At 57.7% G+C, this 56,376-nt stretch carries 56 protein-coding genes (1 of these 56 running past the window's edge); 19 read left to right on the top strand and 37 right to left on the bottom strand.

The annotated features are described in order from the left end of the window. Positions 1-772 carry the 5' portion of an AraC family transcriptional regulator gene (locus QPL95_RS06565; RefSeq protein ID WP_303290204.1) on the bottom strand. Its footprint begins 263 nt before the window's first position, so the window shows 772 of its 1,035 coding nt (coding positions 1-772); its start codon is at positions 770-772; the stop codon falls past the left edge of the window. A 179-nt stretch (positions 773-951) separates the two neighbouring features. Between QPL95_RS06565 and QPL95_RS06560 the strand changes: the two genes are divergently transcribed. After that, a complete protein-coding gene (locus tag QPL95_RS06560; protein ID WP_303290203.1) occupies positions 952-1,272 on the top strand; it encodes a 2Fe-2S iron-sulfur cluster-binding protein in 321 nt (106 codons plus the stop codon). Positions 1,273-1,342: 70 nt separating this feature from the next. Further along, complete coding sequence (locus QPL95_RS06555; protein ID WP_303290202.1) at positions 1,343-2,752, top strand: cytochrome P450; 1,410 nt, start codon at positions 1,343-1,345, stop codon at positions 2,750-2,752. A gap of 6 nt (positions 2,753-2,758) precedes the next feature. Here QPL95_RS06555 and rlmE read toward each other — a convergent pair whose 3' ends face one another. Then, positions 2,759-3,382 carry a 23S rRNA (uridine(2552)-2'-O)-methyltransferase RlmE gene (gene rlmE / locus QPL95_RS06550; RefSeq protein WP_303290201.1) on the bottom strand — a complete coding sequence of 208 codons (624 nt, stop codon included), beginning with the start codon at positions 3,380-3,382 and terminating at the stop codon, positions 2,759-2,761. A gap of 163 nt (positions 3,383-3,545) precedes the next feature. Between rlmE and QPL95_RS06545 the strand changes: the two genes are divergently transcribed. Beyond that, a complete protein-coding gene (locus tag QPL95_RS06545; protein ID WP_303290200.1) occupies positions 3,546-5,192 on the top strand; it encodes an NAD(P)/FAD-dependent oxidoreductase in 1,647 nt (548 codons plus the stop codon). After that, positions 5,189-5,917 carry an RNA methyltransferase gene (locus QPL95_RS06540; RefSeq protein WP_303290199.1) on the top strand — a complete coding sequence of 243 codons (729 nt, stop codon included), beginning with the start codon at positions 5,189-5,191 and terminating at the stop codon, positions 5,915-5,917. The genes QPL95_RS06545 and QPL95_RS06540 overlap by 4 nt, the downstream gene beginning before the upstream one ends. 22 nt (positions 5,918-5,939) lie before the next feature. On the opposite strand, the gene QPL95_RS06535 is transcribed toward QPL95_RS06540, so the two are convergent. From QPL95_RS06535 to QPL95_RS06525, 3 genes are all read right to left on the bottom strand, one after another. Beyond that, positions 5,940-6,221 (bottom strand): YebG family protein, encoded by a 282-nt coding sequence (locus tag QPL95_RS06535; RefSeq protein WP_303290198.1) that lies wholly within the window; start codon positions 6,219-6,221, stop codon positions 5,940-5,942. A 104-nt stretch (positions 6,222-6,325) separates the two neighbouring features. After that, positions 6,326-6,571, bottom strand: a complete 246-nt coding sequence (locus tag QPL95_RS06530; protein ID WP_303290197.1) for an FAD-binding protein — start codon at positions 6,569-6,571, stop codon at positions 6,326-6,328. 107 nt (positions 6,572-6,678) lie between these two features. Continuing rightward, the gene (locus QPL95_RS06525; RefSeq protein WP_303290196.1) at positions 6,679-9,747 is read right to left on the bottom strand and encodes an EAL domain-containing protein; all 3,069 of its coding nucleotides are present in this window, start codon (positions 9,745-9,747) and stop codon (positions 6,679-6,681) included. A 119-nt stretch (positions 9,748-9,866) separates the two neighbouring features. Between QPL95_RS06525 and QPL95_RS06520 the strand changes: the two genes are divergently transcribed. Next, entirely contained in the window at positions 9,867-10,727 is an 861-nt protein-coding gene (locus QPL95_RS06520) for a PilT/PilU family type 4a pilus ATPase (protein WP_303290195.1), read from the top strand. A gap of 151 nt (positions 10,728-10,878) precedes the next feature. Then, the gene (gene nfsA / locus QPL95_RS06515) at positions 10,879-11,616 is read left to right on the top strand and encodes an oxygen-insensitive NADPH nitroreductase (protein ID WP_303290194.1); all 738 of its coding nucleotides are present in this window, start codon (positions 10,879-10,881) and stop codon (positions 11,614-11,616) included. 8 nt (positions 11,617-11,624) lie between these two features. On the opposite strand, the gene QPL95_RS06510 is transcribed toward nfsA, so the two are convergent. The 4 genes from QPL95_RS06510 to QPL95_RS06495 are packed head-to-tail and all read right to left on the bottom strand — an operon-like array spanning position 11,625 to position 16,309. Further along, positions 11,625-12,296, bottom strand: coding sequence for a lactate utilization protein C (locus tag QPL95_RS06510; RefSeq protein WP_288371585.1), 672 nt, complete (start codon positions 12,294-12,296; stop codon positions 11,625-11,627). Beyond that, on the bottom strand, positions 12,293-13,738 hold the full coding sequence (locus tag QPL95_RS06505; RefSeq protein WP_303290193.1) for a LutB/LldF family L-lactate oxidation iron-sulfur protein: 1,446 nt from the start codon (positions 13,736-13,738) through the stop codon (positions 12,293-12,295). Before QPL95_RS06505 ends, QPL95_RS06510 begins: the two co-directional genes overlap by 4 nt. Beyond that, the gene (locus QPL95_RS06500; protein WP_303290192.1) at positions 13,735-14,562 is read right to left on the bottom strand and encodes a (Fe-S)-binding protein; all 828 of its coding nucleotides are present in this window, start codon (positions 14,560-14,562) and stop codon (positions 13,735-13,737) included. Before QPL95_RS06500 ends, QPL95_RS06505 begins: the two co-directional genes overlap by 4 nt. Before the next feature lie 55 nt (positions 14,563-14,617). After that, a complete protein-coding gene (locus tag QPL95_RS06495) occupies positions 14,618-16,309 on the bottom strand; it encodes an L-lactate permease (protein WP_303290191.1) in 1,692 nt (563 codons plus the stop codon). A 216-nt stretch (positions 16,310-16,525) separates the two neighbouring features. Here QPL95_RS06495 and QPL95_RS06490 point away from each other — a divergent pair, with 216 nt between their 5' ends. Beyond that, positions 16,526-17,308: a GntR family transcriptional regulator gene (locus tag QPL95_RS06490; RefSeq protein ID WP_303290190.1), complete on the top strand. Its 783-nt coding sequence runs from the start codon at positions 16,526-16,528 to the stop codon at positions 17,306-17,308. A 115-nt stretch (positions 17,309-17,423) separates the two neighbouring features. On the opposite strand, the gene QPL95_RS06485 is transcribed toward QPL95_RS06490, so the two are convergent. Continuing rightward, a complete protein-coding gene (locus QPL95_RS06485) occupies positions 17,424-18,182 on the bottom strand; it encodes a putative 4-mercaptohistidine N1-methyltransferase (protein ID WP_303290189.1) in 759 nt (252 codons plus the stop codon). A gap of 25 nt (positions 18,183-18,207) precedes the next feature. Further along, complete coding sequence (locus QPL95_RS06480) at positions 18,208-19,356, bottom strand: mechanosensitive ion channel family protein (RefSeq protein WP_303290188.1); 1,149 nt, start codon at positions 19,354-19,356, stop codon at positions 18,208-18,210. Between the two features lie 115 nt (positions 19,357-19,471). Here QPL95_RS06480 and QPL95_RS06475 point away from each other — a divergent pair, with 115 nt between their 5' ends. Beyond that, positions 19,472-20,491 (top strand): LLM class flavin-dependent oxidoreductase, encoded by a 1,020-nt coding sequence (locus QPL95_RS06475; RefSeq protein ID WP_303290187.1) that lies wholly within the window; start codon positions 19,472-19,474, stop codon positions 20,489-20,491. Here QPL95_RS06475 and QPL95_RS06470 read toward each other — a convergent pair. After that, a complete protein-coding gene (locus QPL95_RS06470; RefSeq protein WP_303290186.1) occupies positions 20,458-21,003 on the bottom strand; it encodes a glutathione peroxidase in 546 nt (181 codons plus the stop codon). The two genes, QPL95_RS06475 and QPL95_RS06470, sit on opposite strands and share 34 nt — an antisense overlap. 140 nt (positions 21,004-21,143) lie before the next feature. On the opposite strand from QPL95_RS06470, the gene QPL95_RS06465 reads away from it, so the two are divergent. The 6 genes from QPL95_RS06465 to QPL95_RS06440 all read left to right on the top strand — a co-directional run bounded on the left by QPL95_RS06465 (position 21,144) and on the right by QPL95_RS06440 (position 26,925). After that, complete coding sequence (locus tag QPL95_RS06465; protein WP_303290185.1) at positions 21,144-21,683, top strand: YqiA/YcfP family alpha/beta fold hydrolase; 540 nt, start codon at positions 21,144-21,146, stop codon at positions 21,681-21,683. Between the two features lie 141 nt (positions 21,684-21,824). Then, positions 21,825-22,853 (top strand): TRAP transporter substrate-binding protein DctP, encoded by a 1,029-nt coding sequence (gene dctP / locus QPL95_RS06460; RefSeq protein WP_303290184.1) that lies wholly within the window; start codon positions 21,825-21,827, stop codon positions 22,851-22,853. A gap of 113 nt (positions 22,854-22,966) precedes the next feature. Further along, a complete protein-coding gene (locus tag QPL95_RS06455; RefSeq protein ID WP_303290183.1) occupies positions 22,967-23,563 on the top strand; it encodes a TRAP transporter small permease in 597 nt (198 codons plus the stop codon). 37 nt (positions 23,564-23,600) lie between these two features. Next, entirely contained in the window at positions 23,601-24,887 is a 1,287-nt protein-coding gene (locus QPL95_RS06450; protein ID WP_303290182.1) for a TRAP transporter large permease, read from the top strand. A gap of 32 nt (positions 24,888-24,919) precedes the next feature. Then, on the top strand, positions 24,920-25,363 hold the full coding sequence (locus QPL95_RS06445) for a universal stress protein (RefSeq protein ID WP_303290181.1): 444 nt from the start codon (positions 24,920-24,922) through the stop codon (positions 25,361-25,363). Positions 25,364-25,512: 149 nt separating this feature from the next. Next, positions 25,513-26,925 (top strand): sodium:alanine symporter family protein, encoded by a 1,413-nt coding sequence (locus QPL95_RS06440; protein ID WP_303290180.1) that lies wholly within the window; start codon positions 25,513-25,515, stop codon positions 26,923-26,925. A gap of 3 nt (positions 26,926-26,928) precedes the next feature. Here QPL95_RS06440 and QPL95_RS06435 read toward each other — a convergent pair whose 3' ends face one another. The 11 genes from QPL95_RS06435 to QPL95_RS06385 all read right to left on the bottom strand — a co-directional run bounded on the left by QPL95_RS06435 (position 26,929) and on the right by QPL95_RS06385 (position 40,097). After that, the gene (locus QPL95_RS06435) at positions 26,929-29,136 is read right to left on the bottom strand and encodes a GGDEF domain-containing protein (protein WP_303290179.1); all 2,208 of its coding nucleotides are present in this window, start codon (positions 29,134-29,136) and stop codon (positions 26,929-26,931) included. A gap of 134 nt (positions 29,137-29,270) precedes the next feature. Further along, entirely contained in the window at positions 29,271-30,125 is an 855-nt protein-coding gene (locus tag QPL95_RS06430) for an ABC transporter permease (RefSeq protein WP_303290178.1), read from the bottom strand. 16 nt (positions 30,126-30,141) lie between these two features. Next, positions 30,142-31,005 (bottom strand): ABC transporter permease, encoded by an 864-nt coding sequence (locus QPL95_RS06425; RefSeq protein WP_368389728.1) that lies wholly within the window; start codon positions 31,003-31,005, stop codon positions 30,142-30,144. Next, positions 31,002-32,096 (bottom strand): ABC transporter ATP-binding protein, encoded by a 1,095-nt coding sequence (locus tag QPL95_RS06420; protein ID WP_303290177.1) that lies wholly within the window; start codon positions 32,094-32,096, stop codon positions 31,002-31,004. The genes QPL95_RS06425 and QPL95_RS06420 overlap by 4 nt, the downstream gene beginning before the upstream one ends. A 5-nt stretch (positions 32,097-32,101) precedes the next feature. Further along, the gene (locus QPL95_RS06415) at positions 32,102-33,175 is read right to left on the bottom strand and encodes an extracellular solute-binding protein (protein WP_303290176.1); all 1,074 of its coding nucleotides are present in this window, start codon (positions 33,173-33,175) and stop codon (positions 32,102-32,104) included. 150 nt (positions 33,176-33,325) lie between these two features. Further along, positions 33,326-34,366, bottom strand: a complete 1,041-nt coding sequence (locus QPL95_RS06410; RefSeq protein ID WP_303290175.1) for an extracellular solute-binding protein — start codon at positions 34,364-34,366, stop codon at positions 33,326-33,328. Next, on the bottom strand, positions 34,363-35,133 hold the full coding sequence (gene potC, locus QPL95_RS06405; RefSeq protein WP_303290174.1) for a spermidine/putrescine ABC transporter permease PotC: 771 nt from the start codon (positions 35,131-35,133) through the stop codon (positions 34,363-34,365). Before potC ends, QPL95_RS06410 begins: the two co-directional genes overlap by 4 nt. Then, entirely contained in the window at positions 35,130-35,987 is an 858-nt protein-coding gene (gene potB, locus QPL95_RS06400; protein ID WP_303290173.1) for a spermidine/putrescine ABC transporter permease PotB, read from the bottom strand. The genes potC and potB overlap by 4 nt, the downstream gene beginning before the upstream one ends. Further along, positions 35,980-37,101: a spermidine/putrescine ABC transporter ATP-binding protein PotA gene (gene potA, locus QPL95_RS06395; RefSeq protein WP_303290172.1), complete on the bottom strand. Its 1,122-nt coding sequence runs from the start codon at positions 37,099-37,101 to the stop codon at positions 35,980-35,982. The genes potB and potA overlap by 8 nt, the downstream gene beginning before the upstream one ends. Positions 37,102-37,232: 131 nt before the next feature. Next, complete coding sequence (locus tag QPL95_RS06390; RefSeq protein WP_303290171.1) at positions 37,233-38,303, bottom strand: TRAP transporter substrate-binding protein; 1,071 nt, start codon at positions 38,301-38,303, stop codon at positions 37,233-37,235. Between the two features lie 114 nt (positions 38,304-38,417). Further along, positions 38,418-40,097 (bottom strand): methyl-accepting chemotaxis protein, encoded by a 1,680-nt coding sequence (locus QPL95_RS06385; RefSeq protein WP_303290170.1) that lies wholly within the window; start codon positions 40,095-40,097, stop codon positions 38,418-38,420. Between the two features lie 357 nt (positions 40,098-40,454). Here QPL95_RS06385 and QPL95_RS06380 point away from each other — a divergent pair, with 357 nt between their 5' ends. Next, complete coding sequence (locus QPL95_RS06380) at positions 40,455-40,835, top strand: rhodanese-like domain-containing protein (protein WP_303290169.1); 381 nt, start codon at positions 40,455-40,457, stop codon at positions 40,833-40,835. A gap of 32 nt (positions 40,836-40,867) precedes the next feature. Here the strand turns inward: QPL95_RS06380 and QPL95_RS06375 are convergent, their stop codons facing one another. Beyond that, positions 40,868-41,641 carry a cation diffusion facilitator family transporter gene (locus QPL95_RS06375; protein ID WP_303290168.1) on the bottom strand — a complete coding sequence of 258 codons (774 nt, stop codon included), beginning with the start codon at positions 41,639-41,641 and terminating at the stop codon, positions 40,868-40,870. A 93-nt stretch (positions 41,642-41,734) separates the two neighbouring features. Between QPL95_RS06375 and QPL95_RS06370 the strand changes: the two genes are divergently transcribed. Continuing rightward, positions 41,735-42,616, top strand: a complete 882-nt coding sequence (locus QPL95_RS06370) for a LysR family transcriptional regulator (RefSeq protein WP_303290167.1) — start codon at positions 41,735-41,737, stop codon at positions 42,614-42,616. On the opposite strand, the gene QPL95_RS06365 is transcribed toward QPL95_RS06370, so the two are convergent. The 3 genes from QPL95_RS06365 to QPL95_RS06355 are packed head-to-tail and all read right to left on the bottom strand — an operon-like array spanning position 42,595 to position 44,196. Next, positions 42,595-42,840 carry a DUF3565 domain-containing protein gene (locus QPL95_RS06365; protein ID WP_303290166.1) on the bottom strand — a complete coding sequence of 82 codons (246 nt, stop codon included), beginning with the start codon at positions 42,838-42,840 and terminating at the stop codon, positions 42,595-42,597. The genes QPL95_RS06370 and QPL95_RS06365 overlap by 22 nt on opposite strands. After that, a complete protein-coding gene (rarD, locus tag QPL95_RS06360; RefSeq protein WP_303290165.1) occupies positions 42,837-43,724 on the bottom strand; it encodes an EamA family transporter RarD in 888 nt (295 codons plus the stop codon). The genes QPL95_RS06365 and rarD overlap by 4 nt, the downstream gene beginning before the upstream one ends. Positions 43,725-43,731: 7 nt before the next feature. Next, entirely contained in the window at positions 43,732-44,196 is a 465-nt protein-coding gene (locus tag QPL95_RS06355) for a YchJ family protein (RefSeq protein ID WP_303290164.1), read from the bottom strand. 163 nt (positions 44,197-44,359) lie between these two features. Here QPL95_RS06355 and QPL95_RS06350 point away from each other — a divergent pair, with 163 nt between their 5' ends. Beyond that, on the top strand, positions 44,360-45,325 hold the full coding sequence (locus QPL95_RS06350; protein ID WP_303290163.1) for a GGDEF domain-containing protein: 966 nt from the start codon (positions 44,360-44,362) through the stop codon (positions 45,323-45,325). A gap of 103 nt (positions 45,326-45,428) precedes the next feature. Here QPL95_RS06350 and QPL95_RS06345 read toward each other — a convergent pair whose 3' ends face one another. Continuing rightward, the gene (locus tag QPL95_RS06345; RefSeq protein ID WP_303290162.1) at positions 45,429-45,857 is read right to left on the bottom strand and encodes a hotdog fold thioesterase; all 429 of its coding nucleotides are present in this window, start codon (positions 45,855-45,857) and stop codon (positions 45,429-45,431) included. A 137-nt stretch (positions 45,858-45,994) separates the two neighbouring features. Between QPL95_RS06345 and QPL95_RS06340 the strand changes: the two genes are divergently transcribed. Further along, complete coding sequence (locus QPL95_RS06340) at positions 45,995-46,459, top strand: cytochrome c (protein ID WP_303290161.1); 465 nt, start codon at positions 45,995-45,997, stop codon at positions 46,457-46,459. Positions 46,460-46,473: 14 nt separating this feature from the next. Here the strand turns inward: QPL95_RS06340 and QPL95_RS06335 are convergent, their stop codons facing one another. Both QPL95_RS06335 and QPL95_RS06330 read right to left on the bottom strand, forming a co-directional pair. Continuing rightward, entirely contained in the window at positions 46,474-47,160 is a 687-nt protein-coding gene (locus QPL95_RS06335) for a cytochrome b/b6 domain-containing protein (RefSeq protein WP_303290160.1), read from the bottom strand. A 90-nt stretch (positions 47,161-47,250) separates the two neighbouring features. Next, on the bottom strand, positions 47,251-48,018 hold the full coding sequence (locus QPL95_RS06330) for an ABC transporter substrate-binding protein (RefSeq protein ID WP_303290159.1): 768 nt from the start codon (positions 48,016-48,018) through the stop codon (positions 47,251-47,253). A 186-nt stretch (positions 48,019-48,204) separates the two neighbouring features. Between QPL95_RS06330 and QPL95_RS06325 the strand changes: the two genes are divergently transcribed. Then, positions 48,205-48,888 carry a type 1 glutamine amidotransferase domain-containing protein gene (locus QPL95_RS06325; RefSeq protein ID WP_303290158.1) on the top strand — a complete coding sequence of 228 codons (684 nt, stop codon included), beginning with the start codon at positions 48,205-48,207 and terminating at the stop codon, positions 48,886-48,888. A gap of 17 nt (positions 48,889-48,905) precedes the next feature. On the opposite strand, the gene QPL95_RS06320 is transcribed toward QPL95_RS06325, so the two are convergent. The 7 genes from QPL95_RS06320 to catA form a co-directional block, all read right to left on the bottom strand. Next, the gene (locus tag QPL95_RS06320; RefSeq protein WP_303290157.1) at positions 48,906-50,078 is read right to left on the bottom strand and encodes a benzoate/H(+) symporter BenE family transporter; all 1,173 of its coding nucleotides are present in this window, start codon (positions 50,076-50,078) and stop codon (positions 48,906-48,908) included. 123 nt (positions 50,079-50,201) lie between these two features. Further along, entirely contained in the window at positions 50,202-51,548 is a 1,347-nt protein-coding gene (locus tag QPL95_RS06315) for an MFS transporter (protein WP_303290156.1), read from the bottom strand. Between the two features lie 46 nt (positions 51,549-51,594). Further along, positions 51,595-52,374: a benzoate diol dehydrogenase BenD gene (gene benD / locus QPL95_RS06310; RefSeq protein WP_303290155.1), complete on the bottom strand. Its 780-nt coding sequence runs from the start codon at positions 52,372-52,374 to the stop codon at positions 51,595-51,597. Beyond that, positions 52,371-53,399, bottom strand: coding sequence for a benzoate 1,2-dioxygenase electron transfer component BenC (gene benC, locus QPL95_RS06305; protein ID WP_303290154.1), 1,029 nt, complete (start codon positions 53,397-53,399; stop codon positions 52,371-52,373). The genes benD and benC overlap by 4 nt, the downstream gene beginning before the upstream one ends. Positions 53,400-53,419: 20 nt before the next feature. Next, on the bottom strand, positions 53,420-53,911 hold the full coding sequence (gene benB, locus QPL95_RS06300; protein ID WP_303290153.1) for a benzoate 1,2-dioxygenase small subunit: 492 nt from the start codon (positions 53,909-53,911) through the stop codon (positions 53,420-53,422). Further along, entirely contained in the window at positions 53,908-55,293 is a 1,386-nt protein-coding gene (locus QPL95_RS06295) for a Rieske 2Fe-2S domain-containing protein (RefSeq protein ID WP_303290152.1), read from the bottom strand. Before QPL95_RS06295 ends, benB begins: the two co-directional genes overlap by 4 nt. A gap of 116 nt (positions 55,294-55,409) precedes the next feature. Beyond that, a complete protein-coding gene (gene catA / locus QPL95_RS06290; protein WP_303290151.1) occupies positions 55,410-56,351 on the bottom strand; it encodes a catechol 1,2-dioxygenase in 942 nt (313 codons plus the stop codon). Positions 56,352-56,376: the final 25 nt, after the last annotated feature.

The raw sequence follows: 56,376 nt of genomic DNA, 5'->3' as shown, positions 1-56,376 counted from the left end.
CACTCAGCACACCGGGTGGATGCGAAAGCATCATTTTCTGAACCTGATACTTGCAGGTTTTCTTATCCGAATGCAGCTGCGCAAGCATCGCCTCACACTGTTGCAGCGCCATTGTGTAGTTTTCATGATTGGCTGAGGCATTGGGGACCTTACACACCTCAAGGGGTATTTTCAGCGAGAGCGATTGGGCACCGAACTCGATACGTCCGGGGATATGATCGGCATAACGATCACCGTATGCAGGCGCCCGATAAGCAAAATAGCTGACCACCTCGTCCAAGGGACGGCCGACAATGAATTCAGCGCAGTCAAAGAAAATAACCGCAAAAATTTCGCTCAGAACTCGCAGCAACGACTCGGAAAGCTCCATATCGAATTGGCAGGTTAGCTCCAGCCAGTCGCCCTTCGTGACCAACTCCAGCCGGGCAAGATTCATTCGGGTGGGAAGAAATGCCTGAAAGGCCCGGATCGCGGTGAGTAAGTCCGGGCTACTGTTGACCAGAAACCCCATGGCACCGTGGGTGGGTGAAGTCATGCGCTGCCCCAGGCGTAATCCCAGGGCGTCATCGTTGGCCAACTGCATACTGTTCTGCAGGATTTGCAGTTGTTGTTGAGGTGTCAGCAGGGTGTCTTCCTGCAAAAACTGATCGACCGACAACTGCGTCGTTGTCAGCAAATCCGACACATCCCGCGCCAACAGGCCTAGCTCACGGGCAATCAATCGGCTGTAGTTAGAGGGTATACACGCCAGATTCAGGTCGACTTCGCGCATCGTTGTTATTGTTTCCGCTGGTTGCCGTCACGTCTTCGGGCTGCGCTCGCATGGCAGCGCCACTCGGAAGTGTCTTTAAATGACCCTGTCGTGTCAATTAATGACCTGCCCCGGATCAACCGCGCCACGTAATCTGCCTTTTATAGAACAACTCCCCTGAATAACAAAACGAGGTGGTTATGGGTCGAATTACGTTTATCGAGCACAGTGGTACCGCTCATGTGGTGGAGATCGAAGCGGGCCAATCCCTGATGCAGGCCGCCGTCGATAATGGCATCCCCGGCATTGATGCCGATTGCGGTGGCGCCTGTGCCTGCGGAACCTGCCATGTGATCGTCGATGAGCAATGGATTCACGCCACCGGCGGCATCAATGCCGACGAACAGGGCATGCTTGGGCTCACGCTAGAGATCACCGACACTTCTCGTTTGTCATGTCAGGTAACACTCTCGGAAGCCCTGGATGGCCTGATCGTGCGCCTGCCGGAATTCCAGATGTAGGCAACACCCGGGTTTGATTTCGGAGCCCTGAACCGTCCGACAAATACCTATTTTATCTCTGAGGTGTGGCATGAGCATACTGACCCCTTTACTCGAACCTGTGATTCAACCGGCTCTGAACAAAGCCACGTCGATCATTCCGATCCACTGGCAAATCAAAGGCGCACATGCCGTTCAGAATGTGAAACACCGCACCGGCAAGGACCGGCCTGTGCCAGTTTTCAACGAAGTTCCTCTACCGGACGTGTCAACGCTGGCGCTTGAAGACATCGACCTCAGCAACCCGTTCCTGTATCGACAGGGACTGTGGCGTTCCTATTTCGAGCGGGTACGGGATGAATGCCCGGTGCACTTTCAAAAGGCCAGCCCCTTTGGCCCGTTCTGGTCGGTGACGCGCTACGAGGACATCATGTTCGTGGATACCCGCCACGACCTGTTCTCCGCGGAGCCGATCATTTCCATCGGGCCTCAGCCGGAAGGCCTCGAAATAGAAACCTTTATTGCCATGGACCCGCCCAAACACGATGTGCAGCGCCAGGCGGTACAGGGTGTGGTAGCCCCCAAAAATCTGGCGCAAATGGAAGCGCTGATTCGCAGCCGCACGGCGGATGTGCTGGACCAACTGCCCGTCGGTGAGCCTTTTGACTGGGTGCAAAAAGTCTCCATCGAACTCACCTCCCGGATGCTGGCCACCCTGTTCGATTTCCCGTTTGAGCAACGCCACAAACTGGCCTATTGGTCCGATGTGGCCTCAGGCGCTCCGGAGTCTACCGGGGGTAACGCCAATACCGACGAGTTCTTCCACGCTGCGGCTGACATGGCTAAGCAAATGTCTTTGCTCTGGCGGGAAAAAGAAGCGCGCAAAGCTGCCGGAGAAGAACCCGGTTTCGATCTGATCAGCCTGCTGCTGGCCAATGACAACACCCGAGACATGATCAATCGGCCCATGGAGTTTATGGGCAACATGGTATTGCTCATCATCGGGGGGAACGACACCACCCGCAACTCGATGACCGGCGGCGTTTTCGCGCTTAATCAGTTTCCCGAGGAATTTGCCAAACTCAAAGAGAATCCGGCGTTGATTCCCAATATGGTCTCGGAAATCATTCGCTGGCAAACCCCGCTTGCCTACATGCGTCGTGTGGCCAAAGAGGATGTCACCCTGAACGGGCAGACCATCAAACAGGGCGACAAGGTGGTGATGTGGTATGCCTCGGGCAATCGCGATGAGCGGGCATTTGAGGAAGACCCGGACCGGTTCATCATTGATCGCAAGAACGTGCGAAAACATCTCTCTTTCGGTTTTGGTGTGCACCGGTGCATGGGCAACCGCCTGGCAGAAATGCAATTGCGGATTTTGTGGGAAGAGATACTGAAGCGCTTTGAGCACATTGAAGTGCTGGATGAGCCAGAGTATGTGCAGTCAAACTTTGTGCGGGGTTACAGCAGCATGAGCGTGAAGCTTACGGCGAAAGCCTAATGCTTCTCACATTCCCCTGAACCCCTTGGCGACCAGATAGACTTCCCGGGAGCGGGCCCTTGATGAATCCGGCTTGCGCACCACCACCTTGTCAAAGGCCTGGCGCACGGCTTTGACGTACTCGTCATAGCCTTCGCCGTGGAACACCTTGGCGACAAAGCTGCCTTTAGGTTTGAGCACCTGACAGGCCATATCCAGTGCGAGCTCCAACAGGTACATGGACGCCGCCTGGTCTGCCGCATTGACGCCGCTGATGTTGGGTGCCATGTCGGAGATGACCACATCGGCCTGTGCGCCATCGAGCGTGGCCATGATCTGATCAAACACGTCCTGTTCAGTGAAGTCTCCCTGGACGAACTCAACGCCGGCGATGGCGTCCATGGGCAGGATGTCCGAGGCCACCACCCGGCCCTTGTGACCCACCAGTTTGGAGGCCACCTGTGACCAGCCGCCCGGCGCCGAACCCAGATCCACCACCAGCATGGTTGGCTGGATCAGGCGGTCCTTGTCGTTGATTTCCAGCAGTTTGTAGCTGGCACGGGAGCGGTAACCGTCCAGTTGTGCCTGCTTCACAAAGGGGTCGTTTACGTGCTCTTCGAGCCAGCGGTTACTGCTTTTGGAACGGGCCATGGGATGTCTTCTGTTCACTGCGGGAAAAGCCGCATTGTACGCCGCCGCAAGCGCTACCGCAAAAGCAGCCCGGTCGCCTGACAAGCACCCGGCACGGCAGTACAATGGGCACACTTTGCCAACCGCAACCTGCCAGGCCATTGGCCGGCAGCCAGGAAATTTCATGATTCGCGTTACCGAACTGGCCTTACCTCTTGATCACCCTGAGCACGCCCTGCGCGCTGCCATTCTGCAGCGCCTGCAATTGCGCGATGAGGAGCTGCTGAACTTTACCGTGTTCAAACGCAGCTACGACGCCCGCAAAAAGAACAGCGAGATAAAGTTTGTCTACATCATCGATCTCGCCGTGCAGGATGAAACCGCGGTACTGGACCGGTTTGCCGGGGATGCCCACGTTCGCCCGGCACCGGATACCGCCTATTACCCGGTGGCTCAGGCGCCCGCTGGCTTAGCCGAGCGCCCGATCGTGGTCGGGTTTGGCCCTTGCGGCTTGTTTGCCGCGCTGCTGCTGGCCCAGATGGGATTCCGGCCGATCGTGCTGGAACGCGGTAAAGACGTACGTCGCCGTACCAAAGACACCTGGGCGCTGTGGCGTAAAAAACAGTTGTCACCAGAGTCCAACGTGCAGTTCGGTGAAGGCGGTGCGGGCCTGTTTTCCGACGGCAAACTGTATAGCCAGATCAAAGATCCAAAATTCTACGGCCGCAAGGTAATGGCCGAATTCGTCAAAGCCGGCGCCCCCGAAGAAATCCTGTTTGTCAGCAAGCCGCACATCGGCACCTTCCGCCTGACCGGCGTGGTGTCGCGCATGCGGGAAGAGATCATCAACCTGGGTGGCGAGATCCGCTTTGAACAAAAAGTCACTGACCTGTTGCTGGAAGATGGCCAGGTCCGTGGTGTGGAACTGGCCAATGGCGAGCAGCTGATGAGCCGCCATGTGGTGATGGCGCTAGGCCACAGCGCCCGAGACAGTTTCCGAATGCTCCATAAACGGGGCGTTTTCCTCGAGGCCAAGCCCTTCGCCATCGGCTTCCGGATCGAGCATCCGCAAACGCTGATCGACCACGCCCGCCTGGGCAAATACGCCGGCCATCCAGCCCTGGGCGCCGCCGATTACAAGCTGGTGTATCACGCCAGCAACGGCCGCGCCGTATACAGTTTCTGCATGTGCCCGGGCGGTACCGTGGTGGCTGCCACGTCTGAACCCGGGCGAGTGGTCACCAACGGCATGAGCCAGTACTCCCGCAATGAGCGCAATGCCAACTCCGGTATCGTGGTGAACATTGAGCCCGAGCAGGATTTCCCGGGCGACGTCCTGGCCGGTGTTGAACTGCAGGAACAGCTGGAAGCCAACGCCTATGTTCTGGGGGGCAGCGACTATTGTGCCCCCGCACAGCTGGTGGGCGACTTTATTGCCGGCAAACCTTCCGACAAACTGGGTGAAGTAGAGCCGTCCTACAAGCCCGGCATTCGCCTTGGTGATCTTGCCCCTGCCCTGCCCGCATACGCCATCGAAGCCATCCGCGAAGCACTTCCGGCCTTCGGCCGACAGATCCGCGGCTTTGACCGCGCCGATGCGCTGCTGACCGGTGTGGAAACCCGCACCTCCTCCCCGGTTCGCATCACCCGGGACCGGGAGAGCCTGCAAAGCCTGAACACTCGGGGGCTGTACCCTGCGGGTGAAGGCGCCGGCTACGCCGGTGGCATCCTGTCGGCCGGTGTCGACGGCATCAAGGTAGCGGAAGCCGTGGCCAAAGCCATGCTGGCAGACCTTGAAGCGGCAAAAGCTCAGGCAGGAAACACACAGTGAAGCTGGACGACATCAAGAAACTGCACCAGAAAAAGTATCGGCAGTCGTTCGGGCATTTCCTGGTGGAAGGGGAACATCTGGTACTGGAGTTGGAAAAGGCCGCAGCAAGCAACCCACATTGGCAGCAGGCCCGATTGTTTGTCACCAGCGTCTACGAACACTGGAACAGCCCCTGGCCCAAACAGTTGATCAGCGACCGACAGATGGCCCAGCTGGCAGATACCAAAACCCCCCAGGGCATACTTGCTGTCGCCCCCTTGCCACCGGCCGCCAGCAGCGATTCAGCGGTTGGCGCAAAAGCGGTTTACCTGCACCAAGTGCAGGACCCCGGCAACCTCGGTACCATTTTGCGCACCCTCGCCTGGTTTGGCGGCATGCGCTGCCTGCTCAGCCCTGGCAGTGTTGATCCCTACAACCCGAAAGTCGTGCGCTCCAGTATGGGCGCGATCTTCCATGTGCCGCTGCAAACCGAGGTCGACCTGGATACCCTGAGCAATCATTACCCCAGCATCGCCTGCCTGGACATCGGTGGCAAAGCCATCACCAGCCCCGAGTTCCAGAACCATGATTGCTACCTGTTTGGCAACGAAGCCCGGGGCGTGCCCTCCGATGCCCTGGCACAGCTCGGTGCCCAACGTTACACCATTCCCGGTGCCGCCGCCGTTGAGTCCCTGAACCTGGCGTCGGCCGTCAATATGGCGGTGTATGAGTTGAACCGGGGATAGCCAGGAAGCGAAGGGTGTGCGCTCAGCTTTCTGCTGCCGCCACTTCCGTTAACAATTCCGGCTTTTTCATGGCCCTGGCGAACAGATCCTTGTTCTCTGCAATACTCATGGCGCATTTTTCCGCCAGATCTTCTGAAATGCCGTCCACATGCTTTTCAAGCCAGAGCGCGACGTTCTCGGCAAGCTCCAGTACCTTGTCCCGTGCATCGGCTTCGGCTTTGCTTTGAAAGAGCATGGTGTCTGGGTTGCTGAGCGCCATTTCCAGTCCGTCCCGATCAGAAAAGTATAATGATTGCACTGCCATGAGGCTTCCTCGCAGTCGTTAGAAACATGTATATTTATACAGTACTATAGTACACCAAAGTGACTCACTTGCGAGACCTGTCGTTCTTTTTTCTCGGGAATGGGTTACAAATTACCCGCCTGAAGGCCGCATCCTTTCAACAGGGCGTTTACAGTAAACGTGTAGGGAGCCGATATGCCAAGTTGCTGGCACCGGTCCAAAACCGCTGTGAGCTCAAGCACCACGACCTTTGCCCCGGACTCAGCTGCAGACAAGGCTGCGCATAGCCCCGCATTACCCCCGCCAAGTACAACAACGTCGTAGTGATTCACCGCAATACCTCCAAAGTTTTGTGTCTGACAGCCAGCCACGCGGGCTCAGATGTTGGATGTCATTATGGAAGGGGATGAGGCGGCCAAACAGGCACCGGAACTGAAGGGGCTTTTCATGCAAAGCGTAAAGTACTCAAGGCCAGGTATTACTCCGGCCCGGGCCGCCCGAACAAATAGCCCTGAAAATGATCGCAGCCATGGGCAACCAGCCAGTCGCGCTGGGCTTCGGTTTCCACACCCTCGGCGATCACCTCGAGGTTCAGCCCCTGGGAAAGACCGATGATGGAATCCACAATGGCGGCACTGGCCGGGTTGCTGGTGACATTGCGGACGAATGACTGGTCGATCTTGATCTGATCCAGCGACAGGCGCTTGAGGTAACTCAGTGACGAGTAGCCGGTGCCAAAATCGTCGAGTGAGAAGCGTACCCCGAGTTCTTTGATCTCACTCATGACCAGGGCAACCCGCTCTGGATCATCCATCAAAAGACTTTCGGTTACTTCCAGTTTCAACAGTTCCGGCCGGGCACCCGTCCGCCTCAGAATCGTCGCCACCTGTTCGGTGAAGCCCGTGCTCTGAAACTGCACCACGCTGACGTTAACCGCAAGCTGCAGATCCGACCTGGCCGGGTCGTTGTGCCAGCGGGCCAGGGTCTGGCAGGCCTGTTCCAGCACCCAACGGCCAATGGGCAGGATGAGCCGGCTCTTTTCCGCCATCGGAATAAACACAGCCGGCGATACCAGGCCCCGCTCGGGGTGCTGCCAGCGTAGCAACACCTCATACCCCACACGGGTGTCGGGGTAACCCACTTGAGGCTGGAAATACAGCACGAACTGGTTCTCTTTCAGAGCGTTGCGTAGCTGGTCTTCCAGAAACACATGTTCAACAACCTTCGCTTGTATCTCTGGATTAAAGAAAGCAATGCGATTAAGGCCGGTGTGTCTGGTCTGCTCTTTGGCCTGCTGCGTGGCTTGTTCGGCACGCTGGAGTTGCTGGTCGTAATGATCAACCACAGACCCGATAATGCTGATACCGATACTGACATCCACCTGTACCAGATGCTCTGCCACCTCAACCGGGCGGGCAAACGCCACCAGAATTTTCTGAGCAACCACCTCAGCTAACCGTGCAGACTGCTCCTCTGTGCCTTCCAGCGACGACAGCAGCACCCCGAATTCATCTCCGCCAATACGCGCCAACGTGTCGTTTTCCCGCATGATCATCGAGAGCCGGGCGGCCAATTCCTTCAACACCAGATCCCCGACGTCATAGCCGCGGGAATCATTAACCGCCCGGAACTGTTCAATATCCAGATACAATAAGGCTGCATGGGTGCCGCTGCGATGATTGGCCCGACCCACCTCAGCAATGCGCTCTTCCAACAACGCACGGTTGGCAAGCCCGGTCAGTGAATCGTAGAACGCCAGGCGATGTACCTGGCGCTCCGCTTCCTTGCGCCTGGTGATGTCGTGAAAGGTTCCAACGTAATTGAGAATCGCGCCGGATTCGCCGGGCACCGCCGTCACCGTCAGCCATTCCGCGTAGACCTCGCCATCCTTGCGCCGGTTCCAGATCTCCCCTTCCCAGGATCCGGTCTGATTGACCCGGCCCCAAAGCTGCTGATAGAACGCTTTATCCTGAACTCCGGATTGCAACACGCGGGGGGATTGCCCCACCACTTCGTGTTCTTCATAACCGGTAATGCGTGTGAAGGCACGATTGGCCCGGAGGATAATCCCCTGGTCATCAGTAATAACGATACCCAGGTGGGTTTCGAACGCCGTCGAGGCAATCCGCATCTCGGCCTGTTGCAGCTTGCTGTCGGTAATGTCCTGCACCAGTGCAAGAAAACCACTGCTGTGTTCCTGGCCATCCGGAATGGGTGTCACCCGGGCTTCAAAATGTCGGGCCTCGCCGTCCAGAAACAGCTGGTAATCAAAGTTCCGTAGCCGCCGGTGGTTGGCCACATCCTCTTTTACTCTATCGAACCGGCTGGCCAGCTCCGCCGGCAACACATCGTGATAGTTGAGCCCCACCATTTCCTCCGGGGGCCGTAACAGTTGTGTCTCATCCACCGCGTGCACGAAATCGAAGGTGCCGTTTTGCCCAATCACAAACACCATATCCGGTATTGAACCGACCAGCGCGCCCAACCTTGCTGCATTGTTCTGGGCCTCTTGCTGCAATTTTTTTTGGGTTTCGTTTTCGAGCACCAGCGACTGCTCCAGCCGCAGCCTTCGGTAGAATTGCTGTAACAAAAACAAGCCGATAAGCGCACTGAGCAAAATACCCGTACTGCCAATCCAGACACTTTGCCGCCAACCCTGCAGGGCAACCGCTGTTTTCTCGCCTACGACCACCACATAGGGCAAGCCATCCACTCGCCGAAACGTGTAGAAACGCTCTTCATCGTCCACCGGCGAGGCCGTAATCACCTGCCCCTGGGCGTCTGCGCTGTCGATGAAGGCCCGGGTGTGGGGCTCCTGAATACGGGTTCCAGTCAAGCCGGACCGGTCGCCCGACAAGGGCGCCGGCAACCGCGCCACCAGCCTCATATTTTCATCGATCAACGCCAGACTCTCACCATCTGAGACGGACAAGCGATCGACCGACCGTGCCAGCAAATCCGGAGACTGCTTCACCAGAAGCAGCGCATTAACCGGGCCTGAGGCTGATCGCAGCTTGTGAATACGCCAGATCGACGGGGCTCCGGTTGCAGGGTCAACATGCAGCGGCGTCACCACACTTTCTTCATCGCGGCTAAACGCAAAACCTTCGATAAAAGCCCAAGGGGGGGACTGGACAACGTTAGTCCGGGACGGTGAGGCATACAGCAGCCTGCCATCAAGGCTTGCCACGAAGAACGCCTCAATAAAGCCGGCATCACGAACCTTTTCGTCCAACAACCTTTCGATGCTCTCAAGGCCACCCTGCGCACCAACGTCCGGTGCCTCTATCAAAGGCTCGACAAATGCCGCAATGGTACGCAGGCCATACTGGCCAGAGAGAAAGCTGTTGGCGACGAACGCTGCGGCCAGATCCGCCCGGGCCTGCGACCGCTCAAACGCGGCCTGGTGCGCCCGCTGATAGGCATTGCTGCCAATGAGTCCGGCAGACACCAGCAATATCAACAAGGCAAGCAGATACATCAGCAGCGGCCGGGGCCTTTGAAAGCCCCGATTCTGTCGCGAATTCTGGGTGTCTGATTCAATCATCCGGCGTGTCATGGGTGGTTGTTCGATGAATATACGGCAACTGTGCGGTGGCTCGGCGGTGCTTTTCAGCGCAAGGCCTTTCTGAAACCGCAGCGCCTCTACTATAGTTGATAGCAGCGGTGTCTGTAGGCTTTTGTTGCAGTATCCCGGCACACGCGTTTATTCGGCACCTGAAAACCGACATTCCCTCCATGAGCACGCTCGGGCTGCCGAAAATTCTTGAAAAGCTGATCATGGAGCCACGGGGGCTGATCCTCGTGGTCGGCTCCACCGGTTCGGGTAAGTCGACGACGCTGGCCTCCATGCTGGACTACCGGAACAGCAACACAACCGGGCACATTCTCACCATCGAAGACCCGATCGAGTACACCCACAACCACAAACAAAGCGTGGTGAACCAGCGGGAAGTCGGGGTGGATACCCGCTCTTATACCGAAGCCTTGCGGCGGGCCATGCGCGAAGCGCCGGACGTCATCATGATCGGTGAAATCCGCGATCGGGAAACCATGAAGCAGGCCCTGACCTACGCCGAAACCGGACACCTGTGCATTTCCACACTGCACGCCAGCAACGTGGACCAGACCATGCGCCGGATTGTGAACTTTTTCCCGGAGCATGCCCACAAAGAGCTGTTCATGGATCTCAGTCTCCACCTGAAGGCGGTCGTCGCCCAGCGCTTACTCAAAGGCAAAGACGGCAAGCGCTGCGCTGCGGTAGAAGTCATGCTCGCCAGTCCCTACATCAAGGATCTGATCAACAAAGGCGAAATCGGCGGTATTGGCGACATCATGGAGAAGAGTGAACAGCAGGGCATGAAATCCTTCGATCAGGCCATCATGGACCTCTATCACCAGGGCAAAATCAGCCAGGATGAAGCCCTCGGCAACGCCGACTCACGCCACAACCTGGAAGTCAAAATACGCCTGGAGCAGGGTAACCTGGCCGGCCGGGCCAATGAGCTCAGTTTTGACCGGGATTAACCATTCTCATCCAAGCTCTCGCAACGGACGCGTTTTCTATGCCCACAGCAACCAACAACCCGTCATCCGTGCAACTACCCACTTTTGTCCGGTTGTGCCTGCCCTGATAAGCAAGCTATCGTCTCTTTTTTTCTGACTCAGACGAGGGGCTATGAATCCGACCATTGAACTCCTGAAATCCCACCGTTCCATCCGCAAGTTCAAGGATCAACAGATTCCCCGGGAGCTGTTTGAAGAACTGATCCGCGCCGGCCAGTGTGCCGCCACCTCCAACCACGTGCAGGCCTACACCATTATTCACGTGGTCAATCCGGAAAAGCGGAAGAAGCTGGCTGAACTGGCCGGCGGCCAGGCCTATATCGAAACCTGTTCGGACTTTCTGGTGTTCTGCGCCGATATGAAGCGCGCCACCGAATCCGCCGAGAAAGCCGGTGCTGAGGTGGTCCGGGGCATGACTGAGCAGCTGCTGGTAGCCAGCGTTGACGCCGCACTGATCGCCCAGAATGTGGTGGTAGCGGCTGAATCCGAAGGGCTGGGCATCTGCTATATCGGCGGTATTCGCAACAACCCGCAGGAAGTCAGCGAACTGCTCAACCTGCCGGAACATGTGTACCCGGTATTTGGCCTGTGCCTCGGCTACCCGGACCAGGATCCGGAAGTGAAACCACGTCTGCCCCTGGCCGCCATCCTGAAACAAGACGCCTACGACGATTCTGACGATGAAGCCCTGGTGGCCAGCTTTGACGACACCATGCACCAGTACTACCAGAAACGCACCGGCGGCAACAAGGACACCAACTGGTCCGAGCAGCTGAAGCCGCTGTTTACCAGCAAGCTCCGGCCGCACATGAAGGATTTCCTGAACAAGCGGGGCTTCGGGGTTAAATAACCCCGCCCTCAGGCGTCCTCAAGGATGAGGACCACCAGCTCTTTCGGGCCATGGGCCCCGTAAGCCAGCACCTGTTCGATATCCGCGGTCTTGGAAGGGCCTGACACAAGTAACAGGTTCGTCGGCAAACCCGCAGACCAGTTCTGTTTTTGCATCATGCCGTACAGGTTGTCTTCCACTTCACTGGCCTTGAGCAGTGCAATGTGCAGCGGCGGCAGCAGGCTCATCAGCCGCGGCTCGTGGCGATCCGGCCAGAGCACCAGTGAGCCGGTAGCTGCAATGCCTCCCACAGTGCCGGTGACGCTGGCATCCACCTGCCAGAACAGTTCTTCTTTCCATTCCTCGATGGGCCGGTCGTAGGCCAGCAATTCGGGGGCGGCATTGCTTTGCTGCCAGTGTTCCGACAACGTCTGGCCGTGGTCGGTACCCGGGGCATAGAGCAGGTTTTTCAGGCCGCGATGTTCCAGCAGTTCCTGAACTTTTGCCGGCCACTCGGCGCAGGTCAGCTGGTGAATTTCGGTGTGCACCGCTTCCATCAGCGAACGCAGCCGGGTAATCCTGTCCTCCGGCGCGTATTGCCATGGCCGGGTGACCAACCCTTCATCGAAATCATCCGGCCGGGGCGTAGTGCCGGCCAGGCCAGCGCGGAGCTTGTTCAGAATGTTACGGCGGGCGCTCATCGCTGATCCCCCTGGTTCAAATGGGCTTTAGCCAGGTCATGCAAAGACCGGCGGGCCGGTACCGGCGCCGAGTGGTTCTCGGTCCAGGGGCCGACGTTTTTCGGTGCCAGTTTGCCAAAACGGGTCGCGCCCCACAGGAACAGCCGGTAGAACACTGGCGAAGTATTCAGCCTGGCCCAGAAGCGCCAGATCGCCCGCTCCTTGCGGGAATATTTGGCGCCGCCGTCTTTCACTTTCGGCTGTTCGGCGGGGCTTTTCACGTTTTCCTGGCGCAACCGCTGCAGCATTTCCGGGATCGGAATCTTCACCGGACACACTTCGCCACAGGCGCCACACAAGGAGGACGCGCTGGGATGATCCGGCACCTTGTGCAGGCCAACCATATGCGGCGTAATAATCTTGCCGATCGGCCCCGGATACACTTCACCATAAGTGTGGCCACCCACCCGGGTATAGACCGGGCAGTGGTTCATACAGGCGCCGCAACGGATGCAGTTCAGGGTCTGGCGCAGCTGGGCATCGGCGAAGGCGCCGCTGCGCCCATTGTCCAGCAGCACCAGATGGACTTCTTCCGGGCCATCCAGCTCATCCGGCTTGCGCGGGCCGGAGATCATGTTCACGTAAGTGGTGATGGGTTGGCCCAAGGCGGAACGGGTCAGCAACGACAACAGGGGCACCACGTCCCGCAGGTTTTCCACCACCTTTTCGATACCAGTGACCGCAATGTGCACCGGCGGCGCCGTGGTGCTCATGCGGCCGTTGCCTTCGTTTTCCACCAGCAGCAAGGTGCCGGTTTCGGCAATGGCGAAGTTCACGCCAGACACCCCGACATCCGCTTCCAGAAATTTCTGGCGCAGGGTGCGACGGCCAATCTGGATCAGCTCGTTCACATCCTCGGTCTCATCCACGCCCAGCTTGTCATGGAACAGCTTGGAGACCTGAAAACGATTCTTGTGAATCGCCGGCATGATGATGTGGGAGGGCTTTTCGCCATCCAGCTGGACGATGTACTCGCCCATGTCCGACTCCAGGCACTCGATGTTGCGTTCGGCCAGGTAGTCGTTCATCTCCATTTCTTCGCTGACCATGGACTTGCCCTTCACCACCTGAGAGCCTTTTTTCGCCTCGATGATGGAATGGACTATCCGGTTGGCCTCTTCGGTGGTCTCCGCCCAGTGCACCTTGATGCCGTTTTCGGTAAGTTTGGCTTCCAGCTGCTCCAGCAGATCCGGCAGCTGCGACAAGGCCCGGGCCTTGATGTGATTACCCAGCTCCCGCAGGCCTTCGCGTTCTTCCTCGTCCGGGAAGGCATCGGCGCGCTTCTGCATCAGCGAATCCATGGCGACGCGGAAGTTGGTGCGCAGCTGGTCGTCGACCAGGGCGCCCACGGCGCGACCACGGAAGCTGTCGGTGAGTTCTTTGACCGGTATACGCTGGCTCATGGTTTCACCTCTCCGCTTACCCGCTCCCACAGGAAGCTGGCCAGGTGCCGGCCCCGGAATGTCTGTTTCTGCTTTTCCAGGGAGCCGTTGATGTTGAGCAGGCAGCCACCATCGGCGGTCACCATTTCCACCGCCCCGGATTCCCGCAGCGAGCGGGTTTTGTCCAGCACCATGGCGCCGGAGACTTCCGGCATGCGCACGGAGAAGGTACCGCCAAACCCGCAGCACTCGCTTTCATGGTCGTGGTCCAGCCGCTCGACGTTCGCCAGCTTGCCCAGCAACTCCCGGGCATGCAGGTGGGTGTTCATTTCCCGGCGGGCGGAACAGGAGGTATGCAGGGCAATCTGTGTCGGCTCGCCAAGATCCTGCCAGTCCACCTTGCATACGTGCAGCAGAAACTCGGTCAGCTCGAAGGTGCGTTCAGCCAGGTTTTCCACACGTTTCAGGGTATCGGGTTCTTCCGCAAACACTTCCCGGTAGTGCTGCCGGAACATACCGGCACAGGAGCCGGAGGGGACGACCACCGGCAAGCCGTTGTCGAGCAGGTTGAGCTGTGCCCGCGCCACCTCCCGGGCCTCATTCACGTAGCCGGAAGTCCAGGCCGGCTGGCCGCAGCAGGATTGTTCCTGCGGAAAGTGCACGCGAATGCCTTCCCGCTCCAGCAGGCGGATGGCATCCAGGCCGGCCTCGGGAAAGAAAAGGTCCACCACGCAGGTGCCGAACAGCGTGACCTCGGCCGGCTTGGCCGGATACGTTCGTGGCGCGGGTCGCTCAGGAGCCACGCGGGTGGCATTGGGGGCGGCGTCGTAGAACAGCTCAGTCATCAGTCATTGCCTCCGGACTTCGAGGGCCGCAAGCGGCCCTGCCCGTTGTTTTAAATCAGTGCATCAGGGGATCAGTCAAACCCAAAATGTAAGCAGCCAGCATGGCAACCAGGCCAGTCATTACAAGATAGTAGATTGTTGGCCGAATGGTTTTACGAAGGGTCTGGCCCTCCCGACCCAACAGGCCCACCGTAGCGGATGCCGCCACCACGTTATGAATGGCAATCATGTTGCCCGCAGCGGCTCCCACCGCCTGCACGGCCACCATCAAGGCGGTTGACAGCCCAAGGCTCTGGGCCACACCGAACTGGAACTGGCTGAACATCATATTGGATACCGTATTCGAACCTGCAAGGAAGGCCCCCATGGCACCCACGGTCGGTGCCATCAGCGGATAGATACCGCCCACGGTGTCCGCCACCCAGGACGCCATCGCCAGAGGCATACTCGGCAGGTCGGCGAGATTAACACCTGAGTTAATCATGATGCGCACCATCGGAATGGTGAACAGCAACACGAAGCCGGCGCTCAGCAGCACGCTTCCCGATTCTTTCACCGCTTCACCCATGGCCCGGGCGTTCATCCGGTGCAGGAAAAACGTGGCGATCACCACCATGACCAGAATACCGCCAGGCAGATACAGCGGTTGCACACCGGCACTGATACCAGCCTCGCCCAGAATGTTCGAGAAAGACGCACCCACGCTGACAAAGAACTGCTTAACCGGGTCAACCGTTCGGCTGACTACCAGCAGGGCTCCTATCAAAACATAAGGCAACCAGGCCCGGAATCCACTCATGGGATGAGCCGCGATGTCTTCCAACTTCATTTCCAGAGTGCCCATCCACTCCGCTGGCCACTCTTTTTTATCAGCAAAATCCCAGGTTTTGCGGGGAATCAGGAAGCCTTTTTTCGCCGCTGTTGTCACAATCGCCAGGCCAATCAAACCGCCCAGCAGCGACGGAAACTCCGGCCCCATCAGCATACCCGTGACGGCGTAAGGAACCACAAAGGCGACACCCGCAAACAAGGCAAAGGGCAAAACCTCCAGACCTTCCTTCCAGCTTTTATTGCGCCCGAAGAACCGGGTCATCATGGTGACCATCAGGAGCGGTATCAGCACACCAACAACGGCATGGGTCAGCGCCACTTCCGTTGTAATCAGTTGCAGATAGCTTTCCCAACTGGAGCCGGCCGCACTCAACTGGGCGCTTATGGCGCTCTGATCCAGGCCCGTGGTCACGCCCACAATAATCGGCGTACCCACCGCGCCGAAAGACACCGGCGTGCTCTGTACCATCATGCCAAGCATCACCGCAGCCATGGCCGGGAAGCCCACCGCCACCAACAGCGGCGCCACAATGGCTGCGGGCGTACCAAAACCGGAAGCACCTTCAATGAAACTACCGAACAGCCAGACGATGATGATGGCCTGAATACGGCGATCCGGTGTGATGTTGGTAAAACCAGAGCGAATCGTGGCAATGGCACCGGAATGTTTAAGGGTGTTGAGTAGCAGAATGGCGCCGAAAATAATCCACAGTACACCAATGGTGATCACCAGCCCCTGGAGCGATGAGGCGAGAATGCGGTTCAGGCTCATATCCCAGGCGCTGTACCCGATCAGTGCGGTGACCAGAAACACCACTGGCATGGCGTTTCGGGCTGGCCAGCGCAAGCCAAGTAACAGTATTCCAGCCAGAAAAATCGGGGCGAAGGCCAACAAAGCGAGCAATCCGGGCGACATGATTTTCTCCAGAGCCTTGTTATTGGAATCGATTTTTGGATAATTGGTAAGACCAATTTAATGTGTTAGTCTGAGCACGTTATTTCAGCCGCCAAAGCCTGTCAAAATGACCGCCTAAGACATTAGTCGTAGGGCCTTTCCGTTTTGCTGAAAAAACAAGTACAAAGACAAACAAGATTTTTGGTATGACCAATTCTTTAACCTTCAGAGCGCCCCATGCCGATCAACCAAATCACCCCGAAACGTCTGGCAGACACGATCGTTGAACAACTGGAAACCATGATTCTGGAAGGCACCCTGCAGCCGGGACAACGTTTGCCACCTGAGCGGGCTCTGGCGGAGCAGTTTGGTGTGTCCCGCCCGTCACTGAGGGAAGCGGTACAACGATTAGCGGCGAAAGGCTTGTTGACCAGTCGTCAGGGCGGGGGCAATTTTGTAACGGACAGTCTTGGCGCCAGCTTCAGTGATCCGCTGATCAAACTGTTGGAGAACCGCCCCGAAGCACACCGCGACTTGCTGGAGTTCCGTCACACCCTGGAAGCCGACTGCGCTTTCTACGCCGCCCAGCGCGCGACTGAGGTCGACAAAGCCCACCTGACCAAAGCCTGGCAGGCACTTGATGCCTGCTACCAGGCCCCCAGCAGAGAGAACATCGAACAGGAGGGAGCCGCCGATGCCCGCTTCCACATGGCCATCGCCGAGGCCAGCCACAACGTAGTGCTGCTGCACACCATGCGTAACCTGTTCAACCTGCTGAAGAACGACATCGTCACCAACATTGGCGGCATGTATTCGAAACAGGCGGCAACCCGGCAGGGGTTGATTGATCAGCACCAGGCGTTGTTTACAGCGGTTGTGGAAGGACGGGCAGACGACGCCCGGGCGATTGCCGGAGAGCACATCCAGTTTGTGCAGAAAACCATTTCCGAACACACCGAAAACGAGCGCCGGAGAGAGCGGGCACTGCGTCGGGAAGAATCACACCGTCCTGAAGCATAACGAAAAAAGCCGGGGAAGCCCCGGCCGAAGTAATCACACGATGCACCAACACAATGCATGTCCTGATGAGGTTTCAGAGTAACCGGTTGTTATGTCCGTTTTATGACACCGGTGGTCAGGCTGGCAACTTCTCCCACACCGTCAGTTCCGAGAAACTATGCTGGAATTTATTCCGGGTTTCGCGGATCACAAACGGTAGGCTTCGGGGCTCACCCAACAACCGGAAATGGGGCGTCAGCCGGTCTTTCAGTCCGTCCAGCGTGGTGTAGGGTCGTCCATCTTTCAGGGTGCCACCAAGCCACTCGGTTTTGGGTGTGTACTCTTCGAGCCAGGTATAAGGAGAGGCAATCACCAGCAAACCCAGGTCATTGATTCGCTTGTGGATGGTGTCGAGGAACAGCGACGGCTTATACAAGCGGTCAATCAGGTTACCCGCGATCACCAGATCATAATCCCGGTAGTCGGCACCCAACTCACAGGCATCGCCCTGATGAAAGGCCACGCGATGCACGGCGTCGGCCAGCTCCAACGCGGCCAGCGACCGCTCCTGGTAACTCACCAGCTCACCTTCCTCCGGCCGGGCATAGCGGGCAACACCGTCTCGCACCACTTCCTTACATTTATTAATGAAGCTCTGTGAGAAATCGATACCGTCCACATGGTCAAAATGACGGGCCAGCTCAAGCGTGGTGCGGCCTACGGCACAGCCGATATCCAGGGCCCGGCAGGTTTCACGGCCATCCAGGGCTTCCATGGCGGCGTCCGCCAACTCTTTCGGGAAGTTCGCCTCACCATGCCAGGACTCACCAAAGTGAAACTCCAGATACTGCGCCAGCGTAGTGTTGTCTTCATAGTAGCCCGTCGGCTCATTCATACTCGTCTCCTCGTTCCCGCCAGGCTCATGGTTTCTCAGCCAGTTTCGGGTAAAGCGGCTCAACCAATGGCTTCAACCCCTTGGCCTCATCGATAAACAGCTGCAGATGCGGGAAGGGAATCTCGATACCCGCCGCATCCAGTGCTTCTTTAATCTGCTCCAGAACGTCCGCCATAATACGCGGCTGCACATCCAGGTTATCCGGTGTAATCCAGATTTTGACTTCCAGATCCACCGAGGAATCCCCCAGATTTTTGAGCACAACTCTCGGTTCCATCCCGGGCGACTGCAACACATCGGAATGTTCCAACAAGAGCGGCATGATCACCTCTCTGGCGGCTTTTGCGGATTCTTTATAGGCAATGCCTACGGGAATGTTCAGCCTGGTGGCACCTTCAGCACTGTAATTAACGATATCGGATGATGCCACACTGTCGTTGGGAATCATGGTGAAGATATTGTCCCGCGTGCGCAGCCAGGTGGTGCGCAGCGCAATCTTGACTACCTTGCCATCCTGGCCGTTGATGGTAACCCAGTCACCAATACGGAACGGCCGTTCGATCAGCAGGGTAATACCGGCAATGAAATTGGACAGCGTGGACTGCGCCGCGAAGCCCACCGCAATTCCGACAATGCCCAGGCCGGCGACAATCGACACCACATCAAAGCCAAACTGGGCCAGCACGGTCACCACCGCAAAGGTCGCGGTCAGAACAGAAAACACGTTCTCAACCAGCTGCCGGATAGAGGCATCCAGCCGGTAACGACTCATGGTTTTCGCGATAAGGCGCTTGAGCACCAACCAGGCCACAAAGAAACCCAACGCCATCAGCCCGGCCCGGGCGGTGGCCTTGAGCAGGTCTGGCGAGGCACCGAACTGGGCGAGAATCACCAACAAAGCACCCAGGGCGAACAGGTATCTCAAGCCCGTTCGGGCGTAACCAAACAAGGGGTGTGTGGTCCTGCGTTTGCCGATCACCAGCCGAATGACACTGATCACAACGCCGTAGGCCGCCAGAAACACCGCCACATAGAGCGTCAGAATCAGCAACTGGCTTGCGACCTCTATCGCGACAGCGCCCCAGTCCAGCTGACCATCACCGAACACCTTCAAGGTGTCGCCAAGATTCTGTTTTATCTGCGCGACCACTGCCTCTGCGATCGTTTCCGCCATCGGTCATTCCTTTTGTCGTTATCGGGGTTTCCCGAAGTCACCCAAGATTCAGAAATCAAAAGTGTTATCTTAGAGTGTTGCCGAATTTGCAGAAATTACGAAACCGAGGAGCCTGATGACCACTTTTCCCGATTATTCCCTGCTCGAACTGGCCTCTGTCCGTGAAGGTGATTCCGTCTCCACCACCCTGGCCAACAGCGTAGCCTACGCTCAACGCGCTGAATCGCTCGGTTTCAAACGATTCTGGCTGGCCGAGCACCACAACATGGAAGGCATCTCCAGTTCGGCCACCTCGGTACTGGTCGGTCACATTGCCGGTAAGACCGAGCGCATCCGGGTTGGCTCCGGCGGCGTGATGTTGCCCAACCACCCGCCACTGGTCATTGCTGAGCAGTTTGGCACCCTCGAATGCCTGTACCCTGGCCGCATTGATCTCGGCCTCGGCAGGGCGCCCGGCACCGACCAGATTACCGCCCGGGCACTTCGCCGGGAGGGCCTGGGGGCCGAGCAATTCCCGGAGGACGTCGCACGGCTGCAAACCCTGCTTGGCCCGCTGCAACCAGGCCAGGCAGTCAAAGCCATTCCCGGTGCCGGCACTCAGGTACCCATCTGGCTACTGGGCTCCAGCCTGTACAGCGCCCAGCTAGCGGCCATGCGCGGTCTGCCCTACGCCTTCGCCGGCCATTTTGCGCCGCGCTTGTACCGTGAAGCGCTCAGGGTCTACCGGGACAACTTCCAGCCATCCCCGCAGCTGCAACAACCTTACGCCATGCTCGCAATTCCGGCGGTGCCGGCCGACTCCATGGAGGAGGCGCGTTATCTGACTACCACCAGCTACCAGCGCATTCTATCCCTGTTCCGTGGCCAGCCCCTGTGGATGAGGCCACCCGTAGCATCCATGGAGGGCCTGTGGAACGCGGCAGAAGAAGCCGGCGTGAAAGATTTCCTTGGCCTGCAGGTGCTGGGCAACGCACAAGACCTGACACAACAATTAGAGGCCTTGCTGGCGGACATTCAAGTCGACGAATTGATGTTCACCATCGACATCTACGAGCCCGAAAAGCGCCGCCATGCGCTGGACATTCTTGCCGCGACCCGCAGTCAAAGCAGCGATTCTACTGCCTTGACCAACTGAGGGTCTTCGGGCTTCACCTGGCTCGGAAAGCGGGCCGTCACTTCACCACGGGCGTTCAGCAGGTACTTGGTAAAATTCCAACCGGGTTGCTGGCTTTGCCGGTTAATCTCCCGAAAAACCGGGTTTGCGTCCGGGCCAGTTACCGGCCCCGGTGCAATCATCGTAAAGGTCACGCCAAAATTCACGAAGCAGACTTCCGCAGCTTTCTCTTCGGTCGCCGCTTCCTGACGAAAATCATCGCTGGCGAACCCAACGACCACCAATCCGCGCGCCTGATACTCCTTGTGCAGTGCTTCCAGCCCCTCGAACTGGCCGGTATAACCGCAACGGCTCGCGGTGTTAACCACCAGCATCGGCTTGCCGGCAGCGATATCACACAGGTTAACACTGTCCTTCGAGTGCAACTTGCGCTGCTCATGATCCAGAAAGGCCGGGCACTGGTCAGCCCATGCCGGGGCAATCACAAAGAGCATCAAAACCGGCAAAAGCCGCTGAACAGAAAACCATCCCATTGCTAGACTCCTTCTGCAGACCGACGACGCCTGATCGTCATGACAAGATAATGGCGACGACTTAACAATGACTATACGAGTCAGCATGCCCATAAGGTCACTTTACGGCAACAGCCCAACATCAACCCCGGAGCCTGCCCATGCCCGACAACACCGTTTTTGTATTTCTCTCCCACGGCCTCGAAAGTGGCCCCGGCAGCACCAAGATCCAGGCCATGAAGACCGTGGCGGATGCGTTTCCCGGCGTCAGGGCGGAAGCGGTAGATCATCGCAGCACCAGAGACCCGGCAGAACGCCTGCAACAGATGCACACGGCCATGGCTAGTGCCGGCGCTGTACTTGAGCGCACGATTCTCGCAGGCTCCAGCATGGGTGGCTGGGTGTGCGCTCAAACCAGTGCCAACTCGCCAGTTCTAGGCTGCTTTTTACTCGCTCCGGCGCTGGCGCTGCCCAAATACCCCCAGTCCAGCCCACTGATCCGTGCCCGCCATACGCAAATTATTCATGGCTGGGATGACGACGTGGTGCCGGTGATGCCGGTGTTAGAACTGGCCCGTCAGCAGGCGCTGGAAACCCTGGTTTTGCCAGACGGGCATCGGCTGGAGAACAGCGTCAACAGGGTGGCTCAGGAGTTCCGGCTGTTCATGACCACCTGTTTGAAAAACCCGAATCCATCCTGAATTCATGCACTTGTCACTTCGGAAAAGCGGCCTTGAAGCTTTCCTGATTTTGATCAGTTTCTTGCGAAACCGGCTTTGTTTTGCCAGTCTTACATAAGGTAACAAGGGATTAACTTAAAAAAATCGAGCGGAGACAACGCGATGAACAGCACAAGTAAATTCAGGAAACTGGCGGGTATTTCAGCACTGGCGTTTGCCGGTCTGACGGCGGCAAACGCTGTGAATGCTGCCAACTGGCGCTACGCCCACGAAGAATACGAGGGTGATGTTCAAGACGTTTACGCCTACAAATTCAAAGAATACATCGAAGAAAATTCCGACCATACTCTGCAAGTTTTTCGCTTCGGCGAGCTGGGTGAATCTGACGACATCATGGAGCAGACCCAGGCCGGCATCCTCAACTTCGTGAACCAGTCCCCGGGTTTCACCGGTTCACTGATTCCCGAAGCGCAGATTTTCTTCATTCCTTACCTTATGCCGACTGACATGGACACGGTGATCGAATTCTTCCGTGAATCCAAGGCCATCAACGAGGACTTCCCTGAGCTCTATTCTGAGCAGGGCCTCGAACTGCTGAAGATGTATCCGGAAGGAGAAATGGTGGTCACCGTGGACGAGCCTGTGACCTCACCCGAAGAGTTCAACAACAAGAAGATCCGGGTTATGACCAACCCGCTGCTGTCGGAAACCTATTCCGCGTTCGGTGCAACCCCGACCCCACTGCCCTGGGGCGAAGTGTATGGTGCCCTGCAGACCAACATGATCCAGGGCCAGGAAAACCCGATTTTCTGGATCGAATCCGGCGGCCTGTACGAAGTATCGCCGAACCTGGTATTCACCGGTCACGGCTGGTTCACCACCGCCATGATGGCCAACCAGAATTTCTATAACGGTCTGTCTGACGAAGACAAGAAGCTGGTTCAGGACGCGGCGGATTTTGCCTTTGAAGAAATCATTGTGCACATCGACGGCCTGGCCGACGAAGCGCTGGAAAAAATCACGTCCAAAAGCGATGAGGTTACCGTTACCCGCCTGAATGAAGAACAGATTGAGGCCTTCCGTGCCCGCTCACCTCAGGTAGAAGACAAGTTCATTGAAATGACTGGCGACCGTGGCAAAGAGCTGCTCGAGCAGTTCAAAGCAGACCTTGAAGCGGTTAAGGCCGACTAACACGGCAGGATTCAAAGGGTGGCTGCGGCCACCCTTTGTTGTCCGGCCCTGGTTTAACCCCGCCCCGCCGGGGACTTTGCCGGCCGGGAGCGACCTGTTGTGGAGTACACCCCATGTCTGAACAACCTCAAGAGGCTGTTGAAGACGAAACCGGCTCTTACGAATCCGGTTTGCCCGGGTTTCTGGGCACCATTGACGAATGGATCGCCAAAGTCGAAGCCGTAATGCTGGCTGGCGGCGTGATCCTGATGGCCGTGAATACCTGCATAAACGTCATTGGCCGATTTATTTTCGGAGAAGGTCTGTTTTTCTCCGGAGAGATCAACCGCATCCTGATCATCCTGATCACCTTCGCCGGCATTGGTTATGCCGCCAGACACGGGCGCCACATCCGCATGTCTGCGATTTACGATGCCTTCCCGGCCAAGGGCAGAAAGGCCCTGATGATTTTCATCGCCCTGTTTACCTCCGTCGTGATGTTTTTCCTTTGCTATCACTCGTACGGCTATATCGAAACGCTGTATGACCGAGGCCGTATCCTGCCGGCTCTGGGCCTGCCCATCTGGTGGATCTATATCTGGGCCCCGATAGGCTTTGCTATTACCGGCATTCAGTACCTCCTGACAGCCATCAAAAACCTCACCAGTAAAGACGTGTACTTGTCGACCGGTGTGGTGGATGGTTATGCCGATTCTGAATCGGAAGTCTGAAGCAGCATAAACCCTAGAGGGTGAGGACAAGCACACTATGGCAACAATTATGATGATCATCATGATCGGGCTGCTGCTTCTGGGCTTCCCGATGATGATTCCGCTGATCACCGCCGCCGTGTTCGGCTTTGTAATGATGTTTGACGGCTTCGGCCAGATGGGCACATTCATCCAGCAGATGATGGGTGGCATCCGGCCGGCGTCGTTGATTGCGGTACCCATGTTTATCCTGGCCGCCGATATCATGACCCGGGGCCAGTCGGCTGACCGGCTGATCAACATGGTCATGTCGTTTATCGGCCACGTCAAAGGTGGCCTGGCCATCAGCACCGCCACTTCCTGCACACTGTTTGGCGCCGTTTCCGGCTCCACCCAGGCCACGGTGGTGGCGGTTGGTTCGCCACTGCGCCCCAAGATGCTCAAAGCCGGTTATTCCGATTCCTTCACACTGGCCTTGATCATCAACGCCAGTGACATCGCCTTCCTGATCCCCCCCAGTATCGGGATGATTATCTACGGCGTAATCTCCGAGACCTCCATTGCCGAGCTGTTTATTGCGGGCATCGGGCCGGGCATTCTGATTCTGTTCATGTTCTCGATTTACTGCCTGATATACGCCTACAAGAACAACGTGCCTACCGAGGCCAAGGCCAGCTGGAAGGAGCGCGCCCTCTCGGTTCGCGATGCGTCCTGGCCGTTGATGTTCCCGGTCATCATTGTCGGGGGTATTTATGGTGGCATCTTCAGCCCGACTGAGGCTGCGGCGGTGTGCGTGCTCTATGCCTTTCTGTTGGAGTTTGTGATCTTCCGTTCGCTCAAGCTCAACGATATTTACCGCATTGCCAAGTCTACTGGCCTGATCACCGCGGTGGTGTTCATCCTGGTGGCGGTCGGAAACGGGTTCTCCTGGATCATTTCCTTTGCCCAGATTCCACAAACCATTCTGGAAGCAGTCGGCGTCAACGATGCCGGCCCGGTCGGCGTGCTGATTGCGATATGTATCGCGTTCTTCATTGCCTGCATGTTTGTCGATCCGATTGTCGTCATTCTGGTGCTCACGCCAATCTTCGCTCCGGCGATTCAGGCCACCGGGCTAGACCCGGTACTGGTCGGTGTACTGATCACTCTGCAGGTGGCCATCGGCTCGGCTACGCCGCCCTTCGGGTGCGATATATTTACCGCCATCGCCATTTTCAAACGACCTTACCTGGAGGTGATCCGCGGTACTCCGCCGTTTATCATTATGCTGGTGGCTGCCGCCGGTTTGATCATTGCCTTCCCGGACATCGCGCTGTTCCTGCGGGATCTGGCCTACAGAGACTGAGCCGGAGTTCCGGCCAATAACAGGAGACTGCTATGTTCAAACGAATTCTGGCGGCCGTTGATGGCTCCAAAACGTCATTAAAGGCACTGGATAAGGCGATTGAGCTACAACGACTGATACCGGATGCCGAGATCTTCATCATCTGTGTGTACAAGCACCACAGCCTGTTCGAAGCATCCCTGTCGATCGGGCGGCCAGACGACATGGACATCCCGGACAAGGTGTTATCGGACTATGCGAAAGGCGTGGTCAATCACGCCAAGGACTTTGCCAAAGAGCATGGCGCCACCAAGGTGCGCGGTTTCGTGAAAGCGGGCCGGCCGTCGAAAGTGATCGTGAAGTTTGCCCAGGATAAGGAAGCGGATTTGATCGTGGTCGGTACCAAGGGCACCAACAGCGACAAAGACGGCATGTTCCTGGGCAGTGTGTCCCACCGGGTGGCCTCCCAGGCCAAGTGCCCGGTACTGGTGGTCTAACCGCCATTTTCGCTCTCTCAAACAGGCCGGGCGGCAGATATTTTTCCGCCCGGCTATCTCGGATTTCCGCAGTCTGTCGATAATTTCACCGTGCTAGACTCCCCCGCAACGAGATTAGCTCTCAAACACAAGTCACAAGGCGTTTAGTGATGACCGCAATTGTCGATTTTCTTAACTCTATTCTATGGGGCTACGTCCTTATTTACGGGCTGCTCGCCGTAGGCATTTTCTTCACCATCCGGCTGGGTTTTCTGCAGTTTGTTAACTTCGGGGAAATGGTCCGTGCCATCCGCGGTTCCCGCGAGAGCGATGTGCATGGTATTTCGCCGTTCCAGGCCCTGTGTACCAGTCTCGCATCGCGGGTCGGCACCGGTAACCTCGCCGGCGTAGCCGTCGCCCTCTATCTGGGTGGCGCCGGCGCTATCTTCTGGCTGTGGATGGTCGCACTGGTGGGCATGGCCACCGGCTATGCAGAAAGCACCCTGGCACAGCTGTACAAGGTGCGCGACGGCAAGGGCCAGTACCGGGGCGGCCCGGCGGTCTACATTGCCAAGGGGCTTAAAGCGCCCTGGGCCGCCGCCATCTTCGCGGTGTGCCTGATCATTTCCTTCGGCCTGGTGTTCAACGCGGTACAGGCCAACTCCATTGCGGATGCCATGGAAGGTGCCTTCGGTACACCGAAACTGGGCGTGGGTATTGTGATTGCGGCCTTTGCCGGTATCGTGATTTTCGGCGGCCTGCGCAAGATTGTGCGCTTCGCGGAATTCGTGGTTCCGTTCATGGCCGGCGCCTACGTGCTGCTGGCACTCGGCGTGATGGCCATGAACATCACCGAAGTGCCCGGGGTACTGGCGCTGATCGTAAAAAGTGCTTTCGGTCTGGAAGAAGCCGCTGGCGGTGCCGCCGGTTCTATTACTGCTGCCATGCTTAACGGCATAAAACGGGGCCTGTTTTCCAACGAAGCGGGCATGGGTTCCGCTCCGAATATTGCAGCAACCGCAACTCCAGCTCCGCACCATCCATCTTCACAAGGCCTGGTACAGGCTTTTGGTGTGTTCATTGACACCATCGTCATCTGTACCGCTACGGCGGTGATGATCCTGTTGGCCGGCGTACTGGAACCAGGTTCTGGCGTCACCGGCACCCAGCTCACCCAACAGGCTATGGAAGTGCATCTTGGCGAGTTCGGCGGCTACTTTATTGCCATCGCGATTCTGTTCTTCGCTTTCACATCCATCGTCGCCAACTACACCTACGCTGAAAACGCGTTGGTTTACCTTAAAGGCGGCAACACCCTTGGGCTGACTATCCTGCGTGTAGCAGCGCTGGCCATGGTGGTCTGGGGGGGTTACGAAGCGGTGGTGACCGTGTTCAACGCAGCGGACGCCTCAATGGGACTAATGGCTACCATCAACCTGATTGCTATTGTTCTGCTGTCCGGCACTGTCGTGAAACTGACCAAAGACTACCTGGCCCAACGTAAAGAGGGCCTGGTACCGCAGTTCAAATCAAAAGATTACCCGGAACTGCACGAGAAAATTGACAGTAATATCTGGCACTGACACTCAAAAACCGGCCGCCATCACCTGATTGCGGCCGGCTTTTTTTGCGCTGTACAACGCCTGATCGGCCGTTCGGAGCAAACCATCAAACTCTTCTACGCTCTCTGGCCAGCAGGCCACACCCGCCGAAATGGTCAGGCACCCCAGATTTCTGCCGTCAAAAACAACCGGCTCCAGTGCAAGGCCTGAGCGCAGACGCTCTGCCCGCTCACGGGCCTCGCCCAGACTGGCGCCGGGCATCAACACCGCGAACTCCTCACCCCCATACCGACAAACGGTATCACTGCCCCGAAAATACCTTGCCAAAACCCGCCCCACCATACGCAAGGCTTCATCACCGGCTTCATGGCCAAAGATATCGTTGAACTGTTTGAAGTGATCAATATCGAACATCAACAGGCTTAAAGGCGTTTCCGTGCGGTGGGCAACCGCCCGTTCATGGCGGAACAACTCATCAAAGTGTCGGCGGTTCTTCAGCCCCGTCAGCCCATCCTCGTAAGAGAACCTCTGAAGCTCGTCCCGCAGCGCCAGGGCCGAGAGGGTGACGCCTATCTTTTCTACCGACTGGTACACCCAGGCAACCACTCGTGCAACGCCGTAATCTTTGACCGACACCGGCAATTCGGGGGCAGTAAGCAGTATAACGCCCTCTGGCTCACCGCTGGCCCGGGCTGTCTCAACCCGCAGGAAAAAACAAAGATCCTGCGGTAGCTCGCGAGCTCTTACCGGCAAGAGGGTCTCTGTCAGGCCTGGCAATTCTGCATCGAGAAACTGCGGAAACATTCTCTCAGCGCTGCTACCCCAGGTGACCAGTCGCCGGTACTGACCCTCTGCGCCGAGCCGATAGAAGCTGCCGCTCATGGGCAGGTAAAGTTCCGGCAATGCTCGCAAAAGTGGGCTGAAGGCCTGCTCAAAGGTGCCGCAATCCTGCAGTTCCGAGATCACATCTGCCAGTTTCTGGCTCTTCTTGCTTTCAAGTGCCAACAACTGCGACCGGGATGCCTCCCGCTCGGCCAGAGCTTCCGCTTTGGCTGTGCGATCGGCCACTTTTTTCTCGAGGGTCAAGGTTAACTGGTACAGCGCTCGCTGCGTCTCGCTGTAGTGCCAGACGGAAATACTGACCACCGCCAACAGAAAGACCAGCGCCCCCCAGCTCGCCAGAGGCCGCCCCCAGGGCAACAGGCCGTGGGCAACCGCCATATCGAACAACAGAAACGCCGCAAACAGGACACAAGAAAGGAGCACCACCTGCTGCTCCCGGCGCAGCTGCCCGAAGTGTCTGACGGTGCTGGCGACCAGCAACAGCAGCGTCACCACCAGCAAACCATCAAATACCGGGAAGGTAGAGGACAGTTCCACCACCCCCGCCAACGACAGAACCAGCGCGCCTACGGCATACAGCAGGTGAAATTTCCAGAGCCAGCCAATCAAAGGCACCCGCCCGGCAGGCAGCCACTGCTGTAAAAGCAGCGCAAGAGCGACAGGCACCAGGTAATAGGAGCCTGCCGCGAGGTAGTCCCACATCAAGGGCTGGTAAGCCAGTAACAGACTGGCCGGAGATTCCGCCACCAACATCACCGCAATCACAAACGAAAACATTGCGATGCTGGCAAAGCTTTTCTCACCCCGCTGAATAACCGCAAAAACCAGTGCCAACAAGGCAATCAGAGCCGATACGGTTGCGATGACGAGGCTTTCTGCGGATCCGCTGACGATGCGCAGAACCAGATCCGGGTGATCCAGAATCGCGACTTCACCCCAAAGCCCGATGTCGGTGTAGTCCGAGAACACCCTGAAGTAGATCGTCTCCCCTTCATACCCGTCTGGCAATGGGATCTCGTGCCAGGGCCAGCCCACGAAGCGGCCACGCCCTTGCTCGTCAAACTTGCCATACTCATAGAAGAGTTCACCGCGAAACCAGATCTGGACAATGATGTCGACACTGTAGATGTAGAGCGCCGGCGCAAACCATTCGCCCTCAGGCAGTGGAACCCTGAACCAGACATTTTCCCGGCCCTGGCGATCCGGCGGGTTGGAGGGAAAAGCGATATCCTGCCAAGCTTGTGGCTCATCCTGCAGAATCCACTCAGGCGTACCATCGGGAAGGAAAGGGGAGTCGCCCCAGCGATATTGCCAGCCTTCTTCCACATGTTGTATGGCCGCGTGTCCGGTCAGTGGCACACACAGTGCCAGGAGGATCACGACCAGCATGTAACTGAGACGGCACTGAAAGGCTCGCAAGGATCAACCTACTCTGTGGTGGGTTTTTGCCAGTATAGACCGTAACAACTGTATACAGTAAAGCTCCCTGGCAACTTTATGGCGCCCCGGTGCTGTTTATCAATTCATCGCCCCTGGCTCTGCCTCATGGTCAGCAAGGCCAACAGGGCCGACACCACCATCAAAAACAGCGCCACAGCATTCAGCACCGGTGTCGAGCCCTCCCGCAAACGGTTGAACAAGGCGACGGTCAGCGGCGTGTCGCTGCCAGTCAGCATCACCGTGGTATTGAAGTTCTCAAACGACATCAGAAACGCCATGGCCGCTGCCCCGAAAATCGACGGCATCAGCCAGGGCAGCGTAACGGTAAACCAGGCCACCAGCGGCGTGGCACCCAGATTCAGCGCGGCCTCTTCCAGCTGCGGATCAAACTTGCGCAAACGAGCGCCGATCACCAGAGTGGCCAGGGTGGTAATAAACGTCACCTGCCCCATCACCACCAGCGTCATACCTGGCCGGAATACATCCAGCTCCAGCCCCCACAACCGAGACACGTCGTTCGCCATGCCGCTGTAAAAAACCAGAATCGACACCCCGAGAATCACCCCCGGGATGACCAGCGGCAGCAGCATCAACAGATACAGAAATTCCTTGCCCCGGAACTGCAGGCGCTCGAACAAGACAGCGTTCACGCAGCCCAGGGCAACACTGGCCAAAGTCACCCAGAAAGCAATCTGGACGCTGACCCACAGCGCACCAAGCAAGCCGTCATCATGAAACAGCCCGGTGCGGCCCGCAGAGCCATCGGCCAGGTACCAGTCCAGGGTGAAGCCCTGCCAGGGCAATGAGGGGAAAGGCGAATCGTTGAAGGCAAACGCTGCCGTCACCAGAAGCGGCAGGGCAAGGTAGACAAAAAACGCCACCAGATAAGCCAGGTAGAGGCTATCAAACAGCCGGGACCTCGGGACCGAACGAATCATCGTGCACCCCTCAGCATCAACCCATCACCTTGCGCAGGGACTGCCCCGACAACTTCAGGCCCAGCCAGACCATCAGTGACGACAAGAATAGCAGCAACACGCCCAGAGCGGCCCCCTGCTCCCAGTTAAACCGGGTAATAAACTGGGTAAAGATCTGCTCGGTAAACCAGGCACTGTCTTTGCCCCCCATCAGCACCGGTGTCAGGTAGCTGCCAAGGGTGAGCATAAACACCACAATACAGCCCGAAACAACGCCAGGCATGGCCCAGGGGACCACAATCTCCCGCAATACCGTGGCGTGGCCGCCGCCCAGGTCGTAGCCGGCTTCCACCAGGTTTTCGTCCATGCCATCGAGGGTCGTCACCAGCGGTACCACCATGAACAACAAGCCGTTGTAGACCAGCCCAACAATCACTGCCACGTCGTTATAGAGCATTTCCACCGGCCCATCCACCCAGCCCAGCGCCTGCAGCCAGGCGCTGAACAAGCCGCTTTCACGCAGCAAAATCATCCAACCGTAAGTGCGCACTAACTCACTGGCCCAGAACGGAATCAGGCAAGCCAGAAACAAAATGCCCTTGGCGCGGCCCCGGGCCATTTTGGCGATGTACCAGGCAATCGGAAAGGCAATCAGCAGCGTGAGAAAGGTGGTGAACAGGGACATGACCCCGGTACGTACAAAGGTTCGCCAGTAGTAGGCTTCACTGAAAAAATTCTGATACTGATCAAGGCCCCAGGACAGGCTGTCCCAGCTTTCCCGCACCTGAAACGACACCCTCAGCATCTGCAGGTGCGGCACCAGAACCAGCAGTAGAATCCACAGCACAAACGGCGTCAGCAGTAGCCAAAGTGACAGGCGGCCGGCGGCGGAGGAGGTCACGGGTTGCCTGCTGCGAATACCCGGGCCAGCATCGGGTCCCAGGCCAGGCGGATTATGCCATCCGTGGTCAGCCTGGGTGCCGAGCCATCCTGCGGCAGGCGGGCATAGACAGGCTGGTCGCCTTTGGCCGCTTCCACCCGACTGTTGGCGCCATCAAACAAGGTCGTGCGGACCCGGGCCTGCATGGCGGAGTACCCTTCGTTCAAGGCGTCACCGGTCAACACCAGAGATTCAGGCCGGACATAAAGCTCGGCCCGGCCACCGGCTTTCACTCCACCAGAGGCCACCCGGCCACGAACCACCTCGCCGTCTTCCAGCCGGATCTCGGCCAGATTATCCCGCACCGACACCACCTCACCCACCAATTGATTGTTGTCGCCGACAAAACCCGCCACAAAGGGCGTGGCCGGTTCCCGGTACAGATCCTCCGGTGGCGCTACCTGATCAAAACGGCCATTCTTCATCACCGCCACCTGGTCTGACATCACCATGGCTTCCGACTGGTCGTGAGTGATGTACACAAAGGTGGTGCCGAACTGTTTCTGCAGGTGTTTGAGCTCAATTTTCATCTGCTCACGCAGTTTCAGATCCAGCGCGCCCAGCGGTTCGTCCAGTAGCAGGAGCGTCGGTTCCAGTACCAGGCAGCGAGCCAGGGCGACCCGCTGGCGCTGACCGCCGGACAACTCCTGAGGATTGCGGTGTTCCAGTCCCGGCAGGCCTACCTGCTCCAACACCTTCGCCACCCGCTTGTTACGCTCGGCGGAGGCGACTTTTCGGCGTTTCAGGCCGTAAGCAATGTTGTCGCCCACCGACATGGTGGGGAACAGCGCCAGATGCTGAAACACCATGTTCACCGGTCGGCGGTTAGGCGGCACATCGTTCATGCGCTGGCCACGTATGTGAATATCGCCTGCATCCGGTTTATCAAAACCCGCCAGCAGCCGCAGCAACGTAGTTTTACCGCAACCCGAGGGCCCGAGAATCGAGAAGAAGGTGCCCGCCGGTACGTCCAGTGAGATGTGATCTACCGCGGACTGACGACCAAAGCGGCGCACCAGCCCGTGGCAGGAGAGGTCAGACGCTGTTGTCATGCCCTTCAGTTCGCCGCCTGAACACGATCCAGCACTTGCCCTTCCATCGCTTCCAGGCCCGGGGGCACCGGTGGGTACCACTTGATGTTATCGATGGCCGTTTGGTCAAAACTGGCCCGGTAAGCATCCCTCAGATCCGCTTTTACAAATTCATCGACGCCGTTGGAGGCGGTGAAGTTACCGGAGGCATTGGTGATTTTGGCGGCGATTTCCGGTTGCATGACAAAGTTGATCCACTTGTAGGCGGCCTCTTCGTTCTCGCTGCGGCGGGGAATGGCGAAGGTATCAATCCAGCCCAGGGCACCGGATTCCGGCGCTACAAAGCGGATCTCGGGGTTTTCTGCGTTCAGCTTCCAGCCACCGGCATCCCAGGCCATGGCGGCGGTCACTTCACCGGTACGCAGCAACGACAGCAGCTGGTCGCCGCCGGTCCAGTAGGTTTTCACGTTGGCTTTGCAGTCGATCAGCTTGTCCTCCACCTTAGCCATGATCGACTGGTACTCGTCCCGGTCATCGTAGGCCGCGAATGGGTCCATCCCCATGGCAAACGCAAACCCCATCAGGGTCGGGCGCTTGAGCCGGTAGCTGACCTTGCCGGCCACTGCCGGGTCACACAGGTCGGTGTAGTCGGTGACGGTATCTGCCACCGAGCTGTGTACGATCAAACCACTGGTACCCCAGACAGACGGCACCCCGAAGGATTGGCCGTTCAGGGCGGTCGATTCCCGGGTGGCTTTGACCATCGACGGCTGCAGCTGATCGGTATTAACCCGGCTGTAGTCGATGGGCTTGTAGATATTGAACTGGCGCTGCACGCCCACAATGCGATCCTGGCTGGGCTGGGCCAGGTCGAAACCGGCGCCGCCGGTGGCCCGCAGCTTGGAGATCATGTCTTCGTTGTTGGACAGGGTAATTTGCACATCAATGCCGGTCTCTTCTTCAAACTGGGCCACCACCTCATCCGGAGCGTAGCCGCCCCAGGTGATCAGTCGAAGTTCTTCAGCCAGAAGGTTACCGGAGGCGGTCGTGGCGGCCAGCAGGGTGGCCAGTGCTGATATCCGTGTCTTACGCAGTGCCATGGTCGTTCATTCCCCTGAAACGGTGTTATGCGGATTCGCTAACGTTTTGTTATCAGGAAGTTATAGACCATGTATTTCAGTTTTGTGAAACCCGGGCACAAAAAACGGAGGCCAGGGCCTCCGTTTTCCGGGTTCGGAATGCCTTACCGGTTACTGACCGGACTTCAGCATTTCCCAGTACTTGGCGTACACCTGCAGTGCTTCGTCACCAATGTCGGTCTGGAACTCAGCGTTGATCATGTCGGTGGCGTTCGGGTAGCTGGCCCGGTCATTTGCCACAGATTCATCAAGCAGATCACGGGCCGCCAGGTTCGGGGTGGCATAACCGATATCTTCGCTGATCAGGGCGGAAATTTCGGGTTGCAACACAAAGCTGATGAACTGGTGCGCGGCGTCTGGATTCTTGGCGTTCTTGGGAATCACAAAACTGTCCAGCCAGGCAATAATGCCTTCCGCCGGATACACGTATTCCAGAGTCGGAAGACCGTCACGGCCCATTACCGCTTCGCCATTCCAGATCATGCCGATATCGGTTTCACCTTCCAGGTACGGCATGCGCGGCGCGTCCGAATTGAAGGTGCGCACCGAAGGCATCAGCTCGGTCAGCTTTTCATAGGCCGCCTCGATCTCGTCCGGATTGGTGCTGTTACCGGAGTAGCCGAGTACCCGCAGCGCTACGTGGAACACTTCGCGCATGTCGTTAGTGAGCATCACACGGCCTTCAAAACGCTCGTCCCACAGGTCGGCCCAGGCGGTGACTTCGCCGTCCACATCAGCGGTATCAACCGCCAGGCCGGTGGTGCCCCAAAGGTAGGGCACGCTGTACTGGTTGTCCGGGTCGATATCCAGGTTGACCAGTTCCGGATCGAGATTATCGAAGCCTTCGATCTTGCTGCGATCGATCGGCATCAGCAGATCTTCCTGGCGCATCTTGCTCACGTAGTAGGTAGACGGCACGGCCAGGTCATAGGCGGCGCTCTCGTCCAGCAACTTCAGCCGGGCATACATCGCCTCATTGCTGTCGTAGGTGGTGTACACCACCGGGATACCGGTTTCCTCGGTAAACCTGTCCAGAACTTCCTGAGGCATATACTCAGACCAGTTGTACAGGTTGAGAACCTGCGGCTCCTCAGAACCACTGCAGCCGGTAAGGCCCACCGCCAGCAGGGTGGCCAGTGCCAGTTTTTTCATCGTTTGCTCCTTAACAGTATCCATTGAGACAACATCAGCATAACCAGTGAAAACACCAGCAACAGCGTGCCCAAGGCATTCACCTCGGGCTTCAGGCCCACGCGCACCATTGAGTAAATGCGCAGGGGCAAAATTTCATAACTCGGGCCGCTCACAAAGGTGCTCACCACCACGTCGTCCAGAGACAGTGTAAACCCCAACAGCCAGCCCGCCAGCAACGCCGGCATAATCACCGGGATCAGCACGGTGCGGGTCATGGTGAAATCACTGGCACCCAGATCCCGGGCGGCTTCGGGCAGCCGTTCATCAAAGCCGCTCAGGCGTGCCATCACGGTGATCACCACAAACGGCAAGCAGAAGGTGACGTGCGCCAGCAACAGAGAGACATAGCCCAACTGCAGCCCCACCAGCAGAAACAACGCCAGCAACGAGATGGCCAGCACAATCTCCGGCGACATCATTACGATAAACAACATGCCGTTAAGTACTTTTTTGCCCCGAAACCGGTAACGGTGGAGCGCCAGGGCGGTCAACGCTCCAATAATGGTAGACACTGTGGCGGCCGAAAGCGCCAGCCAGAGCGAATTCCACATCGCCTGCACCATGGCCCGGTTGTTGAACAGGGCTTCGTACCAGCGCAGGCTCAACCCTCCCCACTCATAGCCGGTACGTGAGTCGTTGAACGAGAACACCACCAGCACCAGGATGGGCACATACAGCAGCAGATAAATCAGCGTCAGGTACGTCCGGGGCAGCCAGCGGCTCATACGCCCTCCTCCCCGATCCGCCGTTTACTCAGCCGGTGGGCAAACATGAGAAACGCCATGGCCAGGGTCAGTACGATGCTGGCCGCAGCGCCAAAGGGCCAGTTACGGGCATCCAGGAACTGGTTCTTGATCACGTTACCCACCAGCAGGTTGCGGGAACCGCCGAGAATGTCCGGCACGAAAAACAGCCCCATGGCCGGCAACAACACCAGCATCACCCCCGCCAGTACGCCAGGGAGGGTCAGCGGCACAATCACATGAATAAACGTGGAGAAACGGCCCGCACCCAAATCGTGGGAGGCCCGCAACAAATCATCCCGAAGATCATCAAACACCGCGTACAGTGGCAGGATCATGAACGGCAGCAGCAAATACACCAGGCCAATGATCACCGCACCTTCGGTGTACAGCATCTGCAGGGGCTCCTCAATCAGCCCCAGAGACATCAGCGCGCTGTTGAGCAGGCCGTTGGTGGCCAGGATCAGCTTGAGGGCGTAGGTGCGCACCAGGGAATTGGTCCAGAAGGGTACGATCAACAGAAAGATCAGCAACACCTGATGCTGCCTGGCAACCTTCGATAACGACCAGGCAAAGGGATAGCCTATCAGCAGACAAATCAGCGTGGTCATGGCCGCCATGTACAGGGAGTGCAGAAACACCTCCAGGTACAGCGGGTTAAGCAGCTGGCGGTAGGCGTCAAGGTTCAGCGGCAACGAGATGAAGGTGCCCGGATCCCGCGTCATCACGCTGGCCCCCACCACCAGCAGGTTCGGGGTAAACACCAGAAACAGCAGCCAGCCCCACACCAGAATCAGAACGGCGGTTCTGAACGGCTGCTGCCGGGCACTACGCATCAACGGTGTCATCCTCGGCGGCGGGTGCCGGCTCGTCTGGCAGCAGCCATTCCCAGCCGTCCACCCAGCTGACCTTCACCGGCTCACCGAGCCTGTAATCAAAGGTGGGGTCGTCTTCATCGAAAAACTCCGAAGCCAGAACTTCGGTGCCATCCTCAAGGTGAATCACCGAATCCAGAGTACTGCCTTTGTAGTTGCGCTCAACAACTTTGCCAGACACACCGTCGTCCTCTTCAGGTGCCAGTACCCGGATATCTTCGGGCCGCAGCAGCACATGCAGCGCCTGGCCATCGGACACTGCAAAATCCGGCTTTCGGAAGGTACGCTTCAAGCCAAAAACATCCACGGTAATGGTGTCGTCGCCGTTGGCGGAATCCACCCGGCCGGGGAAGAAGTTGGTCTCACCCACAAACCGGGCGGTAAACAGGTTGGCCGGGCGCTCATAAACTTCCCGCGGGGTGCCCAGCTGCTGGATATGGCCATCCTTGAGCACCACCACGCGATCGGACATCGACAGAGCTTCTTCCTGATCGTGGGTGACAAACACAAAGGTAATGCCCAGCTCCCGCTGCAGGCGCTTGAGTTCCACCTGCATGGTGCGGCGCAACTTGTAATCGAGTGCCGACAGGGGTTCGTCCAGCAACAGCATTTTTGGCCGTTTGACCACCGCCCGGGCGATGGCGACCCGCTGCTGCTGGCCGCCGGAGAGCTGGTGTGGCTTGCGTCTGGCAAAGTCTTCCAGCTGCACCATGGCCAGGGCGTCCTCAACCCGCTCCCGGATTTCATCCTTGGGGCGCTTTTCCATTTTCAGGCCATAGGCCACATTGTCGAACACCGACATGTGCGGGAACAGCGCGTAATTCTGGAAGACAGTATTGAGCGGGCGGTTTTCCGGTGGCGTGTGCGTAAGATCCTGGCCACCCAGCGTTATGGTGCCTTCATCAGGATGCTCAAAACCGGCCATCATGCGCAGCAAGGTGGTTTTGCCACAACCGGACGGACCCAAAAGCGTAATGAACTCGCCGTCGAAGATTTCAAGATCGAGCGAATCCAGTACTGTTTTGCCGTCAAATTGCTTGGAGAGATTACTCAGAGATAGCAGTGTCTGTTTCATCGGCCCTGCCCAAAGAATGAGCGGCCTATTTTTCCAGAAACGGGGCCAAACAAAAAGGGGCGTCGGGGTAATCTCTGACCCCGACGCCCCTTGGCTTTGGCCCTTGGCGTACGCTGTACTTCCGCGCTCTGTTACTGGTCAGCCACGCTGTTCAGGTACGCCTTGTCCGAAATATTGGTCCAGGGCCGCACCTGCTGAAGGTACTCGCGCTGGGAGGTAATGATTTCGTTGGCCAGCTCGTCCTTTTCCGCAAACTCATTCAACAGGCGGTTGGTGGTGTCACGCAGTGCGCCGATGACTTCCGGCGGGAACACCTTATGGGTCACCTCCGGATACTCCTTCTTCATATTTGCCCAGGCGGCCCCACTTTCGTGCGTACTCTGGATATACATGTCATAGGCCGCGGTGCGCATGGATACCCGCAGAATTTCCTGAAGGTCAGCCGGCAGTTTGTCCCAGGTTTTCTGGTTAATCAAAAACTGCACCTCGGCATTGGGCTCTTGCCAACCCGAATAGTAATACTTGGCAATCTGGTGGAACCCCATCTGCAGATCCAGCGCCGGGCCAACCCATTCCACCGCGTCAATGGTGCCCCGCTCGAGGGAGGTATAGAGTTCGCCTGGCGGCAAGTTGGTAACCGCCACGCCCAGCTCAGACATCACCTCGCCGGCAAATCCGGGTGTGCGCATCTTCAGGCCTTTGAGGTCGTCCAGCGAATTGATTTCCTTACGGAACCACCCGCCCATCTGGTTGCTGGTGTTGCCCCCGGGGAACGAAAGCAGGCCGAAGGGCTCGTACACCTTCTGCATCAGCGCCATACCATCATCGTGATAGAACCAGGCGTACATCTCCGGAGCGATCATGCCAAACGGAATGGTGGTGAAATACATGGCATTCGGGATGGTGCCTTTGTAATAGTAAGACGCCGTGTGCCCCATGTCGTACTGACCGTTGCGAACCAGATCGAAGATGCCAAACGGCGCTTTGTGCTTGTTGGAAGAATCGATACGAAACTTCAACCGGCCATCGGACATTTTCTCCGCCATGGCGGCCATATTGCGGGGCGACTGACCCAGAAGACCGGAGTTCGGCCCCCAGGTTTCCGCGAGGCGGATGGTGTAGGTTTCCTCGGCAGCCGCAAGCGGGCTGGCCAGAACCGCAACCAGGGCAAGGGCTGCAACGAAGGTATTGCGCATGAACATAGTGTTGGCTTCCGTTGTTATTGGTATCAGGAATGTTGCAAACGGTGGCAGAACGCCATCATAACCGCCTAAGCCAGCCTCGCCAATTGGTGGGGCTGACTTAGGGGAAAACCATTACACCTTGAACTGGGAAACCAACTCCCGCAGGTGCTCGCCAAGCCGTGCCAGTTCGTGGCTGGCTTCGTTGGTCTGGGTAACGCCGGTGTCGCTGCGCTGTGCCGCATCGACGATCCGCACTACGTTCTGGTTGACCTCTTCGGCCACCTGGCTCTGCTGCTCCGCCGCTGTCGCGATCTGGGTGACCTGATCATGAATCTGGGTCACCGAATTCACGATTGTGCTCAGGGCCGTGGTGGCATGGTTGATTCGTTCAACCGTCGCCTCGGAGCTCTTGCGGGAATGATTCATCCGTTCAACCGAGGCTTTTGATTCCGTCACAAAGCCATCAATCATACCGCGGATCTGATCTGCCGACTCCGCAGAGCGCTTCGCGAGCTGACGCACCTCATCAGCAACCACTGAGAAGCCCCGGCCGTGCTCGCCCGCCCTCGCGGCTTCAATAGCGGCGTTCAACGCCAGCAGGTTGGTCTGCTCGGTCACCGCCTGAATGACGTCCAACACCTGCTGAATGTCATTCGATTTCTCTGCCAGCGCATGAATACTGGCCGCCGTGCTTTCAATTTCACTGGACAACTGTGTGACCGAACCCTGGGCACTGGCAATGGTCTCACCGCCCTCACGCGCCATGCGGTCGGCGTCTGATGCCGCACTTTCAACCTCGTTGGCGTTGCCGGAAATCTGCTGAATGGTGGCGGCCATTTCATTAATCGCAGACGCGATCTGGTCGGTTTCAGACCCCTGCTCCTGAACGGACTGGCGGGTTTCGCTGGCCACCCGGCTGAGCTCTTCGGCGGCTGAAGCCACCTGATCGGTGGTCGAGCCAACCTCACGGATGGTGTTCTGCATCTTGATAACAAAGTGGTTGAAGCGCTGCCCCAGCTCCGCCAACTCATCTTTGCCATCTTCCGGCAGCCGCTGGCGCAGATCTCCCTCGCCGTCTGCGATTTCCCGCATCATCACGCTGACGGTGTTCAGGGGACGGGTTACCGTGCGGCCAATGACCAGGCCAACAATCAACGAAATAATCACCACCACAACGGTGACCAGAAGAATGAACCCCATGGCTGAAGACATGGCATCGTCAATATCTTTCTTGGCCGCAGCCAGGACACGCTCAATGTCGGTTACGTACACTCCGGCGCCTATCATCCAATCCCAGCCGGGTATGACGGTGGCATAGGAAACTTTCGGCTCAATAGCCCCGCCAGAGGCCGGATTCGCCCAGTCGTAACTGTAAAAACCGTCTTTGCCGGCCGCATCAAAAAGGTTACTGACCAGTCCCTGCACCGTGGTATTGCTGACCGGCCCTTCTTTAGATGGGTCTGGTGCATAAGCAAGATTATAGGGCGCCCGGGTGTAGGCAAAGACATAGTTGTTGTTGCCAAAATTAATCGATCGAATTCGCTTACGGGCTTCTTCTTTGGCTTCTTCGTCGTTCAACCCGGAATTGTTTTTGGCGTCCATAACCACGTCTTTGGCCGCTTCAATCAGGTCCTTCAAACCCTCTTTGCGCGCCGCCAATAACTCGGCCTCAAGCCGCTCCAGCTCAGCCTCACCGTTGGCACTGATTTGCGCACCCGTGATCCAGGCAATGGTACCGGCCGTAATCAATACGGGCACCATTACGCCGATCAGTAATCGGGTTCGAATTTTTATATTGCTCATGAACGACATGGCTACTGCTCCGGAATTTTATTGGCCTGGTAATTATCCACAACGCTTGAAGGCAGGCTGTTCCAGTTTGTTAACAGCTGTATACAGACACTGGTGCACGATAAACGGGCAGTGGGCACCAAAGCCCACAGATCAAGCGATTCGGCTAAATCTTATCATCGGCCGATATGTAAACGACTTGAGCTCTATCAGACTAAAGTGTCATGGGGAGATCGGGGCAATTCCGATGCATGCAGCAACAGACCGCCATCCACTGCCGGCCACGGAATCCGCATTGTAAATTTGCCACAGCGCGGGTGACGCACACACTGGAAATCGCTTAACCTTGTGCATCACCCGACGACATCTGGAGGCCCGATGAAAACTGCCCACGATCTTGTTGCCGAAGCCCGGCAGGTTATTCAGGAAGTGCCACTCGCGGAGGCAGACGCTGCGATCAAGAATGCAGACCTGCTACTGGACGTCAGGGATGCTGACGAGTATCGCGCCAGCCACATTCCGGGTGCGGTGAACGTCTCCCGCGGCATGCTTGAATTCAAGTTTACCAACGATCCCGCTTTCGAAAACCGTCAGATGAAAATCGTACTCTATTGCAAGACGTCTGGCCGGGCGGCGCTGAGCGCCAAAGCACTCAAGGACATGGGCTACATGAACGTTCTGTCCATTGAAGGCGGTTTTGATGGGTGGCTCGAAGCTGGCAAGCCGACCGCCACGCCAGACCTGCCTTCATTCGAATAACAGCGGTTAGTCCGCTGAAGCAGAGCTGGTACTCAGATTCGTACCAGCCGTGCTTCCAATAACAGGTTGGGCCCGAGCTTGGCCACCTTCACGCGAGCAGGGTTCAAACCCATGTCTTCCAGGGCTTCATGAATGTCATCCATGGCGTCTTCTCTGGGCGCCGCCAACAGCAACTCCCGAACTGACGCCAGAATCATCTTCACGGGCACCGTCATGAAATACACCGAAATCACCAGCATCATCACCGGGTCCGCATACACGGCCAGCTCAGACCACTGACTGCGCTCAAGCAGCCAGGCAACGGCGAAACCGATCATAACCGCGGCGCTCAGCGCGCTGTCCATCAGCCACTGACTTTGCTCCGCCTGCACAAGCCCCGAACCATTACGGGCGCTGCTCCAACGCAGATAACACCAGACCCCCAGACAGCCCACGACGTTAACGGCACCAAAGATCATGGCCATATCGGCATCAACGGGCCGGCCGCCCTGCAACAACGACACCACAGCAGAAACCAGTGACAGCACGCACACCAGGGCGATCACCAGGCCTTTGACCGCAATCACCAGCGGCTCAACCGCACCCATTCCGAACGGGTAGTCTTCCGTAGCAGGCCGGCGAACCAGGCGCGCGGCATACAGTGACAGCAGAGAGAGCGCCAGGCTGACCATCGAATAGGCACCGTCAAAGAGAATGACCAGAGAGTCGACCCAGAGCCCCCAGCCTATACCGGCAACCGCAAACAGACCGGCACCAACAGCAGATAACGTCAGCGCCATATTTTCCCGCGCCAGAGAAGTAAACATTTTGACCTCCTGAGAATTGCCGGCCATATTATCGGGATCTGTTTGCAGGCGTGAGTCGCTGAGCGACGGAAAAACCGGCGCAATGAGAAATCGATGAAAACTTCCCAGATCAAGATGTTCCTGTCAGTCGTGCGTAACGGCAGCGTTGCGGCGGCCGCCAGAGAGCTGAATCGCAGCCGGACCACGGTCAGCACGGTACTGGCGTCACTGGAAGATGAACTGGGCGTGGCGCTGTTTGAACGCAGCGGCAACCAGCTGCACCTGACCTCCGTTGGCCAGTCCATTCTCACTGACTGTCGGCGTTTCGATCAGGTGGCCGGGCAGATACAGGCACGCTGCCAGCATCATCTGAGCGGTGCCGAATCGGTGCTGCGCATTGCCCGGGATGACGCCATACCGGAAGACGTGTGGCGGGATATTCTGCGGCGCCTGAAACAACGTTTCCCACAGACCAGCCTGTCAATCTACCTGGCTCCGCCGCGCGAACTGCCTTCCCTGGTGCGCAACCAATCGGTGGACGTCGCCTACGGGTTGATGCCGGAACTGATGAACGAAGGCTACCAATGGTTCCGCGAACTGGCCGATGTGCGCATGCTGACCGTCGCCGCGCCCGATCACCCGCTGAGCCAACTAAAACGCGTAACCCAGGATGACCTGATCAGCCACACCGAAATCACCATTGCTTACATGCAGGATTCGGTGCTGGTGGCAGACTCACCAGAAACGGCCAACTATCTGGCGTTTACCCAATATGAGTTGATCCGCGATGCGGTGATGGACGGTGCCGGCTGGGCTGATCTGCCATTACCATTGATTGCCGAGGCATTAAGAAAGGAGCAATTGAAAACCATCCACCACCGCAGTGCACGCTGGTGGAAAGTATTCAGCGCACTGGAGTCGGAACAAGCCCAGGGGGGTGCCGTGGTAGGTTGGTTGGCCGACGAACTGGAAGCCTATCTGGACACCATGGCTTGAGAGGCACCCGAATCTTCAGGCTGCTCGTCCGCTGGCGCACCCTCATCGCACTTCTTGCAGTCCAGCTCAAACCCCAACATAGACTGCCGACCTTCCGGCGTAATCACCCACGGCCGGTTCACCCAGGGCGGATCATGGCGTACATGCTGGTTGTGGCCACAGCCTAACTGGGCCACCCAGTGGTTTTCATCGTCTAGGTGGTAACCGGTGATGGGCCGCTTCATACCTTCGCTCTGCCTGCCCACGCCGACCAGGAATAAACCACCAGTGCCACCCAGATCATGACAAAGCTGATCAACTTCTCGGTACTGAGCGGTTCATGAAACACGTAAAGTGCGATCAAAAACTGGATAGTCGGGTTGATGTACATCAGGAAGCCCACCGTAGAGAGCTTCAACCGGCGCGCCGCACCTGCGAACGCCAGGAGCGGGACCGCAGTAACGATGCCGCTGGAGAGCAACAGCAAAGCACTGTAGGAACCCTCGGCAAAGTGGGAGAGCTCCCGGGCCGAGAGCCAGGCCAGAGTCAGTAAACCCAGCGGCAATAACAACAGGGTTTCCACGAACAGGCCAGACAAGCCATCCAGCTCCACTTTTTTGCGCAAGAGCCCGTAGGTGCCAAAACTGAACGCCAGCACCAGGGTAATCCAGGGCAGCTCACCCAACAGGAAAAGCTGGTACAGAATGGCAACAGCCGCCAGCGCAACGGCGACCGTCTGCAGGCGGGAAATTCGCTCTCCCAGAATCATCATGCCCATCGCCACATTCACCAGCGGCGTCAGGAAATAGCCCAAACTCGCCTGCAACACGTGACGGGTCTCTACCGCGTAGATGTAGACACCCCAATTCAAAGCGATGAACACCGAACAGCCAAGGACAAAACCCAGCTTCTTGGGCTGCTTCAGTGCAGTGGTTACTGCAGGCCAGCGCCTGAGCAGGGAAATCACGATACCCAGAAACAGGCAGGACCAGATCACTCGATGAATGAGCACTTCCCAGGCGGGAATGCCCTCAAACAACGCAAAATAAAGCGGGAAGCTGCCCCACAGAGTGTAGGCAGCAAGGCCGTAGGCGACACCCTTGCCGGTTTCCGGCAGTGGTTTGGTCATAAGTGATTCACCGGCGTAAACAACAGGATTTATATTTTCCACCGCTGCCACACGGGCAAGGCTCGTTGCGCCCCGGCTTAAGCACCCCTTCGCTCGTCTCGCCCTCCAGATAGAGCCACTGACCACCCTCTTTCACAAACTGCGAAATCTCCTCCAGGTAACCCCAACCCGAGCCAGCTTGATAGCTCGCCCGGAAGTGGACACGGCCCCGGCTCCCTTCATCAGCACTGCTGATGATCCTCAGGGATACCCAGTAAGGTGAGGTCTCAAGATCCAGGTCACGGGGTCGGGTGCTGAAGTGCCAGGTATCAAGAAGATAAGGTTCATTTTTCAACACATACGCGGTATAGCGTGAGCGCATCAACGCCTCGGGATCCGGCGCGGGCGCACCAGCGTGCCATCGCTGACAACAGCCCGAATAGGCAATACCGCTGCCGCAGGGGCACTGGTCAAGGTCGCGCTCTGTGTTCATATCAGGGGTCGTCTCTCTGGTAATTCAAAGCCAGAATACTATCAAGCCACCCGGCAAACATAGGTACAAGCCGAAGACTACGACAGGTTCCGGATGCAGGCGACGGCCTAAGGCGCCATACTCAAAACCACATTGACTAAAAACCGAACGAAGATAAAAACCAATGGAACGCGGTATACCATCCCTCAATCTGCCAGCTCGACCGGACAAACCGACATCAGATGCCGGCACCTCCGTCGAAGGACTCCAGGCGGTACTGGATAATCTCGACGCACTGGTTTACGTGTCTGACTTCGAAACCTATGAGCTGTTGTATATGAACGCCTATGGTCGGCGGATCTGGGGCCACATTGGCGGCCGCAAATGCTGGCAAGTACTTCAGGATAGCGACGGCCCCTGTAACTTTTGCACCAATCACCTGCTGGTATCCAGCGACGGACAACCGAACCCGCCCCATGTCTGGGAATTCCAGAACCAGCTCGATCAACGCTGGTACCAGTGTCGGGACCAGGCCATTCGCTGGACGGACGGCCGGCTGGTGCGACTGGAGATTGCCACCGACATAACCGACCGAAAGCAGATGGAGCTGGAACTGCATGAGGCTCACGAAAAAGCCCGGGCGGCGGCGCTCACCGATGAACTGACCCGCCTGCACAACCGCCGGGCCTTCTTCGAGTTTGGCGGCCTGTTGCTGAGCCAGGCCCGCCGCCATCAATCCCCCATGGCTCTGATCATGATGGATCTGGATTTTTTCAAACAGGTAAACGACACCTACGGCCACGATGCCGGGGACGAAGTGCTCAGACAGGTTGCCGCCGTGCTACAGGAGAGAGTCAGAGAATCTGACATTGTAGCCCGAATGGGTGGCGAGGAATTTGCTCTGTTACTGCCGGAAACCGGCGCACAGAAAGCACGGGAACTCGCCGAGCGCGTGCTGGATCTGCTAAAGGCTCTGACCGTCGCGCACCAGGGTCATACCATCCAACCCAGTGCCAGTTTTGGCATTACCGTGCTGTCAGTAAATGATCACCGGCTTGAAGACCTGCTTAACAGGGCAGACCGGGCACTGTACAACGCCAAAGACCTCGGCCGGGGCCGGGTGAGAATGGATACAGACCACATCACCTGACCTCTGGGCTGAAGGCCAAAGCAGAGGGGGATACTCCGGGTTACCGCCATCCGGCTTAAATCTTGATATCCATCAAGCTTAGGCAAGAAACCCTGCCGTCCGATTACCCGGGCCGCTTCGTCACCGCCATCGTCAGCCGTGAAATACAGGTCAGCTTGCCCTGCTCATTCTCCAGCCGGATTTCCCACACCTGGGTGGTGCTGCCAATGTGCTGGGCGCGGGCGGTGCCGTATACCCAGCCACCGGTGACCGGGCGGATGTGATTGGCGTTGATGTCCAGCCCCACAGCCACGGTATTCTCGGCTTTCAGGCAACAATTGGCAGCCATACTGCCCAGCGTTTCAGCCAGCAGTACCGAAGATCCCCCGTGCAGAATGCCAAACGGCTGCACTGTGCGCTCGTCAACCGGCATGCGGCCTTTTACGTAATCGTCGCCAACTTCAAGGTATTCAATACCCATGTGACTGACGGCGGTGTTTTTGCTCGCTGCCATCATCTGGTCAAGATCTGGGGTTACTGTCCATATTGCCATGGTGGAATATCTCCGGATTGAACTTTAGGCTCTTATATCTGTCAGGCATGAGTCTATACAGATAGGATGCTCACAACCAAACCTTTATAGAGCATTTTTGCTCAACAACCAATCCGACCAAATGAGAGGGACCTGATATGAAAAAAACCGGCCTGATATCCGCAACCGTTCTGGCTGTATCTTTTGCCATGCCCTCAGCCGCCCAAATGAGTGTTGAAGACCAGATTGAAGCCCGCCAGGCGGCGTACCAGTTTATGTCCTGGAATATGGGCAAGATCAAGGCCCAGGCGGTGGATGGTGACGTGGCCTTCAATGCCGAACAGATGAAAGCCGCCGCCAACGCCATTGCTGCCGTTGCCAACTCGGGGATGGGTGCGCTCTACAGCCCGGAATCAACCCTCGACAAGGCTGAAAACACTCGCCTGAAACCTGACTTTTTCCAGCAACCGGAAAAAGCCCGGGAAGTCGGCATGAACTTTGGCCGTGAAGCCAACAAACTGCAGGAAGTAGCCGCCACTGGCGACAAAGCCGCTCTGGCCCGCCAGTTTGCGGCCGTGGGCGAGACCTGCAAGGCCTGCCACGACAACTTCCGCGCCAAGTAATTCGCGCCTTCGGCTTACCACCCCAGATTCTGGGGTGCTGGTTCCGGTGCCGGTGGTGGTGATACAAACCAGCCACTGGCACCTGCGACCACCACCAAAGCCAGTATCAGCGACAACGTAAACGCGACAGTACCGCCCCCTCTGGCATCGTCCGCCAGGCCGGCCTTTACCGTCTTCCGGCCTGTGATCATGGGCTTGAGCAGGTTGTCTTTTTTGACTTTCGAATAGAACACCACTGCCAGCACGTGCAAGGCGACGAGACCGTACAGGTACCATTCGGTCTGCCGATGCCAGCTGCTCAGGGTATCGCTCCAGGCCGAAGACACCAACGGGTACAACGGTCCGTTGAAGGCAATGTCGTCATTGGCAAACAGACCGGTAACCGCCTGAACGCCGAACAGAGCCATCAGTGCCAGCACCGACAAGGCTCCCAATGGATTGTGCCCCACGCCCTGCCACTGGCCACGCAGATAAGCCATGATCGTTTTGGGGCCAGCAATGAAAACGCTAAATCGGGCGTAGGTCGAGCCAGTAAAGCCCCAGATAATCCGGAAACCCAGAAGGCCAATTACCAGCAAGCCTGACCGCTCGTGCCATTCCGGCATGCCAGACTTGATCGTTATCACCGAACCCGTAACCGCAAGCACCAGGAGCCAGTGGAACAGGCGAGTGGGCAGATCCCATAACCGGATGGTTGTCATGTCAGCGTCATTCCTCAAATGCAGATCTGGCTCAAGACAACCGTAAGCTTACTAAGTTCCCGCGCACCGGCACCCGTTGCAACCCGTGGATTAACGCTCCGGCTGTTCCAGGTAACGGAGCAAGAGGCTCTCCCGGATACCCTCTTGCTCAACCAGTTTCAGAGCGGCTCTGATGTCATCGGCATAGGGAGTTGCGGGGGACTGCTCGGACAGAACAATCCAGGAGCGCTCACCCGGCACAAAAAAGGGTGAAACCCTGGCGTCCAGCCCCAGTTTTCGGGCCGTATAAAGCCCCACCAACTCAGGGGCAATGACCACATCCACCCGACCCTTCTGCATCATCAGCATGAGATTTTCATAACGCGCTGCGGACTCTTTCGCCAAGGTTTCATCCTGATCAAAACGCCTGAAGTAGGTCGCGCCTTCAAGCACCCCAATCGACTTGTCACCAAGATCGCCATAGCGATCAATGCGATTTTGGTCATCCAGGTAGAAAAACAAACGCCGTTCAGGCGGAAAAGCCGGCGCCACAAACTCCAGGTTCTGTTCGCGCTCGTTCGTGCGCACCAGACCCAACATCATGTCGATTTCACCCTTCTGCAACATCAACTGAAGCCGACGGAATGGCGCCTCCCGGTATTGAACGGTCCAGCCCAACCGGTCAGCAATCTCCTCGAAAATCTCCAGATACAATCCCGTTTTACGGGACGGCTCCAGTATCCGGTAGGGCGGCGCATGGTCCACACCCACAATCACGGTCAGGGGCGCCACGGTTTCGGTGCCCTGTTGCGCCCACAATACCCCCGGCGCCAACCACAAAAGCAGGACCAGCAAAGGCCTTACTATGACTCTCTTCATTGCTCTTTCATTCCCTGCCCGCTCTCACCCGTCAAGTGCGTTGCCTGTGATTCCAGTATAGACCCTTGAGACATCCATTCATCCCAAGTTTCCGTATCCCTGTTGAATTTCCAATCGATCGTCACAACCTCTTACGGGTAACGCCCGACAATTCACTTCCGATTCCCGACAGGAGGATCGAATCCTATGAACATTCTGATGGTACTGACCTCACACGACCAGATGGGCGACACCGGCCACAAAACCGGCTTCTGGCTGGAAGAATTCACTGCACCATTCTTTGTCTTCAAAGACGCCGGCGCCAGCATAACCCTGGCCTCACCCAAAGGCGGACAGCCGCCGGTTGACCCGAACAGCGAAGCCGAAGACGCACTGACCGACTCCACTCGCCGTTTCATGGCAGACTCCCACGCCAAAGAAATGCTGGCCAGCACCAAAAAACTGGCTGATGTGGACATGAACCAGTTCGACGCCATCTTCTACCCGGGTGGCCATGGGCCGCTGTGGGATCTGGCCAACGACGAAAAGTCCGTTGCGCTGATCAAAGCCGCCTACGAACAAGACAAGGTCATCGGCGCCGTGTGCCATGCCCCAGCGGTGTTCAAGAATGTGTTTGTAAAGCCCGACCAGAACATCGTCGGCGGTCGTGAGGTCACCGGTTTCAGCAACTCCGAGGAAGAAGCGGTGCAGCTCACTAACATCGTGCCCTTCCTGCTGGAAGACATGCTGAAGCAGAACAATGCCCGGTACAGCCGCGGTGACGACTGGGCCCCGCACATTGTGGTGGACGGCAACCTGATCACGGGCCAGAACCCGGCATCCTCCGAAGGCGCAGCGAAAGCTGTTCTACAAGCGCTGCAGGAAGGCTAGCCACCCGGCCTTTCGGTCTATTTTCCGGCGCGGCTGTTGAGTACCCGATAGCAGCCGTAGCCGATCACCACCCCCCAGAAAGCCGACGACAGGCCGTACAACGACATGCCGGACGCCGTCACAACAAAGGCAATTAACGATGCCTCCCGGTGGCTGGCGTCCTCCAGAGCGGCGTGCAGATTGCCGGAGATTGCCCCCAGCAACGCCAATCCAGCCAGCACCGCAATGAAAGCAGCGGGCAGCGAAGTGAACAGGCTGACAATGGTACCGGCAAACAAACCTCCCACCAGATAGAACACGCCGTTGAACACGCCAGCCACATAGCGCCTTGACGGGTCTTCGTGGGCATCCTTACCGGTGCAGATGGCCGCTGTAATGGCCGCTACCACGGTGGTAATGCCGCCAAAAACCGCCACCGGCAACGACACCAGGCTGGTCACCGCAATGACGGGCTTGGCCTTGACCCGATACCCGGCAGACTGAAGGATTGCCATGCCCGGCAGGAACTGACCGGTGAGACTCACCAACACCAGCGGAATTGCCAGGCTCAGGGTCGAACCCAGGGACCATTCCGGCTGGATGAATTGCGGCACCGCCAGGCTCCAGCGCACGCCAGACAGCGACGCGCCTTCCAGCCATACCGCCAGCACCACACCGGTGATCAGCAACAGCACCAGGGTGTACTTGGGAAGTAATCGGCGAAACACCACATAAGACACCAGCATGCCAATGGCCAGTGCCGGCGTGGTTTCGATGGCGGTGAAAGCACCCACCCCGAATTGAAACAGGATACCGGCCATCATGCCTGCGGCAATGCCCTTGGGAATGGCACGCACGATGGTGTCAAAGGTGCCCGAAACACCGATCAGAAAGATAATGATCGCGGCGGTGATATAGGCCCCTATGGCCTCATTCAGGGACAGCTCAGGAAACAGGGTAACCAGCAAGGCGGTGCCTGGCGCCGACCAGGCCGTGACCACCGGTGCCTTGAGCCACAGCGACAGGATAATGCCAGACACCGCGGCACCCATTGAAATGGCCCACACCCAGGAGGTCATCATCTCCGTCGAAATACCGGCACTGGCACCGGCCTGGAAAAAGATCGCCAGCGGCCCGGAGTAAGACACCAGTACCGCCAGAAACCCGGCGACGACAGCCGGCAGGGAAAGATCGTGCGCGAAACGCCTCATATCGGAACCTTATTGTTTTTGATCACCTTGCCTTGAATACGAAAAAGACCCCGCACACAAACGTGCCGGGGCAAAGAGGGGTTCGACTGACTGTGTCCCCCACGATCGATCAACGCATTCCGATCAATTGCTTGCTGCCAGCGAGCGGGCTCCCTCCGGCTGCGGATTCTTTACACCAAAACGGCGGCCCACCAGAGCAATGGCCACGGTAGCAATGGCACCAGGAATCGCCAGTGCCAGAAAGTTCAGATGGTGCGGCAAAGCCAGCGCCAACAAGGTACCCCCAAGCATGGGCCCGACAATGGCACCGTTTCGGCCGATTCCAGAAGCCCAGCCCAGGCCGGTGGAGCGAATACTGGTGGGATAATACTGGGCCACAAATGCGTACAACAAGATCTGTGAGCCGATGGTGGTGGCACCGGCAATGCCGACCAGGGTATACAGCAGCCACATCGGATTTTCATACCCCAGCAGCACCAGTGATCCGGAGCCCAGAATAAAGAACGACACCAGCACCGAGCGCAGCGACAGCCGATCCGCCAACCAGCCTCCACCCACCGCGCCCACAATGGCACCCACATTCAGCACCATTAAAAACATCAGGCTGGAGCTGAGGGCGTAGCCGGCATTGGACATCAGTTTCGGCAACCAGGACCCCAGAGCATAAACCATCAAGAGGCAGCAGAAGAACGCCGTCCAGAACATCACCGTACTCATGGCACGGCCATCACGAAACAGCTCCAGCACAGGGGCCTTGCTGTTTCCCGCGGGCGGCACCACCAGCACATCCTGATCGCTGAGGTGTTTATGGGGTGCCACTTCGGTCAGGATACTCCGGGCCTCATCGCCCCGCTTCTGCGCCATCAGAAAGGCCACAGATTCGGGCAAATACTTGAGCATAAAAGGCAGCATCAGCAACGGTACGATAGCCAGATAAAACATGATTTCCCAGCCAAAGTTCGGCACGATCCAGATACCCAGGCCGGCCGACATCATGCCTCCCACGGCATAGCCACTGAACATCAGTGCCACCAGGGTGCTGCGTATGCGCGCGGGTGAGTATTCACTCATCAGCGACACCACATTGGGCATCACGCCACCAATGCCGAGCCCGGCAATAAAGCGCATGATGCCGAATTGCCAGGGCGTGGTGGCAAAACCGTTGATCACGGTGGCAACGCTGAACAACACCACGCAACCGATGATCACATTTTTGCGGCCCAGACGATCCGACAACATACCGAAGCCCATGGCTCCGAACATCATGCCAAACAGGGCGCTGCTGCCCAGCAGCCCGGCCACGTAGGGGTTCAGGTTCCACTGCTCCATCAGGATCGGCAGCACAACACCGTAGATCACCAGGTCGTAACCGTCGAAAATGATGATCAGCGTGCACCAGAAGAGCACCTTCCAGTGAAACCGGGTAAAACTGGCATTATCAATTACGTCGTTGACGTCAATATTTCTCATGATCTGTTTCTCCGAGTGTTGTTTTTGTATTCGGACCTGGGTTGTTTTAGCCGCAGTCGCCTCCGGCGACCGGCAGGATGGTCCCGGTCATGTAACTGGCGGCGTCTGACGCCAGAAACAGGATCGGCTCGGCCTGCTCATCCAGGGTGCCGTAGCGGTGCATAAAGCTGCTGGTATTGGTCTGGTCGATCAGAGTCTGGTACCAGGCTTTCTCCTGTTCGCCCTGGGCCTCGGTGTTGCGGGGGATCAGCCGGGGTGGTGCTTCGGTGCCGCCCGGCGCCGTTGCGTTCACCCGGATACCCTGTTCGGCGTATTCAAAGGCCAGGTTGACCGTCAAGGCATTGACCCCGCCCTTGGCGGCGCCATAAGGCACCCGCATCAGGCCACGGGTGGCAACCGACGAGACGTTCACAATCGCGCCGCCCTTTTGCTCAACCATGTAAGGCAGCACCGCCCGGCAACACCACAAGGTGGGAAACAGCGAGCGCTGGATTTCCTTCTGGATCTGCTCCGGCTGGTAATGTTCGAACGGCTGGGCCCAGATGGTGCCACCCACGTTGTTGATCAGGATGTCGATGCGACCATACTGCGCGTGGGCTTTCGCCATCACCGTTTCTGCGCCTTCCCAGGTTTCCAGGTTGGCCTGCACGGCCAGGGCTTCAGCGCCCTGGTCACGCAGTTCCGCGGCTACGCCCTGCACCACATCAGCGATGTCCACCAGCACCAGGCGACCACCCTCGGCGGCGGCCAGTTCGGCCACCCGCTTGCCAATGCCCTGAGCCGCGCCGGTGATCACCATCACTTTGTTGGTAAACCGGGCGCTCATGCCACCTTCTCCTCGACCGCAGTCACGCTCGGGGTGAACTTCTCGTAGTGGAACGAGTTCGGCTCGATGCCCTGGTCGCGGAAGTAACCCAGTACCGCGTCCACCATCGGAGGCGGCCCGCACAGGTAAACGTCCACGTCGCCGTCGTTCAGTGGCGCGCCTTCCATGTGATTGGTGACATAACCCTTGCGGGGATGACTGCTGTCGTCGCTGGCGACCACGGTGGCAAAGGTGAAGTTGTCCAACTCGGCGGCAAAGGCCTCAAGAGCCGCCACGCACACCAGGTCGTCGTCGTTGGTCACGCCGTAGATCAGGTGCACCGGCTGATCACAGCCGTTGGCCTTGAGGTGCTCCAGCATCGACAGGAACGGCGCCAGTCCGGTGCCGCCGGCCAGCATCAGTACCGGGCGCGCGACCGGGCGCAGGTAGAAGCTGCCCATCGGTCCGGTCAGGGTCAGCTCGGCACCGGTTGTGGCAGTGCCTACCAGGTAACTGCTCATCAGACCACCCGGCACGTTGCGAATCAGAAAGCTGAGGTCGCGGCTACCCGGCTTCGAGCTGAACGAGTAGGCCCGGGTTTCCTGGGTGCCTGGCACCTTGATGTTCATGTACTGGCCCGGCAGAAAGCCCACATCGGCAGCGGCAGTGACTTTCAATTCAATCGCGGTGGAAGATATCAGGTTGACCTCAGCCACGGTGCCCGCCACTTCCGCAATACCGGTCTTGCACATGGTGGATGCCACAGGGATTTCCACCACACAATCACTGGAGGGCACCATCTGGCAGGTCAGGATCTTGCCCTGTTCGGCTTCTTCGTCAGACAGCGCTTCGTCGATGTATTCCTCGCCCAGATCGAAATCACCCTGGCGGCAGGAACCCTTACAGGTTCCGCATACGCCGTCAGAACAATCCATGGGCAGGTTGATCTGGTTGCGATAGGCCGCATCCAGAACGGTTTCACCTTCATTGCAGGCGATAAAACGGGTAACGCCATCTTCAAAGTTCAGTGCGATGTTGTAGCTCATGATGATGCTCTCCCCATCCATTACAGGTGATAGATATCAATCACCTGATTGATGTAATCGTTATTCAGGATGACCTTCTTTTCGGAAATCAGCGGTTGCTCGCCACTGACATCCAGCGTGTAGAAGGAGGTGCCAAAAAACGTCTGGGTTTTGTGGTACCGGTGGCTGTTGGTCTGCCAGTTGAAGCGCAGTTTTACCGTGTCGCCTTCCTGTTCCAGAATTTCCAGGTTGCTGGTCATGTGCGTGGTGCGCGGCTCGGGCATCGAGCTGGCACCGGAGCGCTCGGTCTTGATGCGGTAAACACGGTCTTCCAGGCCTTGACGGTTCGGGTAATAGATCAGCGAGATCTCGGTCTGCGGATCTTCCGTCAGCTGGTCTTCGTCATCCCAGGACGGCATCCAGTAAGTGACATCTTCGTGGTAGCACTGCAGCCACTGATCCCACTGACGGTCGTCCAGCAGACGGGCTTCGCGGAAAACAAACGCCTGGATCTGTTCAAAGGTCATGCTCATGCGGAAGCCTCCTCTGACGAAACGGTAGAGAGAGAAATAAAACGCGCGCGCTCGGTGTCGATGGCTCTGGTCATCTCTTCCACCCAGTGCTGATGGTGGGTCACGTACAGGCCTTCGTCTTCCGGCTTGGCACCACTGAGAATGGGCTTGAGGCCAATGGCCTTGGCGCCTTCGTCCGGGCCTTCAATCCAGTGCTTGGCACCGCGGCTCATGTCGTTCCACTTCAGGCCGCTGGCTTCGTAGCCTTCCTGACAACCGCGGAACTCCTCGAGGTCATCCGGAGTACCCATGCCACTGACGTTGAAGAAATCTTCGTACTGGCGAATACGCTTGGCACGGTCAGCTGCCGGCTCGTTCTTCGGTGCCCAGCAGTAGATGGTGATTTCGGTCTTGTTCACGGAGATCGGCCGCAGCACCCGGATCTGGGTGGAGAACTGATCCATCAGGTACACATTCGGGTACAGGCACAGGTTCTTGGTGGTGCGCACGATAGAGTCCGCACGGGCTTCACCAAACTGCTCTTCCAGACGCTTGAGCTGACCGAACACCGGACGGACTTCCGGGTTCATCAGGCGAGTCCACAGCATCATGTGGCCGTTCTCGAAGGAGTAGAAGCCGCCCTCGTTGGACCAGCTCTTGGCGTCCACGGCCTCGGTGCCGCCCTTGTCGTAGTTGCGCTGGCCCATGGTGGACAGGTAGTTCCAGTGCACGGTGCCCACGTGGTAGCCGTCGGCGCCGTTCTCGGCGGTCAGCTTCCAGTTGCCTTCGTAGGTGTAGGTGGACGCGCCACGCAGCACTTCCAGGCCGTCTTCCGCCTGATCCACGATGTTGTCGATGATCTTGGTGGTTTCGCCCAGGTACTCTTCCAGCGGCAGCACGTCGGAGCTCAGGCTGCCGAACAGGAAACCACGATAAGAGGCAAACTTCGGCAACAGCTTGAGGTCGTGGGAACCGTCGGTGTTGAAGCTGTCTGGGTAGCCGCCCTTCTTCTGGTCACGGGCTTTCAGCAGTTTGCCGTCGTTCTTGAAGGTCCAGCCATGGAACGGACAGGTGAATGAGGTCTTGTTACCACGCTTCTTGCGGCACAGGGTGGCGCCACGGTGAGAACAGGTATTGAGCATCGCCTTGAGCTCGCCATCCTTGGTACGGGTGATGACAACCGGTTGGCGACCTACGGTGGTGGTGAAGTAGTCACCCGGATTTTCCACCTGGCTTTCATGGGCCAGGTAAATCCAGTTGCCTTCGAAGATGTGCTTCATCTCCAGGTCGAACAGCTCCTGGTCGGTGAAGATGCTGCGGTCACAGCGGTAATGGCCGGTTGTCGGGTCGGCTTCTACCGCCCCGCGGATCTGCTTTTCAAGTCTGTCGAGTTGGCGAGTCATGTTCGTCACTCCATCTTGTTGTTGTGAAGACCGTTTTCCGGGCGCGAGGGGCCCCTGGCCGGCCCGCCTGAGCGGGCCGGTCGGATCACAAAACGTTTCGATTAAGGGTTCGGGACTTAAGCTGCTTCGCCTTCCAGGGCACGCTTGCGCTCGTGGCGATCCTGCAGCTCAGCCTTGTCGGTAGAGACCAGCTGGATGTTGAATTCCACTTCGGTAAACGGCTTGCTGAGGCCAAACTGTTCGGCCTTGGCCGGATCTTCGATTCGGTTGGCTTCCACCACCAGTTCTTCGCGGGTCGCGAAGGCGAAATCGTCGTAGGTGTACTCATCACCCGCCAGGTTGATCTGGGTGGTCAGGTGCTTGTAGCCCGGCTTGGAGATAAAGAAGTGAATGTGCGCCGGACGACGGCCATGGCGACCAAGCTGGTTCAGCAGCGCCTGAGTGGAACCGTCGGGCGGGCAGCCATAGCCTGCCGGAATAATAGACTGGGCGGTGTAGCGACCATTCTCATCAGTACGGATGCGGCGGCGCAGGTTGTAGTCACTCTGGGACTGGTCGAAGTAGGAATAGTTGCCCATGGTGTTGGCGTGCCATACATCCACCACGGCATTGACCAGCGGATTGCCATTCTCGTCAGTCACCTGACCGGTCAGGATCATGGTTTCGGCGCTGTTGTCAGAGCCATCGTCCATGCGGGCAAAGCCTTCATTCATCGGGGCGCCAGCGACGTACAGCGGGCCTTCGATGGTGCGCGGGGTGCCGCCGGCCAAGCCGTTGGCTTCGTCTTCGGCATCCATCCGGATGTCCAGGTACTTGTCCATACCCAGGCCCGGGGCCAGCAGAGCGGCTTCCCCGTTCTTGCCCAGATCACCCACGTAGTAAACGGCCTGCCAGAATTCTTCTGCGGTCACATCAAAGTCTTCAACAATCTGGAAAATGTCGTGCATCACGCGGTGAACAATTTTTTTCACACGCTCATTACCACCTTCCTGGTTAAAGCCAGCGACTTTTTCCAGCAGGTCTTTCACTTCGGCGGTATGCATGGTTTTAATGGTCATTGTTGATCTCCTCGGTCCTGTTATT

The sequence above is a fragment of the Marinobacter sp. SS5-14b genome (genome assembly GCF_030541005.1).
Classification (GTDB): domain Bacteria; phylum Pseudomonadota; class Gammaproteobacteria; order Pseudomonadales; family Oleiphilaceae; genus Marinobacter.
This window is presented reverse-complemented; position numbering and strand designations above follow the sequence as displayed.

Bases quoted from the DNA above. Each gene is read 5' to 3' on its own strand.
- QPL95_RS06490 (WP_303290190.1), top strand. From the start codon at position 16,526: ATGCCGATCAACCAAATCACCCCGAAACGTCTGGCAGACACGATCGTT.
- potB (WP_303290173.1), bottom strand. From the start codon at position 35,987: ATGCGTAGTGCCCGGCAGCAGCCGTTCAGAACCGCCGTTCTGATTCTG.
- QPL95_RS06465 (WP_303290185.1), top strand. From the start codon at position 21,144: ATGCCCGACAACACCGTTTTTGTATTTCTCTCCCACGGCCTCGAAAGT.
- potA (WP_303290172.1), bottom strand. From the start codon at position 37,101: ATGAAACAGACACTGCTATCTCTGAGTAATCTCTCCAAGCAATTTGAC.
- QPL95_RS06375 (WP_303290168.1), bottom strand. From the start codon at position 41,641: ATGTTTACTTCTCTGGCGCGGGAAAATATGGCGCTGACGTTATCTGCT.
- benC (WP_303290154.1), bottom strand. From the start codon at position 53,399: ATGAGCTACAACATCGCACTGAACTTTGAAGATGGCGTTACCCGTTTT.
- QPL95_RS06445 (WP_303290181.1), top strand. From the start codon at position 24,920: ATGTTCAAACGAATTCTGGCGGCCGTTGATGGCTCCAAAACGTCATTA.
- QPL95_RS06495 (WP_303290191.1), bottom strand. From the start codon at position 16,309: ATGTCGCCCGGATTGCTCGCTTTGTTGGCCTTCGCCCCGATTTTTCTG.
- QPL95_RS06370 (WP_303290167.1), top strand. From the start codon at position 41,735: ATGAAAACTTCCCAGATCAAGATGTTCCTGTCAGTCGTGCGTAACGGC.
- QPL95_RS06315 (WP_303290156.1), bottom strand. From the start codon at position 51,548: ATGAGAAATATTGACGTCAACGACGTAATTGATAATGCCAGTTTTACC.
- QPL95_RS06295 (WP_303290152.1), bottom strand. From the start codon at position 55,293: ATGACTCGCCAACTCGACAGACTTGAAAAGCAGATCCGCGGGGCGGTA.
- QPL95_RS06455 (WP_303290183.1), top strand. From the start codon at position 22,967: ATGTCTGAACAACCTCAAGAGGCTGTTGAAGACGAAACCGGCTCTTAC.
- QPL95_RS06500 (WP_303290192.1), bottom strand. From the start codon at position 14,562: ATGACTGAGCTGTTCTACGACGCCGCCCCCAATGCCACCCGCGTGGCT.
- QPL95_RS06320 (WP_303290157.1), bottom strand. From the start codon at position 50,078: ATGAGGCGTTTCGCGCACGATCTTTCCCTGCCGGCTGTCGTCGCCGGG.
- QPL95_RS06435 (WP_303290179.1), bottom strand. From the start codon at position 29,136: ATGCTGGTCGTGATCCTCCTGGCACTGTGTGTGCCACTGACCGGACAC.
- QPL95_RS06480 (WP_303290188.1), bottom strand. From the start codon at position 19,356: ATGGCGGAAACGATCGCAGAGGCAGTGGTCGCGCAGATAAAACAGAAT.
- benB (WP_303290153.1), bottom strand. From the start codon at position 53,911: ATGAGCATGACCTTTGAACAGATCCAGGCGTTTGTTTTCCGCGAAGCC.
- QPL95_RS06510 (WP_288371585.1), bottom strand. From the start codon at position 12,296: ATGAGCGCCCGCCGTAACATTCTGAACAAGCTCCGCGCTGGCCTGGCC.
- QPL95_RS06390 (WP_303290171.1), bottom strand. From the start codon at position 38,303: ATGTTCATGCGCAATACCTTCGTTGCAGCCCTTGCCCTGGTTGCGGTT.
- QPL95_RS06450 (WP_303290182.1), top strand. From the start codon at position 23,601: ATGGCAACAATTATGATGATCATCATGATCGGGCTGCTGCTTCTGGGC.
- dctP (WP_303290184.1), top strand. From the start codon at position 21,825: ATGAACAGCACAAGTAAATTCAGGAAACTGGCGGGTATTTCAGCACTG.
- QPL95_RS06365 (WP_303290166.1), bottom strand. From the start codon at position 42,840: ATGAAGCGGCCCATCACCGGTTACCACCTAGACGATGAAAACCACTGG.
- QPL95_RS06415 (WP_303290176.1), bottom strand. From the start codon at position 33,175: ATGGCACTGCGTAAGACACGGATATCAGCACTGGCCACCCTGCTGGCC.
- QPL95_RS06335 (WP_303290160.1), bottom strand. From the start codon at position 47,160: ATGACAACCATCCGGTTATGGGATCTGCCCACTCGCCTGTTCCACTGG.
- rarD (WP_303290165.1), bottom strand. From the start codon at position 43,724: ATGACCAAACCACTGCCGGAAACCGGCAAGGGTGTCGCCTACGGCCTT.
- QPL95_RS06555 (WP_303290202.1), top strand. From the start codon at position 1,343: ATGAGCATACTGACCCCTTTACTCGAACCTGTGATTCAACCGGCTCTG.
- QPL95_RS06325 (WP_303290158.1), top strand. From the start codon at position 48,205: ATGAACATTCTGATGGTACTGACCTCACACGACCAGATGGGCGACACC.
- QPL95_RS06535 (WP_303290198.1), bottom strand. From the start codon at position 6,221: ATGGCAGTGCAATCATTATACTTTTCTGATCGGGACGGACTGGAAATG.
- QPL95_RS06440 (WP_303290180.1), top strand. From the start codon at position 25,513: ATGACCGCAATTGTCGATTTTCTTAACTCTATTCTATGGGGCTACGTC.
- QPL95_RS06485 (WP_303290189.1), bottom strand. From the start codon at position 18,182: ATGAATGAGCCGACGGGCTACTATGAAGACAACACTACGCTGGCGCAG.
- QPL95_RS06525 (WP_303290196.1), bottom strand. From the start codon at position 9,747: ATGATTGAATCAGACACCCAGAATTCGCGACAGAATCGGGGCTTTCAA.
- QPL95_RS06505 (WP_303290193.1), bottom strand. From the start codon at position 13,738: ATGAGCCAGCGTATACCGGTCAAAGAACTCACCGACAGCTTCCGTGGT.
- QPL95_RS06560 (WP_303290203.1), top strand. From the start codon at position 952: ATGGGTCGAATTACGTTTATCGAGCACAGTGGTACCGCTCATGTGGTG.
- QPL95_RS06475 (WP_303290187.1), top strand. From the start codon at position 19,472: ATGACCACTTTTCCCGATTATTCCCTGCTCGAACTGGCCTCTGTCCGT.
- QPL95_RS06545 (WP_303290200.1), top strand. From the start codon at position 3,546: ATGATTCGCGTTACCGAACTGGCCTTACCTCTTGATCACCCTGAGCAC.
- catA (WP_303290151.1), bottom strand. From the start codon at position 56,351: ATGACCATTAAAACCATGCATACCGCCGAAGTGAAAGACCTGCTGGAA.
- QPL95_RS06345 (WP_303290162.1), bottom strand. From the start codon at position 45,857: ATGGCAATATGGACAGTAACCCCAGATCTTGACCAGATGATGGCAGCG.
- QPL95_RS06330 (WP_303290159.1), bottom strand. From the start codon at position 48,018: ATGAAGAGAGTCATAGTAAGGCCTTTGCTGGTCCTGCTTTTGTGGTTG.
- benD (WP_303290155.1), bottom strand. From the start codon at position 52,374: ATGAGCGCCCGGTTTACCAACAAAGTGATGGTGATCACCGGCGCGGCT.
- QPL95_RS06385 (WP_303290170.1), bottom strand. From the start codon at position 40,097: ATGTCGTTCATGAGCAATATAAAAATTCGAACCCGATTACTGATCGGC.
- QPL95_RS06430 (WP_303290178.1), bottom strand. From the start codon at position 30,125: ATGATTCGTTCGGTCCCGAGGTCCCGGCTGTTTGATAGCCTCTACCTG.
- QPL95_RS06355 (WP_303290164.1), bottom strand. From the start codon at position 44,196: ATGAACACAGAGCGCGACCTTGACCAGTGCCCCTGCGGCAGCGGTATT.
- QPL95_RS06410 (WP_303290175.1), bottom strand. From the start codon at position 34,366: ATGAAAAAACTGGCACTGGCCACCCTGCTGGCGGTGGGCCTTACCGGC.
- nfsA (WP_303290194.1), top strand. From the start codon at position 10,879: ATGAATCCGACCATTGAACTCCTGAAATCCCACCGTTCCATCCGCAAG.
- potC (WP_303290174.1), bottom strand. From the start codon at position 35,133: ATGAGCCGCTGGCTGCCCCGGACGTACCTGACGCTGATTTATCTGCTG.
- QPL95_RS06350 (WP_303290163.1), top strand. From the start codon at position 44,360: ATGGAACGCGGTATACCATCCCTCAATCTGCCAGCTCGACCGGACAAA.
- QPL95_RS06420 (WP_303290177.1), bottom strand. From the start codon at position 32,096: ATGACAACAGCGTCTGACCTCTCCTGCCACGGGCTGGTGCGCCGCTTT.
- rlmE (WP_303290201.1), bottom strand. From the start codon at position 3,382: ATGGCCCGTTCCAAAAGCAGTAACCGCTGGCTCGAAGAGCACGTAAAC.
- QPL95_RS06470 (WP_303290186.1), bottom strand. From the start codon at position 21,003: ATGGGATGGTTTTCTGTTCAGCGGCTTTTGCCGGTTTTGATGCTCTTT.
- QPL95_RS06380 (WP_303290169.1), top strand. From the start codon at position 40,455: ATGAAAACTGCCCACGATCTTGTTGCCGAAGCCCGGCAGGTTATTCAG.
- QPL95_RS06340 (WP_303290161.1), top strand. From the start codon at position 45,995: ATGAAAAAAACCGGCCTGATATCCGCAACCGTTCTGGCTGTATCTTTT.